The following is a 57430-nucleotide window of genomic DNA, read 5'->3' on the forward strand; positions in this document are numbered from 1 at the left end:
CGGAACCCCGTCCGCGACCAGCCGCCTGATCAACGCCCAATCTTCCAAGGAGATCACCCACCCAATCTGGTCTGGGTGGCCTAGTTTTCAAGCGTCGTTTTGGCCGGGTTCTCGAACGTCGCCGACACCGGGTACTCCGGAGCCTGCAACAGCGCAAATCCACTGACCGCACTTATTGCCTGACGTCATGGAAAGATCGCGTCCACGGACGCCCAGTCGTCACATAGAGATCCGAAACTGGACGAATCGTACCGTTGAGGACTAGCATCGTCCTGAGCGCGAAGAAGCATCCATCTCGATGAGGAGGTCCCAATGCTGAAGCCCCTCATTAAGGCGCACACCTCCATTAGGGCGCACACCTCGTCGAGAACTTGGCGATCCTTCAGGTGAACCACCGGGATCATCTGGGCGGCATCGGACAGGTGTGGATGAACGCATTCCCCGATCCGCGAGCCACCTATCGACCGGAGATGAGGCGGATGACTTTGGTGCGTCGACGTGTCTCGCGGAGGGCACGTTCGACTTCAGCGCGCTCGTCCGACCGCACGGCTCCTTGGCCGGCCTCTCTACGAGCGACCCCAGCACGGAAGCGATCTACGCCGACTAGCAGCGCGCATTCGACGACCTCGTCACGCGCCAACGGAAATCAGCCTCGACACACCGCGAATGGACCGATTACAGCGTGCTGTCGCCGATGGGGAAACGACAGGTGTCCTGCGCGGGCTCGAACCACCGGCCGCACTCTGCCGAGCTTTACACCCACAACGACTGCGAGTCCCAGAAGGCTCGACTGCCCGGCGAGAGCGATGAGGAACTCTTCGGACGCGATCTTGCAGGCGTCGAGCAGAAGCGGAATGGGATTGCACTTCACCTGGTTGTCCGGCCACGGTGGGCTCGTCGGTCCCTGCGACGACATCGAGTTGCTCGCCGTAGGCGTCCAGCACGACGGCGAGGCCGAGCTCACGATAGTCATAGCGCGTGGGGCGACCGCGGTACATGGCACCCGACGAAGCCGGCTAGTGTATCGCCGGGTACACCGTAGGCCAGGACATTCACACCGGCGATCTAGTCAGCCGAAGCGACATCAGGTGGAACGCGGACTGGATCGCGGAGCAGTAGCCCACATTCCACCAGGCGGGACCGTTCGTCGTGCGCCGCCAGTCCTTCCCCGACGGAATGCTCTGCAGAGGACCGTCGTCGTGGATGGAACGCATGCGGGACTGGCCCACGGACGACATATCTTCACCCCCGAGCAGTACCTGGTTTACGCCTCCGAAGGGCTCCGCGTACTGCCGGGAGACCTGCTCATGATGGACGGTGATCGTCTCCCGGCAACGGGCCCGTTCACGGCGGCCGCCGGCTCATCGAGGGCGACACCGCCACGCTCGCCATCACCGGCTTCGGCCAACAGAGTCACTCCGTTGTCGCCGAAGACTCTAGCGGTCGCACCCTTGGGCACACCGCTTTCCGATCCCTCCACCTCACGATAAGGAGCTGGTACATGCCTCGCATCGACCACCCGGTAGCCGACACCGCCGAAACCGTCCAGTGGAAGGGCCCCCTCGCGGGGACCGACCACACCACCATCCGCGTTCCCGATCTCAGCACGGCGGTCGCCTGGTACCGCTCGCTCCTCGGGCTCGTCGTAAAGGAACGCGCAGCGGGACGCGCGTTCCTCGCCAGCCCCGTCACCGGACGCGTGGTCCTCGCCCTCACCGAGACCGGTCACGGCCTCGAATACGTGAGCTTCCGCGCCCGCACGCCCGAGGTGTTTCAGGCACTAGGCGCGCGTCTTGACGCTGACGGAGTCGCTGTCCAGCAGAGGAAGTTCGTCGCCCGGCCGGGAGCCGACGACGCACTGCGCATCACCACTCCGGCCGGGCACGATATCGAGATCGTCCTGGCAACCGATGATGCGCCCGCTGCTCCCGTCGACGGCGAATACCGTCTGGGATCGGCCGACGTTCGCACAAGCCACCTTCAACTGCGTACGCCCGACGTGAAAGGCCTGACCGATTTCCTGAGTATCATCGGCTTCCGGTCTAGCATGTTCGTCCCCTCGCCCGATGGTCAGGGCTACTTCATGCAGTTCATGCGTGCGAACGACCTGCACCACCAAGTCGCGATCCTCACCGGCAAGGAGGGTACCCACCACGTCGCGCTTGAAGTCGACGAGATCGACTTCTGGGCGCTGCTCGATCACCTCACCGTGCTGAAGCGCCCCGCCGAGTACGGGCCCGTGCGCCATCACGAGGGCAATCTGCTCTCTTTCTACATCCGTGACCCTTTCGGAAACCGGCTCGAACTGGCCAGCACGATGGAAAAGGTCGGATACGACTACCAGCCCGTTGCCGACGGCCACCAGCCCTGGTACCACATGAACATGTGGGGCCCGCAGCCCCCGGAGAGCTGGGAGAACGAATGGATGTAATCGAGGCTCCAACCCTCTCTTGTTAAAAGTTCCGTGGGGATGACGGCCACGTCCTCCGCAGCCCTGACCGCAGTCGGCCGTCGCGGACGACTTCTCGCTCGCGATGACCGACAAAGATCTGCCTAGCCTTCCCAAGGCATAAGATGTGATTGCGCCTGGAATGCGCCTGAGCGTCACATCCTTCGGCAGCGAGGACCTCGAGATCCGCTTCATCCCAGTCCGCCAAATCGCGGCCCGCCGACTGTCTTCCCAGATGCAGCTCGACGGCTTCTCGACAGCCTGCAGAATGTCAGCGTCACTGAGCACGCCTGCACCACGGGTGGTGCTCGTGACCAGATTTCGTTCGTCACCAACCCGACCCGGTCCCGAGCTGGACGGCGCGACGATGCGGATGGTCGCGCCGGACCCCGCTGGCATGACGCGCATGCTGAACTTCGCCCGCCGCTTCGACGGCGGCGCAAATGCCATGATTCGTACAGAAGTACGGGTTTTCACCCACCAGCCTGCGCGGCACCGCAGGTCCCAACAAGTTCGCCACGGACCTCGATGACGTAGCTGCCGCGGACCAGTTGTCCGGCCACGTCAAGCCGCACATGTACGCGTTCGGCAGGTTGCTCGCGACGGCCGAGGCACCAGGCTACCAACGGAAGAGCTCCGGATGATTGCCCACAGCCCGGCACGACTCGATCGGGTGCCTGTTCTCAGCCGGTCGCCGCGATCTCCGCCCCGGTCACGCACGGGCAACAGCGTCTCGCTCGACCAGTACTCCTCTGACCCGGCCGGCGATGCTCGAGCCATTCAGTATGGGGTGGACGCGCCTCTGACGTTCTGGCGGACGACGTCAGCGGACGGCGATACCCTCCAAGGCGAGTTCGAAGGCTGCCGACACTGCTTTCTCGTCGAGGGACCCCTCCTGGAAGAGAAGCCGGAAATAGATGGTGGCGTAGATCCGTTCGGCGATGACGTCAACCGGCTGATCGTCTCGGATCGTTCCCTCTTCGATCGACCTCGCGATGAGACCACTTACCGCCTCCCGTCGTGGAAGCCAAAAATGCTTCTTGAATTCCTCCAGAGCGGACGCATCATACTGACACTCCGCAATCAGCTGCGCCATGAGCCGCCCCTCAAGCCCCTGATAGACGGCTGCAAGCGAGAGTAAATGTTGGCGAAGGGCGTCCAGCGCCGGCAGATCCTGGCGCACTGGCGTGGCGAGAATGTGGTTCTCTAAGAAGGTGTCAATGATGACCGCGGTCTTGTTCGGCCACCACCGGTAGATCGTCGTCTTGCTGACCCCCGCTTCGCGGGCGATGCGTTCGATAGACAGTTGCTGAATCGAGACCGAATCCGGTTCGCGATCATTTAGCAGCTTCATCGTCGTCCGGAGGATCGCCTGCCTGCTCTGCTCGCTACGGATTGCCACAGTCGCCTCCTCTTGTTAGCTGCGTTGTCCGATACGATACGTCCACGCACGACGTATTGACGTCACGCCACGACGGATGCTTCCCATTGGCGCGCGCAGGTTGAATGGGAATCGGAGTAACTGGCTCGTCGCGTGCGACGGTGTGGTCGCCCCGAAATCCAGCGGCATCGAAGGAGTTGGCCATCAATCAGGCGATGCTCGCCATTCCCGCCGGTTGGCTTGCTCGGCCTCGTAATCCTCACCTCACCACGAGCGGCGGCGCCTGCCTTTCTCAGATCTTGATGCTCCTATGGTGTCAACTAACCGACTTGACACCATAGGAGCATCAGAAACCGACAAGTCACGAAAGTTCACGTTCCGACGATCGGGACGGTCTGATCTAGCAACGTCCCGTCGTGCAGGCATCAACGTTGGTATGCGCCAGTCGTCGGGCCGAAGAGAGAGGGCCGACTTAGCGTTTTCCGAGCGACGACGGCGTCCGCCGCGCAGCGCGACCGGACGTGCACGTCCAGCAGGTACTCAAACTCAATACCTTCTGATTCGTGGGCGGCGACTTCTCGGCGGATGTCCGCACGGTTCCGCGGACGTAGGGGCTCGGTTCACATTGGTGGGCACGTCCTCACGCCACCCTTCATCGAGCAGCGCTGACCCGCGTGCATCGGGACTTAATTGAGGGAGGTCAATTGTCGTGAGTTTGACTCGACGGATTTCCGAGCGACGGTCCGAGCGAAATGAACGCGCCTCTCAACGGACGTGGATGTCGCTAAACCGGTGACAGGACCGACTCTCGCTTCGCAAGTCTCAACCACGTCTCCACGACGGTGTCTGGGTTCAGTGACATGGATTCGATGCCTTGTTCGACGAGCCAGTCGGCCAGGTCAGGGTGGTCGCTGGGACCCTGGCCGCAGATGCCGACGTACTTGCCGGCGCGTGCGCACGACTCGATGGCCATCGACAGCATCTTCAGTACGGCGGGGTCGCGTTCGTCGAAGGTTGCGGCGACGAGCGCCGAGTCGCGGTCAAGGCCGAGGGTGAGCTGGGTCATGTCGTTGGAGCCGATGGAGAAGCCGTCGAAGTACTCGAGGAACTCATCGGCGAGCACGGCGTTGGAGGGCAGTTCGCACATCATGATCACGCGTAGGCCGTTCTCACCGCGTCGCAGTCCGTTCTCGGCGAGCAGGTCGATGACGGCGGCAGCCTCGCCGAGGGTGCGTACGAACGGCACCATGATAGCGATGTTGGTCAGCCCCATCTCGTCCCGGACGAACTTCAGGGCCTCGCACTCCATATCGAAGCAGGCACGGAACTCGTCGGAGATGTATCGGGAGGCGCCGCGGTATCCGATCATGGGGTTCTCCTCGTGCGGCTCGTACAGATCGCCGCCGAGCAGGTTCGCGTACTCGTTGGACTTGAAGTCCGACAGTCGCACAATCACCGGTTCCGGGGAGAACGCAGCCCCGAGCATGGACACGCCTTCGGCGACGCGTTTGACGAAGTACTCCCGCGGAGAAGCGTACGCGCTAATCCGTTCGGCGATCTCTGCGCGCAGTGGCGGCGCGAGCGTGTCGAACTCGAGCAGGGCGCGGGGGTGGATTCCAATCTGACGGTTGATCACGAACTCCAGTCGCGCCAGCCCGACTCCCCGGTTGGGGAGCTTGGAGAACGAGAACGCCTGGTCGGGGGTGCCGATGTTGAGCATGATCTTCACCGGACTCTTGGGCATCGCATCGAGTTGGGTGACGAGCTCCTCGAATTTGAGGATGCCCTGGTACACGAACCCGGTGTCGCCCTCGGCACACGACACCGTGACCTCTTGCCCGTCGCTGAGCACCCGTGTGCCATCGCCGGTGCCGACCACGGCGGGGATGCCGAGCTCGCGGGCGATGATCGCGGCGTGGCAGGTCCGGCCGCCGCGGTTGGTGACGATTGCGGAGGCGAGCTTCATGATCGGCTCCCAATCCGGATCGGTCATGTCGGCCACGAGCACATCGCCCGCCTGGAACTGGTCCATCTGCGCGATGGAGGGCATCACGCGGACCGCGCCGGCCCCGATCTTCTGACCGATGGCACGACCTTCGGCGGCGATGGCGCTAGTACCTTCGAGCACGAACCGGCGCATCACGTTGCCGTCGACGCGGGACACCACTGTTTCGGGGCGGGCCTGCAGGATGTAGATCTCGCCGTCGACCCCGTCCTTGCCCCACTCGATGTCCATCGGCCGGCCGTAGTGCTCCTCAATGATCAGCGCTTGCCGCGCCAGCTCCTCCACCTCGGCATCCGTGATGCTGAACCGGGCCCGATCCGGTGCGGCGACATCCGTGAAGAGGGTGCTGCCACCGACGTGGCGGCCGTGTGCGTAGACCATCTTGATGGCCTTCTCCCCCACCGATCGCTTCAGGATCGCCGGCCGGCCCGCCTGAAGGGCCGGTTTGTAGACGTAGAATTCGTCTGGGTTTACTGCGCCCTGCACGACCGCCTCCCCGAGCCCGTAAGAACTGGTGATGAACACCGCTTGGTCGAACCCAGACTCGGTGTCGACGGTGAACAGCACCCCAGAGGCCCCGACATCCGCCCGCACCATCCGCTGCACACCCGCCGACAGCGCCACATCATGATGGTCGAAGCCGTGGTGCACCCGGTAGGCGATCGCGCGGTCGTTGTAAAGGGACGCGAATACGTTGCGGATGGCGAGCAGGATGTTCTCGATGCCGCTGATGTTGAGGAAAGTCTCCTGCTGGCCGGCGAACGACGCATCCGGGAGGTCCTCGGCAGTCGCGCTCGACCGCACAGCCCACGATACGAACTCCGGCTGTGGGTCGCCGGCGACCAGGCGGGTGTATGCCCCGCGGATCGACTTCTCGAACGCAGGCGAAAAAGGCTGCGCCAGGATCCAGTCCCGCACGTTCGCACCGACCCGCGCCAGCTCGCCCACGTCCGCGACGTCCAGCGCTTCGACAGTCTTGCGGATCCGGTCATACAAGCCGTTGGCAGCGAGAAACTCCCGGTACGCGTCCGCAGTCGTTGCAAAGCCGCCCGGCACGCGCACCCCCGCCCCTGACAGATTCGAAACCATCTCACCCAGCGATGCGTTCTTGCCGCCGACCTGCGCGATATCCGCCATACCGACCTGGCTGTACCAAAGGATGTTCGTCATGAAGACTCCTGATCTGTGATCTCGGGGTACTGAACGGAAGAGGGAGACGTCAACTGCGCAGCCGCATCGATTGCATGATCACGGCGGACATCTCCTCGACCGACTTAGTGGAGGAGTTGAGGAACGGCACACGGTTGCGCCGGTAGAGGTCCTCAGCGCGACGCAGTTCGAGGGTGCACTGCGCGAGGCTGGAGTACACCGAGTTCGGGCGTCGCTCGTGTCGCACCCGACTCAGCCGCAGCGGCGTCGTGGTGAGGCCAAAGCACTTCGACGCATATCTATTGACCGTCCGGGGCAGGTCGTCGGTGGGAAAGTCGTCATCGGTCAGCGGGTAGTTGGCGACCAGCAGCCCGTACTGCAATGCGAGGTACATCGTCGTCGGCGTCTTGCCGCAGCGAGACGGCGCGATGATGATCACGTCGGCGATGTCAAGCGCGCGGCCGCTCTGGCCATCGTCGTGCTCGATCGCGTACTCGACCGCGCGCATCCGTGCGAAATACCGCTCGATGTCGCCCACGCCGTGGAACTGGCCGAGTTGTTCGGACCGTGTGATTCCTAGCGCGACCTCGAGCTCGGTCAGGTGTCCTCCCAGGAGGTCGACCACGACAGCGCCCGGAACGTGCAGCTCAGCAAGGATGTCCGCCGACTTCACGGTCGTGAAGATGACTGGCTGCACCCCCGTCTCGCTGACACGTAGGACGTCCCGGGCGACGGCTTGCGCGCCTTCCCGCGTGTCGACGAACGGGATCGTATGGCGGTGGAACGGCATTCCGGGAAAGTTCGCAAGAAGCGCGCTGCCGAGCGTCTCTGCAGTGATTCCCGTGCTGTCAGAGACGAAGAACACCGCCCGGGCCGGGGACTGCGAGCCGGTGTCGGACAAGGAGATGGCCAGTTGGTCCGCATCCATGAGTGCTCCTCTCCGGAATGTCGCGGTCTACAGCCAGCGTACGGAGGACTTTGGATGCTATTGAACGCGCTCAGGGGATCAAGAACCGCAGAAATTACCACTCGCGCATGCCGACGGACTTTACCTCACGTGGTGCGGGTCCGACGGCGCCATAACGATGTCGAAGCGCACCTCGCTCCACCCACGCTGTCCCACGTCCCGCCCGTCTGGCGTTACGTCGCCGCTGTCGTGGCGAAGAAAGTCCTTGATCAAGGACTCCTTCACCCCGAAGACGCTGTCTTTCCAGCCGATCTCGTCTCCACGGACGAAGATGTGGGTCACCAGGCGGCGGTACCCGGGGGCGGTCACCATGAAGTGCAAGTGAGACGCACGCATCGGGGACCTTCCGACGGCACGGAGCATGCGGCCCACCGGGCCGTCATCGGGAATCGGATACGGGGTCGGCGTGAGACCCCAGAACCGGTACTGGCCGGCCTCGTCAGCGAAGAGGTGTGCTCTTGCCGCCGTTCGCCCATCGTCGTACTGGACGTCGTAGAGACCTTCGTCGTCGGCTTCCCAGACCTCGATCCGAGCACCCGGAAGCGGCCGCCCGCTGATATCGGTCACCGATCCGGAGACCCAGCACGGTTCACCGGCCGCTCCGAAGGCCATGTCGCCGCCATGATCGATCACGGGCGCGTCATCGACGAAGAACGGTCCGAACACCGTCGCCTCGGTGGCGTCGCCGTAGGCGGCGTTATTGACACCAATGACCTGCATCGACGCGCCCAACACGTCCGAGAGGAGAACGAATTCCTGTCTCCAGTCGGTCGTCGTGTGTCCGACATCCGTTAGAAATGCGATCCCCGCGTTCCACTCCTCCTCGGTCAGTCGAGTGTCGCGGATGAATGCATGCAGATGGGCGGTCAAGGACTGCAGGATCTCTCGCAGACGCGGATCCGCTGCCTGGTCGAACGAACGGAGGACGGTTTGGGTAAGTTGCTGCTCCCGCTCCACCTGCTCGGGGGTGATGTCGTCTGTCATGATTTCTCTCCGCTCACCGGACCGGTTCGCCTGCCCACGCGGCATGCAGCAGCGATTCCAGGCTCTCCTGCGTCACCGGTCGAGGATTCGTCGCAGGGATGCTGGGCAGGATGATTCCGGCTGCCTCCGGGATCGCCAGCCGCTCGAAGCCGATTTCCCGCAGCGATCGCGGGGCACCGAGTTCCCGCGCCAGGGAAGCGACAGCAGCGGCCGGCGACGCGGCAGAGCCGAGGACGTCCTGGAGCCGTCGTGCAGCATGAGGTGCGAAGGGAACGTTGTACTCCGTCACGTAGCCGATGACGACCGCGTGCGTCTCCGCGTGCGGAAGCCCGAAGGTTCCGCCGAGTGCATGGCAGATCTTGTGGTGCATCCCCGAGCCGGCGGAGGCGAAGGCGACGGCGGCGAGATAGGCGCCGTATAAACATTGCTCACGTGCGGGGAGGTCATGAGCATCAGCGTGCACGGACCGAAGGCCTGGCACCAGGATACGCAGTCCTTCTGACGCGAGCGCGGCATTGATCGGGTCCGCACGAGGTGCCCAGAACCCGTCGATCGCGTGCGCGACCGCGTTGAGGCCGCTCGTGACCGCCAGACGTGCGGGCAGGTCGGCCATCAGTGAGGCGTCGTACACGATGATTTTGGGCAGGACTCCGTCGTCAATCCCGGTGGTCTTGCGATCCGCTTCTGTGAGCCCCCACACGTTGGTTGCCTCAGACCCGGCGAACGTCGTCGGAACAGCGACGATGGGAAGCCCTGTATCTCGGGCTACGATCTTGGCCAGACCGGTGGCTGAACCGCCGCCGATCGCGACGACAGCATCGGCACGCGAAGCTTTCGCGCGTGCGACGGCCGCACGGGCGTTAGCGACCGGCACGTGCTGAACCACCTCGTCGATCCGGTCGACGACGTTCACGAGAGCACTGATCGCATCGGCGATCTCAACGGCGAATGCGTCGGAAATGAGCAGGATCCGCTGAGCGCCGAGCGTGGACACCGCTAGCGCGGTGTTGTCGGCAGCGGCGCCCGCACCGAACAGGACCCGCTGCCCGAGAGTGACATGGTCGAAAGAGATCATCGCGCATCCCCCCTGCCACTGATGCCCAGCAGCCAGCTCAGGAGTGCGGAGGCGACCATCGCAGGCGCTTCGACCGGCGACAGGTGTCCGATGCCATCGAGAACGCGCAGCCGGGCCTCAGGAATGAGCGCTGCCATCTCTTCGCTGAGCCGAGGCGGCGTGATGGCGTCGGCGCTTCCAGCTACGACGAGCACGGGGATGCCAAGATTTGCCAATTCGGCGCGGCGATCGCCGCGATCCGCGACCGCGCGCTGCTGGATGACGAAGACATCCGGGCCGAGGTCGATGGCCATCCTCGCGGCGAGAGCTGCGATTTCCGGACGATCGGGTGCGACAGCCGCGCTGATACGAGCAGCTACCGCCTCGAACTGGCCCGATGCGACTGCGTCGATCGCGGCGAGGGAGTTGGCGCGGCGATCCGGCGGCGCCGCGATCGCGGAGGTGTTCAGCAGCGCCAGTCCGAGAACGCGCTCGGGGTGATTCAGGGCGATCTCCAGAGAGACGTATCCGCCCATCGAGTTTCCCGCGAGGTAGAACCGGTCGGGGGCCCGCTCGAGCACGGATGCCGCCATCGCAGCGATCGTTTCTCCCTCGCCGCGCAGAACGCGGCACTCGACGAGGCCGTCAACGCGCTCGACGAGCGGCTGCCACAGTCGCTCGTCCGATCCGAGCGCAGGGAGCAGTATCAGCGGATGCTCAATCATGCCGGTCTCCACCGACGTGTCGCCGTGTCGGCTGCCCGCGCTCATCACGCGGCCGCGCCGTCGACGCTAAGGATGGCACCGGATGTGAATCCGGCTTGCGGCGAGACGAGATAGGCGACTGCGGCGGCGACCTCCTCACCGGTGCCCGGTCGACCCATCGGTATGGAGTCGCGAATCGCCGCCTGCGATTCGGAGCTGAGCGACGAGAACATCGTCCGGATGCGACCCTCTTGCGGAACGATCAGGCCCGGCGAGAGAGCGTTTACCGTGATGCCGCTCAGAGCCAGGTCCTTCGCGAGCTGCTTGGTGAAGCTGTTGACGGCGCCCTTGGACGTCGCGTAGGCGAGCCTCGCGCCCACCGTCCCCGTCGGTCCTGCGATTCCCTGCGAGATGCCGGATGAGAAGTTCACGATCCGGCCGAAATTCCGGCGACGCATGATCGGCACGGCGTGCCGAGCGCAGAGGAATGCGCTCGTGATGTTGTTGCGCAGGACGGTGGTCCACGCGTCGAGCGATAGTTCCTCGATATCACGCACCGGAACAGTGCCACTGCCGCCGGCGGTGTTCACGAGCGCGTCCACCCGACGCCATCTTGCCTCGATCTCAGTGAACACCTCCGCGACTCTCGCTTCGTCGGACAGATCAAGCGCGTGCGTCCGGGCTTCCGCTTCGGGATGCAGGTGCGACAGCCGCTCGGCGACGGCCGCGAGGCCCTCTTCCTGCACGTCCAGGAGCGCGACTGAGAACCCATCGGCCGAGAGGCGCTCGGCGATCTGAGCCCCCAGTCCGTGTGCAGCGCCCGTGATTACGGCGACAGGACGGTCGGAAATGGCATCGGTCATGCGTAACGCTCCTTTGCGCGGGCGGCATCGCGGCCCTCTCAGGTATCAGTTTCGCCGTGAAGGTTGCAATACATCAAATACGTACTACGCGCACCATTCATACGCTCAGTGAATATGACTGAGATCCTCGCGTCTGCCAGACGCCTTATACCTACGGCGCATGATGTGGACGCAATTTCGCTCTTGTACAACTGACCGCAAGGTCGCGAATACTGGCGATGGCTCACGCCGCCGACGATCAAGGGAGATTCGGTCAGTGCTCGAAATGGAAGATGTGTCCGTGACCTACGGCGGCGTCCTGACGGCGCTGCACGGGGTCTCGCTGACGGTACCCGAGGGCTCGTGCGTCGCCCTGCTCGGCGCAAACGGCGCAGGCAAGACGACAGTGCTGCGTGCGATCTCCCGCAACCTGAGCCGACACGGGGCACGGCTGACTGACGGACGCGTGCGCTTCGACGGCATCGACCTCGCGCGCACGTCGATGTCGGAAGTCGTCGCCCGAGGACTCGTGCAGGTCCCGGAGGGCCGTCGCATTCTCGGGCGCCTGAGTGTCGAAGAGAACCTGCGCGTCGGCGGGATGCGTCGCGGTCGCAAGGCTGCCGCCGCGGCCCGCGAGCGCGTGTACGGCATCTTTCCCCGGCTGGCGGAGCGACGGCATCAGCAGGGTCTTCTGCTGTCGGGCGGGGAGCAGCAGATGCTCGCGATCGGACGTGCGATGATGGCCGGTCCGAAGCTGCTGATGCTCGACGAGCCTTCGCTGGGACTCGCGCCCATCATCGTGGGCCAGGTCGCCGATGTGATCAGGCAGATCAACGCCGAAGGCACCTCGGTGCTTCTGATCGAGCAGAACGCGGCCATGGCGCTGTCGGTGGCCTCTTCTGCGTATGTGTTGGAGTTAGGACGAGTGTCGCTGTCGGGAGCATCCGGCGAACTGACCGAGACCGACACGATTCGCCATCTCTACCTCGGCCATTCGGGTGGCGAGGTCTCTGCCGGGTCGGTCGCGTTCGCCACCACTCTTCAGCCGTGGTCGGGGAACGGACCATCATGACGGATCCGCTGCTCGAGGTCAGTGGGTTGGTCGTACGCTTCGGTGCCGTCCAAGCGCTCTCGGAGGTCTCTTTCGCCGTGTCCGCAGGATCGATCCACTCCATCATCGGACCCAACGGCGCCGGCAAGTCATCGCTTCTGAACGTGCTGTCAGGCCTGTATCGCGCGGCATCCGGCACGGTGTCGTGGAACGGCGAAAGCCTCATCGGGATGCGGCCCGATCAGATCGCACGACGCGGGATCGGAAGGTCGTTCCAGAACGTCGGGCTCGCCAGCCAGGAGAGCGTCGCCGAGAACATCATGTTCGGCAGGCACTTGCTGATGACGACGGGGATGCTCGCGAACGGACTGGGGCTGCCCGAAGCGCGCCGTCAGGAGCGCGCTCATCGCAAGCGGGTCGCCGAGATCGCCGAGTTCGTCGGTCTGACGCCCTGGCTCGACTCACCTGTGGCCGAGCTGTCGTACGGGCACCAGAAGCGAGTCGACCTGGCCCGGGCTTTGGCAACTGAGCCGCGCATGCTCCTGCTGGACGAGCCCGCGGCCGGCATGAATGCGAGCGAGAAGGGTGAGATCGCCCGGCTCATCCGCTCGGTGGTCGACTCGCTCGGAATGACGGTTCTGCTGGTGGAGCACGACATGGAGATGGTGATGGGACTGTCGCATCGGATCACAGTCCTCAACTTCGGTCGCGTGATCGCCGAGGGCACTCCCTCCCAGATTCAGGCAGACCCAGAAGTCATCGGCGCCTACCTCGGCGGCACCGCGGAGGTACCTCAGTGAACGTGGTCCCCACCCTCATCATGGGCCTTTCGCTCGGATGCACCTACGCACTCGTCGCGCTGGGCATCGTGATTCTGCACAAGGGGTCGCAGGTACTCAACCTCGCGCACGGCAGCATCGCCGTTCTCGGTGCATACGTTGCGGCGCGACTGTCAGGGTACATCGGGTTCTACACCGCCGCCCTCGTGGGCATCGCCGCCGCCGCCTTATTCACTCTTCTCGTCGATCGCGTTCTGATCAACCGGATTCGCAATGCGCCGGTGCTCTCTCTCGCCGTCATGACGGTCGGTGTGGAAGTCATTCTGCAGACCTGGCTGACCGGCAGCATCGGAATCGACATCCTGCAGCTCGGGCAACCGTGGGGAACGGATTCGGTCGTCATCCTCGGTGCCGTCGTGCCGTGGAATCGCATCATCACCATCGGCGTCACAGTCGTGGTCGTCTCGGGGTTCATCCTGGCGTTCCGGTTCTCGAACTGGGGGGTGGCGATGCGCGCGGCGGCCGAAGATCGCGAAACCGCGGAACTCGTCGGGCTCAAGCTCAGCAAGATCACCATGGTCACCTGGGCCACCGCCGGCGGCCTGGCTGCGTTGGCCGGCATCCTCCTGACCGGTGCGCCGGCCCCGGGCCTCACGCCCGCGCTCCCGGTCATCGTGCTGAGCGCCTTCGCAGCTGCTCTCATCGGCGGCATCGACTCCGTCGCGGGAGCACTCGTCGGAGGGCTGATCGTCGGGATGATCCAGGCCGTCACGATCACCTACCAGGATGCTCTTTCCTTCCTCGGCCTCGGCCTGAGCGATGCGGCGGCCTTCATGGTGATGTTCGTCGTCCTGGTGGCGCGGCCCCAGGGTCTGTTCGGAAGAAGGGAAGCGGTCCGTGTCTGACCTTCTGGAAGTGAGCCCGGCCTCAACGAGCACAAGCGCTCCGAATCGACGGGCCAAGCGCCGCAAGGTGGCGCTCGGCGCGGCCATCGCCGTCGGCGCGCTCGTCGTCGTTGCGCTCCCTCTGTATCTGCCTGCATTCTGGCTCCAGCTCGGCTTCACCGTCTGCGCTCTGGCGGTCGGCACGATCGGGCTGTCGATGCTGGCCGGTACCGGGCAGCTTTCACTCGGCATGCCGTTCTTCATGGCGATCGGCGCGCTGACGTACGTCACCCTGGCCAGCGCATCCGATCCGGAGTCCGGATACGCAGGAATGGGGTGGCCGCCCGCACTGGCAATCATCGCCGCAGTGCTCGCCTCGGGTGCCGCTGGTCTCCTCTTCTCACCGATCGCCGCGCGCCTGAAGGGCATCTACCTCGCGATGGCGAGTTTCGGCCTGGTGATCCTCGCCGAGCACATCTTCAACAACGCCGTCCCGCTCAGCGGCGGCTACCAGGGGCGCCGCACGCCGGACTTCGAACTCTTCGGCATCGTCTTCGGTCGTTCTGCCGACCCTGTGATGGTGTTGGGGGTCCCCTTCGGACGTCAGGAATGGCTGTGGTACCTGGGGGTCGCCTGCGTCGCCGCCGTGGTCGCCTTCTCGCTCAACGTCATGCGGTCTCGTCCTGGCCGAGCACTGAAGCTCATCGCCGCTGGTGAACTGTCGGCGTCTGCTGGAGGAGTCCACGTGACGGCATACCGTGCGCGACTGTTCTGCCTCTCCTCGATGTACGCAGGTCTGAGCGGAGTGCTCTTCGCTCTCTCGATCGGCAGCATCGCCCCGTCGTCCTTCAACGTCGAGCTCGCACTGCGCACCCTGGCCATCATCGTGATCGGCGGCATGGGATCGATCGGCGGCGCGGTGGCGGGCACGGCGTTCGTGGTGTGTCTGCCTGTGCTGCTGCAGCCGGCGTTGGCGGGAATGACCTTCCTCGAATCGGCGGACGTCAGCACAGCGCAGCTCTCGAGGTACGTCTACGGCGCGGCGATCATCGCCGTCCTCCTCTTCTGGCCGCGAGGTTTCGCGGGCGTGTGGGGATCACTCACGGCGGTGCTCCGACGTCGGCGCACCGACCACCTGGCCCGACAAGAAAGTGAATGACATGCACACATCACAGCCCCTCATCCGCACCCTGGCGATCACAGGCATCGCCCTTCTCGCCCTGACCGCATGCAGCGCCAAAGGCGCGACGGCCACCACGAGCAGCGAGCCTGACGCCGTGAAGACCGGCGCTGGCATCGTCGGCGACACGATCAGCCTCGGTGTCGTCTCGGACTACAGCGGGCCGTTCTCACCATTGGCGACGGCTGCGCTCGACGGCATCCAGACCTTCTGGGATCAGCAGAACGGTGACGGCGGAGTCTGCGGCACTTACCAGGTCGAGCTGGTCGTTCGCGATCACGCGTCCAACGCCCAGCAGTCCGCTGCGATGTATCAGGAGATCGGGCAGGATGTGCTCGCGTACCAGGACTATTCCGGAGCGGCGCAGATCGGTGCGATCCTCCCCGACCTCGAAGCCGACGGGCGCCTCATGCTCGCCAACTCTGCGACCAAACAGCTCATCGACAGTCCGCTCATCCTGATCCCGGCGGCCTTCATCGGGACGGACGCCCAGATCAGCCTGTCGTGGCTGCTGGACAGCGGCACCCTCCAGAAGGGCGACACGTTCGCCACGATCCATCAGGAGACCGACTTCGGCGAGCAGGCGAACGAGGGAGCCGACGAATTCGCGGACGAGCACGGATTGACTGCGTTGTCGTACCAGATCAAGCCGACCGACACCGACATGACGGCGGCCGTCACGGATGCGATTGCGAACGGTGCGCAAGTCATCGTGGCCGGCGTCGCACCGGGCCAAACCGCATCGATCGCGACCGTGCTGCAGAGCGCGGGTTCGGACATTCCCATCGCCGGGGTCTATTCGAGCTTCGTGCCGGCGCTGCTGGACACGCCCGCGGCCGGCTACCTGACCGAGCACATGACTCTCAGCTCGTACATCGCGACGTTCGAGGCCGGCCCGGGCGCCGAGCTTTATGCGACACTGAGCGCCGAAGAGGAGGCGCCGGTGACGGCGAACGCGGTTCAGGGTTACCTCAGCGCAACGCTCATGAGCAGCATCCTCGAAGCAGCCTGCGCCGCCGGAGACCTGACGCCTGAAGGGGTGGCAGCTCAGCGTTTCGAGCTCGGTCCCACTGACTTCGATGGCCACAAGGTCACCTTCGACTACAGCAACGTGGGCGAGTCTCCGACCAACGAGGCCTTCATCGTCCACCCGGACGCCGCTGTGGACGGCGGCCTGTCCACGATCTCGGACGGACCGTTCACGCTCTCGAAGTGAACACCGAGGGGGCGGCGGCAGCGTCGTCGCCTCCTCGGCTTCGCCGACGGACCAGTTGGGCGACCACGGAGGAGGCACATGGAACTTCGTGAACTCGACTGGTTCATCGCCCTCGCCGAGACGGAACACGTGACCGTCGCGGCCGCACGGCTGCACATCAGTCAGCCCACTCTCTCCCGCGCGCTGGCTCGAATCGAGCGGACGATGGGCGTCCGACTCTTCGACCGCCACCAGAATCGCCTCCGGCTGAACAAGTACGGCGAGATCTTCCTGGCCCACGTCGTCCGCGCGATGAACGAGATCGCCCAGGCTGAGGAGCGCATCGGCACGCTCGTCGATCCCGACCGGGGCGTCATCTCGCTGGGGTTCCTTCACTCGTTCGGCAGCTGGCTCGTTCCGGACCTTCTCACCCGATACCGCAGCCTCGCCCCCTCGACGTCCTTTGAGCTGCACGGTGCCGCCGCAGATTCGGTCGTCGACGATGTGCGCAGCGGTCGGCTCGACATCGGCTTCGTCGCGCCTCGACCGGCGGCAGACGATCTGGTCTGGATTCCGCTTGGACGCGAAGACCTGTGTGTAGCGCTGCCGCCCGGGCACCGGTTCACCGGTCGCGAGAGCATCTCCGTCCTCGAGTTGGGTGCGGAGCCACTCGTTGCCCTTCGCCCCGGCTATGGTGTGCGGCAGGTCGCCGACCGTATCTTCCGGGATGCCGGAATCCTCCCGAGAGTTGAGGTTGAGGTCACCGAGCTGTCGACCCTCCGCGCACTGGTGAGCGCGGGGATGGGGCTCGGCCTACTCCCCGCGTCACGCGGAGGCGAACAGACGCTCGCCACCGTGCGCATAGCCGACGCCGCCGCCTTCCGCGACTATGGGGCGATCGCCCGGCCGTTCGGTCCCAGCGGTCAAGCCGGCCTGCGCTTCCTTCACTTCTTGACGGATCTCGCGACGGGTCCTGTAGAGCGGCCCTGAGGAGGCATGGCGGCTCCGCGGGAGCCGCACGCCGGTTCGGCTCGATGCGTCACGACCTCATCGGCGACATCGGGCAGTGACAGGCAGAAGGCCCTCAATGCACGCGCATTGAGGGCCCATTTCTGTGCACGTCTGTGGCAGACGCCGAATTCACACCCTGTCTTTCAGCTGCCGTCGGGCACGCAGGACGGGGACGGATGCCGCGGCGGCGGCGCCGAGGATGGCTCCAGGCCCAGCGAACACGAACACTGAGGAGCCGGTGGGCGCGTACCACGCCGCGTCCAGGATGGCATCCAGCGACCAGGCGCCCGGACCAGTCAGCGCGACGACGGCACCCGTGCCTGCCAGCACGAGCGGATACTCGCCTCCGCCGACCGAATTCCACAGCCGTCCCTTGAACTGCGTCAGGGACAGTCCCGCCACGAGCATAACGACGATTGTCACTGCCGCGGCCAGCGGGGAGAGCAGACCCGAGATCAGCAGGAAGGCGGCGGTGAGCTCCGCACTACCGGCGAGCAACACCATCAGCGCCGCCGGGCGGTGGCCCAGGTCGGCGAACATCTCTGAGGACTTGGCGCGTCCGGGACCCCCGAACCAGCCGCAGAGCTTCTGCGTCGCGTGTACAAACAGGACCGCCGCCAGCAGCGCCCTCAGCACCAGGAGTCCGGCATCCATGTGACCTCCGAAGTTGCCGAGCGAGCGTCGTTGGCGACGGTCGTCGAAGCGAAATCAACCGAGCGGACCCCAGAAGGTCTCTCCACCGTACGTGTCGGACTGAGACTCGATATTCTCCGGCCAGACGCCGGGCTCGACCCGCCGCCGCTGGTCTACCGGTCGGGTGCGGCCGTCCCAGCCCACCTGCTCCATGTAGTAGTAGAGCTGGATGACGTTGCCGTCAGGGGAGACGACATGCAGCGCGTAATCGATCCCCGTGTACAGCTCCTGAGGCAGATCGATGAAGGAGAACCCCTTCTCCTCGAGGAAGGCCTTGGCCGCCCGCAGCTGCGCGTATGAGCCGACCTGAACCCCGAACGAGAGGAGGGTGCTGTCTTCACGGACGCCCAGCTTGCTGCGAAGCTCGAGCGGGAGCAGGGTCAGACTGTGGTGCTCGGTGTTCGCGCGCAGGAAGATCACCCGGTGACCGAGGACCTCGACCTCCTCGCTGATCGTCAGGCCGAGTCGACGCGTGTAAAACTCTTCAGCAGCCGGGAAGTCCTCGACGAACAGGCTCGCCGGTCCGATCCGCACGGGCTTGAAGGGTCTCGCGAGCAGTACTCCGCCGACGTCGTAGCTCTTGGGCAGGTCGTCCTCCCAGCGGTAGCCGGACGTGATGTCGACGCCGTCCGCCACCGCATCGGCGATCTCCGTGACCTCGGCCTTGTAGGGGAGGTCGGGGTGGCCCTGCGCCCACGGCCACATTGCCTCCGGCTTGCTGAGCCCGTCCCAGCCGACCTGCTCGATCCCGTACTCGAGCTCGTTGCAGTGGCCGGTCGGATCCGGGAAGTAGGTGTGCCAGTTCGACCCGGGGTCACGCCCGTATCGATCGATCTTCTGACCGAGGCTATCGAGCCACTTGCGTGCCTCGACGACTTCGCGCAGGCTGCCCGCCTGCCACGTGATCTGGTTGATCGTGATGTCTTCCCGTGGGGGCTTCTCCGCATGATCGGCCCACGGGCGCGGCATGATGACGAAGGTGTGGTGATCGCTGTTGTGACGGGTGAAGTAGATGTTGGTGTCCGGCACCCCGTCCAGCCACGGGCCCGGGTCGTGCTTCGCCGTGTCGAGCGTGTCCGACACCACGAACCCGAGGACATCGCGGTAGAACTTCACAGCTTCGCCGGTGTCGTCCACGCTGATCCCGAAGTGATTCATCCGGCGGATCTTGAATGGGCGATCGTAGACCACGCCCCCCACGTCGTACTTTGCGTCTGCGATTGTCATGCTCGTTGTCCTCACTCCTTCGTTGGTGCGATTTCGTTGCGCAGGTGGCCGATGGGCGCAGAAGAGATCTCCACGACATCGCCCGGGCCCACGAACAGCTCTGCGGGAAAGCTGCCGTCTGCGTTTTGGCGACTCGAATCCACCGCGGTCCCACGAGGGGTGCCGCTGGCGATCAGGTCGCCGGGCCAAATGGTCTGATCGGTCGAGAGATACGAGATGAGCGAAGAGAAGTCGTGCACCATCGAGCTGGTGTTGCCGCTCTGGCGGACCTCGCCGTTGACGCGGCTTTCGAGTGGAATGTTCTGAGGGTCATCGATCTCATCCACGACGATCCATGGACCTAGCGTTGCGGCGCCGTCGAAGTTCTTCCAGTAGAGGAAATTGGGTCCCAGCTGGACGTTGTCGCGGATCGACCAGTCGTTCAGCAGCGTGTAGCCGTAAATGTACGATGTCGCCTCTTCGACCGGGATGTTCTTGCCGCGCCGCCCGATCACGACGGCCACCTCGGCCTCGTAGTCCAGACGCTCGGTGCGGCTCGGGTAGTACAGCAGATCTCCGTCGGCGGATGCGGAGCGATGGTCCTTGGCGAAGTACTTCGGCCCTCCTGCCAGGAGTCTCGCCAAGGTCGCCTGCGAATCCTCCGCGCTCGCGTTCGCTGCCGCGGCCTGCATGTGGTCGGCGAAGTTGGCCAGTGCCGCGAAGATGCGGGAAGCACCCTCTATCGGGGCATGCAACGTGATGTCGGAGAGGGCGAATCGGAGCGGTCCGCCGTCGATGGCCTCGGCGTTCGGTCCCAGATCGGCGAGGTGGACGACCGCCGTCTGCGCACCGTCCAGTGCTGCGCGGCCCTCCGCGATGAATGCGTTGAGGTCTGCGGGTACGGCGGCATCCGCTTGTGCCTGCGGGCGGGTGTGGCTGGTCGTGTCGGCGAGCAGCCTGGCGTACGCGGCGTTGATGTCCACGACCGAGTCGTCCACCACGAGGCCGACTCTGCGTGCCGGGCCGAACACTGCGATCTTCATGAATCTCCTGGGTTGTGGTCCTGAGGGTCGACGCCGACCTTTTCGAGCAGGCGTCCGCCGCTGGGTGTGAGGCTGTAGATGGAGAGCCGCTGGATCCTGCCGGAGCGGATGGTGAAGAAGTCTCCGAGCCTCACCGCCGCACCGTCGACTTCCAGGTCGATCTCGACGGCCACGGTGTCACCATCGATGACAAGCGGACCGGGCGACGGTGTCATCCTCGCCCCGGCGAGGCCCTGTTCGTACATGCGGCGGATGGCGTCGTTACCGCTCAGTGTGCCCGCGGCGTTGTGGAGTGTCGCGTCGTCGGTGAACAGGTCGGCGACCGCGGTGGCGTCACCGGCCATCACGCCGGCGAAGTAGGCCGCGACGACCTGGGCGGAAGTGGTCATGTGGGATCCTCGTCAGTTCTCGAGCTGGGCAGCGGAGGCGTAGATGGACTTGTACTGGAGGTACCCGTCGAGTCCGATCGGTCCGCCGAGCTCTCGGCCCAGTCCGGACTGCTTGTAACCGCCGTAGGGCGCGCCGATGTCGAGGAGGTAGTAGTTCAGGCCCACCGTGCCCGAACGGATGCGACGCGCGAGGCGCAGCGCACGTTCCTCGTCCACGCTCCACACCACGGCGGCTAGGCCGTAGTCGGTGTCATTGGCGACCCGCACCGCCTCGTCCTCGTCGTCGAACGGCATGACGGCGATGACCGGACCGAAGACCTCCTCTCGGGCCAGCCGGTCGTTGTTGTCGACGTCGGCGAAGACCGTCGGCTCGACGAAGTAGCCCTTCTGCAGACCGTGCGGCCGACCTCCTCCGGCAATCAAGCGTGCACGGGAGTTCTTCGCCCCTTCGATGTAGCCCAGGACGCGTTCCAGCTGCGCAGCGGAGGCCATCGGCCCCAGAGTCACCGATGGGTCGAGCGGGTCTCCGATCGTGAAGTGAGTCTTGGCGTAGTCGGCGAGCGCATCCAGCACCTCGTCGTACCGCGAGCGCGCCACGAGTAGGCGGGACTGCGTCGTGCAGGTCTGGCTGTTGTTCAGGAAGGACGCACCGTCGAGTCCCTCCAGCAGCGTGCCCAGATCGCCATCCTCGAGGAAGATTCCGGGCGACTTGCCGCCGAGCTCAAGAGTCACCGGGCGGATGAGGCGACCCGCTTCCGCGCCGATCTGGCGACCCGCGGCCGTGGAGCCGGTGAAGGCGATCTTGTCGACCAAGGGGTGCGCCACGAGGGCAGCTCCGGCGTCGCGATCACCGACGACGACGTTGATGATTCCATCCGGGATCCCGGCCTCCAGAGCCGCCTCAGCGAAGACGTACGCATCGAGCGAGGTCTCGGGCGAGGGCTTGAGGACGACCGTGTTGCCTGCCGCCAGAGCAGGCGCGATCTTGAATGCCGCCAGCGCCTGGGGGAAATTCCAGGGCACGATGGCAGCGACGACGCCGAGCGGCTCACGGCGCACGATCGTGGAGCCCACCATGCTCGCCTGAGCGCTCTCCAGGGTGACGCCCTCGATGACGTCCGCGTAAATGCGCATCATCACGGCCGGCAATCCACCGTTGACCTGCTGGGAGAACTGGATCGGCATCCCGTTCTCGCGCGTGACGAGCGTCGATGTGTCGCCGGCACGCGCCTCGAGCGCGTCGGCGAATCTGCGAAGAGCCCCAGCCCGGTCGCCGGCAGAGGACCGGCCCCAAGGACCGTCGTCGAAGGCCCGGCGCGCAGCGCGAACCGCCGCGTCGATGTCGCTCTCCGACCCGAGAGCGGCCACGCCGATCACGTCGCCGGTGGCGGCCTCGGTCTGCTCGCGCAGCACGCCGCCCCGCGGCTGTACCCACTTGCCGTCGATGAAGAAGCGCGTGCGCTCGATGCCACTGAGCCGCTCAACAGTGAGGGACATGACTACTCCTTTGTGTGTCCGCGAAGACGTCCGACTGGCGCCGAAGTCGACGGCCATGCACTGATCGAATCGCGTGATTCTTCAGTCATTGCCAGCATGCGCAGTAACGGCGAGCGTGACAAGCACACGATCTTCCCTGTTCTCATGCATGGGGCGCATGATCAGCGCGACGTTCTCGCCCGGCCCGCGGCGGGGTCCCGGGTTAGCGTTGGGGCATGACATCGCGCACCATCAGTCTCCAGTGCCCCTGCGGCGAGCTTCTCGACGGCGTCGACGAGGATGCCCTCGTCGAGGCCGTTCAGCAGCATCTGCGTTCAGCGCACCCGCACTTGGAGTACACCCGCGAGCAGATCCTGGTGCTGGCCTATTGAGGTCTCGAGAACTCAGGCCTCCAGGCCATCGTGACTGATGACATACAGGTCGGGAGTGTGCGTTGAGTCGTCTGCGATGAAGGAGAGGAATCGACGTGCCGCCCGACCGCTGGGGCCGTACTTGCGTGCCACCGCGCCGTACTCGCGGAACGCCGCGGGGTGATCGAGCGCGGTTGTCGGCGGCACGGGCTCGAGCTCCGGCGGCGGCTCGGGCACGATCGCAATGCCCATTCCAGCTAAGACGAGTGCACGCAGCGTCGACAGCTCGGTGGTCTCGAGCACGATGCGGGGGTTGAGTCCCGCTTCACGGAACAGACTGTCGGTCACCTGCCGAAGTCCGTATCCGAGCCGGAGGCAGATCATCGGCTCGCCGACGAGGTCGGAGAGGGTGACCGACTGCTGTTCGCGGAATCGGTGGCCAGGCGGAGATCCGACGCGCAGGGTCTGGGAGCCGAGCGGCACCCACGCCAGATCATCGGCCGCGGGGCGTGGGGCGACGACCCCAACGTCGAGGCGGCCTTTGCGCACGTCCTCCACGATCGCGTCCGCGGCGCCGCCGAACAGCTCGAAGGACGTTCCGGGGACGCTGTCGTGGTAGCGGGTGACCATCCGGGGAACGAGCCAGTCCCCGAAGGACTGAACGAAACCGAGGGTCACCACCCCCCGTTCGGGATCGACCAGAGTCGTGATCCGTTCCTCCGCCTGGGTGATCTCATCCATCGCGCGCAGCGCATGCGTGCGGAATATCTCGCCGTACTTGTTCAGGCTCAGTCGATTCTGCCTTCGGTCGAACAGACGGACACCGAGCGTCCGCTCCAGGCGGGCCAGGGCGCGCGACAGAGTCGGCTGACTGACATGCAGCTGGGCGGCTGCGATGGTGACGTGCTCGGTCTCCGCCAGAACAACGAACCATTGCAGCTCACGCAGTTCCATTCCCCGGATGATACTCGTCGGGACGACCGGCGGCGCGCGTGGCTTACGGCGGGGTGCCCCCGGCACGTTCGAGGATCGACAGCGCCCTCGCGAGCACCGGAGCGTCGATCATGTGCCCATCCAACCGTGTCGCCGATCCCGCGCCAGACGCGTGAGCGACTCGCTCGGCCCACTCGACCTGCTCTCGGGTGGGGGCGAACGCGGCGTGCGTGTGGTCGACCTGCTTCGGATGAATCAGAAGCTTGGCGGTCATCCCCAGCGCGCGCCCGTCAGCGAGATCGGTCCGCAGGTCGTCCCCGTCGTCCAGAGCCGTGGTGACGCCATCGACGGGACCAGCCAGACCATGGGCACGAGATGCCACGACGAGCGCCGAGCGTGCGTGTGCCATGGCGGGTGACGTCGGCTCGATATCCAGATCGACCGCGTAATCCAGATGCCCGAACGCCAGTCGGATCACACCCGCCGATCGCGCCAGATCCGCGGCCGCCAGGACACCGGCCGCCGACTCCACGAGAGCGACGGTCGGCGCCCCCGTCTGCTCCCACACCGACGTGACCTGCCCCGACGACTCGGCCTTGGGCACGACGACGGCGAGCAGGCCCGGCAAGCCGCGAAGTGCGGCAATATCCGCGGAGAACCATTTGGTGTCCACGGCGTTGATGCGCACCGCCGCTCGCCCCCCGCCCTTCAGCCAGGCGCCGACTGCCTCGCGAGCCGGCGTCTTCCGTTCCGTGGCGACGGCGTCTTCCAGGTCGAGGACGACCAGGTCCGCTCCGCATGCCGCCGCCTTGTCGAAGCGATCGGCGCGGTCGCCGGGCACGAACAGAAAAGACCGGGCTGAACGCACCAGTTCGCGGGCAGAGCCCGCCGGAGCAGCCGGGTTCTGTTCAGCGAACACGTGCGACATCGGCGCGGACGCCGAACTCCGCCAGGACGGCCTCAGTATGTTCCCCGACTTCCGGAATCGGGCCGGCTACCGGCGAACTGCCGACGAAGGTCGCAGGAGGAACCAGAGCACGCAGCGTCCCGACGGGCGAGTCGTAATCGATCCACCTTCTCCGTGCTGCCAATTGCGGGTGCGCGGCCAGCCCGTCGATGTCGCGCAAGAGTGCGTTGGCGATGCCCGCCGCCTCGAGCAGGTCGGCGACCCTCTCGGCCGTGCTCGTGGCGAAGGACCGCTCGATCTCGACCTGCAGCTGCGCGCTATGCTCCACCCGCAACGAGTTGCGGACGAAGCGCGGGTCCTCGGCGACCTGCGGATCTCCGAGGATCCTGTCGCAGAAGGTCGCCCATTCGCGCTCGTTCTGGATGCCGAGGAACACCTGCTTGCCGTCGCCACACAGGAACGGGCCGTACGGCGCGATCGCGGCGTGCCGCGCACCGGTGCGAGCCGGCGGGGTTCCGCCGTACATGGCGAAGTTGAGCGGAAATCCCATCCACTCCGCGAGCGCTTCAAGCATGGAGATCTCGATCGTCACTCCTTCGGCGGTCCGCTCGCGCTGAATGAGTGCGGTGAGGATGCCGCTGTACGCATACATGCCTGACGCGATATCGGCGATCGAGATGCCGACCTTTGACGGCTCCTCTTCCGTGCCGGTGATGGAGACGAGCCCTGCCTCGCACTGGACGAGAAGGTCATACGCCTTCTTGGCCGAGTACGGCCCCCCGGGACCGTATCCCGAGATCGAGACATGGATGAGCCGCGGATTCTCCGCCCGGAGGCTGTCGGCATCCAACCCGAGCCGAGCAGCGGCCCCGGGGGCGAGATTCTGCACGAACACGTCCGCCTGTCGGGCCAGCTGAAGGACGGCATCCCGTCCGTACTCGCTCTTCAAATCGAGCGCAACCGACTGCTTGGACCGGTTGAGCCAGACGAAGTGGCTGGCGAGCCCGCGAACTGTCTCGTCATAGCCTCGCGCGAAGTCGCCGACCTCGGGGCGCTCGATCTTGATGACCCGGGCACCCAGGTCGGCGAGCTGACGCGTCGCGAAGGGAGCCGCGACCGCCTGCTCGAGGGAAAGGACGACGAGGCCGTCCAGAGGGTTGGTCATGCGGGACCCTTTCGTCGGTCTTCGTTGGCGGAGTCGGCGGATCGCCTGCTCAGCCGGCGGCGAGCAGAGAGGGCGTCTCGAGCGTCTTGGTGAAGTAGAGGCGCTCGGCCGCGAACTCAGGGTCATGCGACATCCGCCGGAATGGCTCGAGCTGCTGATCGAGCAGCTCCTGATCGGACGAGTGAAAAAGAAGCTGCTTGTTCGCAGCGGCCCGGGGACTGGCCTTCTCGACGAACGCCTGCCGACGCGCGTCTGCGTACACATCCAGAATGGCGTCGTCGGCGCGTCCGCGCAGGACCAGTCCCAGGCTCTCGTTGAGCAGGTAGGCGTCGAACAGCCCCATCGTCAGGCCGAGGCCTCCGGTCGGGTTGGTCGCGTGAGCGGCGTCGCCGGCCAGCAGAACACGTCCGGCTCGATATGCCGTCGCACTACGCTGGTGCATGCTGTACGGCGACAGCGCGACCAGCTCAGTGCGCTCCGCGACGTCCTCCCCGAAGACGGCGCGTAGGAAATGCGGGTACCGCTCGGCCGCGGTCTCGGCGGGCAGGGCGCTGTCCTCCATGTAGGTGTAGCGCCACAGCCCGTGGTCTCCGGAGTCGTCGATCTTGGCGATGATGGCCCCATAGGTGTCGTCCACGTAGAAGGTCGACTGCGCCCAGCCTTCGCGCTCGTCGGGAAAGCGCACATTCGTGGCCACGAAACGCTCAGGCCAGGTCATCCCCTCGAATGCCAGCCCTAGCTCGGTTCGCACGCGCGATCGGGCACCATCGGCGCCGACCAACCACTCCGCCCGGAGCACGGCCTCTTCGTCCGCCGTGCGGACGCGCACCTCGACGCCGGCTTCGTGCTGAGCGACCGCGTTGACCTCGGTGCTCCACAGCACGCGCACGTTCGCGTAGGTCAGCAACCGCGTGAGGACCACCTGTGCAAGGGCTCCCTGCCCGAGATGAAGGTTGTACGGGCGCTCGACCTTGCCCTCGAGAGCTTGTAGGCCGTAGCCGATGACCTCCCCCGTACGCCTGACCCGGTACGCGTAGTCCTGCTTGAGGAATCCGACCGAGGTGGCATCGTCGAGCACGTCGAGCCGGGCCAGGCCGTCCAGCGTCGCCCAGTGATAGACGATCGCGCGGGGGGAGTCTTGGAGTCCGGGCTGTTTCTCGATCACGGTGACGCTGATGCCCTGCTGGGCGAGCCCGAGCGCGCACAGCAGTCCGGTCGGGCCGGCTCCGACGACGATCACCTGCTGGTCTTCGGACACGCTCGCTCCATCTTCGGATTCGGGGAAGGCGCCCGGTCGGCAGCCTTCTCCCACCTTCGTCCTGATTGAGCCATATCTCCAATGCTCGTGATTGGCACCTCCCATACACTGAGCGCATGGACTTGCGCACAATCAGATACTTTCTCGCGGTCGCCGATGCGGGATCCATCACCGACGCCGCGAAGTCGCTGCACCTCTCCCAGCCACCGTTGAGCACGGCCATCATGAAGCTCGAGTCCGAGCTGGGTGTATCGCTCTTCGAGCGACTGCCGCGCGGAGTCTCCCTCACGCCGGCAGGTGAATACCTCCAGATCACTGGACGCCGGCTGATCGCCGAAGAGCAGCGCCTCTCGGCAGCGCTGCGCGCGATGGGCCAGGGACTCGAGGGCGATCTTCGCGTGGGGGCCGAGCCGATGGGCCTGTGGCGCATCGTGAGCTCCCAGATCGCAACGTTCCTTCACGCGTTTCCCAAGGTGTCCATCGAGATCGTCGACGCCTCGCCACGCATGCAGCTCGAGAGCCTGGCGAACGGATACCTCGACCTCGCAATCATCCCCGTGCTTCCCCAGGAGCCGCTCCCGCCGATCGCCGACGTCCACTTCACCGTTGAGATCATCGCCACGCTGCCGCTCACGGTCATCGCCCCGCGGACGTCCGAGATGATCGCCGGCGAGCCCGTCTCGCTCGCCCACCTCCGGAAGTACACGTGGGTGCTTCCGGGTCGGCTTCCGGGCGCGCGCAGCCTCTCCCGCATCATCGACGATCGCTTCGCCGACCTGGGCGGGATCCCCGGGAAGATCATCCCTGTGCCGACGGTTCAGACCGCGGCCAACCTCGTCGCGGCCGGACTGGGCGTATCGGTCCTGAGCGACGAGATGGTCGATTCCTTTCCCGGTGTCGTCCGCGTCGCCGTGGACGGTGGCTGGCCGGACTTGCCGCTCGCGATCGTCCGGCGCCGCGACGGGATCGTCACTCCAATCGCCGACCGGTTCGCGCGGCTGTTCCGCCCGGGCGACAGTGCCGAGGATAGACCTCAGCCGACCGGTGAGCCCGCCCCGGCGAACACGATCTGAGCGGCATCCGCCCACGAAAGGTCACGACGCAGTTTCGCGCGGAGTGCGACGAACTGCGAGCGGCGATCGAAGGCGAAGACTCCGGTGACCGTGTCACAGGAGCGATACAGATAAATCGTGCCGTCCGGGGTGACCTGCTCGACGATCTCCTCATCCCCGCGGATGAAGCCGGCGAACTGCATGCGCACCCCGTGCTGGTCGGACCAGAAGTACGGCACATTGACAAAGGGCTCGCGACTCTCGCCCCGCAGCAGCCGTGCGGCGTTCAATCCTGCCGCCCGCCCCTGCTCGGCGGCGTTCGTCCAATGCTCCACCCGCATCGCGGCCCCGAAGCGTGCATTGGGCCAGCGGACGATGTCTCCGGCGACGAACACGTCCTCACCGGCGCGCAGGGTCGCGTCCGCGACGATGCCATTGTCGTAGGTGAGCTCGGCGCTACTCAGCCAGGCGAGGGACGGCCGGACGCCGACTCCCACCATGATCACGTCGGCCGCGACGCGGCGTCCGTCGTCGAGCACCAGGACTCGCCCCCCTTCGTCCTCTGCGATCTCGACCACATTCACGCCAAGAAGGAGGTTCACGCCTGCGTCGCGGTGCAGTCGAGTGTAGGCGTCTGCGATCGGAGCGCCCATCCTGATCAGCGGCTGGGGCGCACGGTCGATCAGCGACACCGTCCGTCCTGCCTTCGCCAGCGTCGAGGCGAGTTCTCCGCCGATGAAGCCCGCACCGACGATGGCCACCGATCTGCTCGGATCGGCCGCGGCACGGCGCAATGCCACGGCGTCTTCAAACCGTCGCAGTGTGTGGGTGTTCGTCGCCCCGGCGAACAGCGGCGGAACGACCGCCTCGCACCCTGTCGCGATCACCAGCGCCTTGTACGAAAGTCGTTGTCCGTCGGCGAGGACGACGGCCCGCGCCGAGGTGTCCAGCGACGTCACCTCGGCGCCCAGCCGGAAATCCACGCCGAGCTGTTTCAGATCGTCGGCGAGGGGATAGACGAGGTTTCCGACATCCATGACCTCGTCGAGGGCGATCTTGGACAGCGGTGGAAGCTCGTACGGAAGGTGCACCTCTTTGCCGACGACGACGACCCGCAGTTCCGGAGCGTGACGCGTCACCGCCTCCGCCGCCCGCAGACCGGCCGTTGAGGCACCGACGATCAGCACGTCAGCGGCGGGCGATGACGACATCACGAGTCCGTCACCGTGCAGACCGCCGCCACGGTGCCGTCCGCGCCTCGAGCCTCGACACCACGTTCGAGACCGTCCGGCCCTGGCACGATCGTGAAGGTCTGGGAGGTGGTGAGCGGAGAGACGAGGCGATAGCCGAAAGTGCGGCCAGTCAGATCGAACCCCTGCCGCCGATAGTGCTCGCCGGCCATGAGCGCCAGGAGCGGTCCGTGGATCACGAGCCCGTCGTATCCCTCCCTGTTGCACCACGCGGCGTCGTAGTGGATGCGATGCGCGTTGTAGGTGAGGGCTGAGAAGCGGAACAGCAGTCGTTCGTCCACATCCAGGCTCAGCGTCGGTCCTGCGGGAGCGCGCGCGGCAGGCGGCGGAGTGGGCAGGGTCGCCGTTCCCGCGGCGCGATAGACGATGTCCTGCTCCTCCCTGATGACCAGCTCGCCGCCCTGAAAGATCTCGTGGAGGACGGTCGTCAGGGTGAGCGGCCCGGTGCGCCCGTTCTTGTCCACGGACCGGAGTACCGAGATGATCTTCGAGGCCGGCTCTCCGATGCGCAGTCGCCCGAGCGTCGTGACCCGTCCTCCGCCAAACATGCGTCTGCGACCCGCGCCCGGCGGAGCGGGGATGCCGACCACCGGGTGCCCGTCCTCGCCGAGGTCCCGTTCCGCTGCCCGTTCGAGGAGCAGCGTCCAGTGCCACAGCGGGGGGACGGTGTCGCCGGCGGCGTGCGGCACATCGATGTCCAGCATTCCGGCGACCGCCTCGACGGTCTCAGCGGCGATCACCTCCGTGCGCTCGATCGTGGCGTTGTCGTAGAGGCGGGTCATGATGGTTCTCCGTTCTCTGCGCGCAGAGCGCGCAGCAGGCGCGTCAGGTCGGGGGCGTTCTCAAGGTCCTCGACGGCGTCGATGAGGTCGTCCGCCACAGCCGTGGCCTGCGGACCCAGAACGGACCGCACCTTCGCCTCCAGTTCTTCGCGACTGAGCGGCCTGCCCGCAGAGCCGCGGGCGGTGGTCGGGTTGCCGGCGAGCAGCTCGACGGCGCTCCCGTCAGTGAGCTGCACCGTCAACCGCGGTCCGTCCTCGAGTTGGATGGAAGTGTCGAGTCGCATCGAGATCCTGTCGAACGTCTCCCGGATGCCGGGCTCGGCGATCCTCGGGGGATCGAACTGGTCGAGCCCGACCCCGCGGCTGTGGAGGGCCACGCAGATCGCATAGGGAAGACTGAACTGTGCATCGAAGACTGTCTCGATAGGATCTATGGAAAGCATGTTGATCGCCGTCTCGCCCGCAGTGATGATGATGTGATCGACATCCTCGGGCCGGAGGTCGCGACCGCGGATGAAGTCGAGCATCGCGTCGATACTCGAATGGGATCCGCGGCAGCATGCGTACGGCTTGAGATAAGCGCTCGCTACATTGAAGTCGTCCCCGAGCCCCTCGAGGGCTCGCTGGGCCGATCCCGCTCCGCCGGCGTAGGTCGCCAACAATCCGCCCCATTCCGCTTCGAAGATCCGCCGCGGGCCGGTGATCCCCCCACGAGCGAGGAACGCCGCATCCACACCGGTTTCACCCGCCTTCCCAGGATGGATCCGCTTCGTCCAGGCGCCATCCTCGATGAACGCCCAGACCCCGCCCGTGAAAGAACCCGCGATTCCCAGCGCATCGGCGAACCTGTCGGCATCCAGGCCGAGCATCTTGGCCGATGCCGCGGCGGCGCCGATGCTTCCCATCGTGCCGCTGGAGTGCCAACCCCGGTCGGTGTGCGCGGCGAAGCCGCCGAGCGCCTGGAGCGAACGGTAGCCGATGTCGTATCCGGCGATGGTCGCGCAGATCAGCGCCTTCCCGCTAGCTCCCGCCGCCTCCCCCACGGCGATCGCCGCGGGGAGCACCGTCGCCCCGGCATGGCCCGCTCCGCCACCGTCGTCGAAATCACGCGCGTGCGCCGACGTGCCATTGGCCAGCGCCGCGTGGGAGGGAGTCAGGAGTCGGGAGGTGCCCCACACGAGACTGCCCGCGCTCGACGGCTGCATGTCGGTGAGTGCTGTCCGGACGGACTCGGACTCCTGCGTGCCCACCCCGGCGAGTGCGACCGCCAGGGTGTCCAGAATGTTGTGCTTGATCCGCTGGACTTCGACGTCGGGGATCTGATCGAACGTGACGTCGGCCCAGTATGCGGAAAGCCGCTCAGAAAGGGAATCAGGAGCGTGCATCGTCTTACCTCAGCTCTATCATCAGGTTCTTCACGAGCCATCTGCCGGCGACCTGTCCGATCTCGGTGTCTTCCTCGACGATGCGGGATTCGGGGTAGTTCTCGACCAGATGGCGGACGACTTCCTCCATCTCGACCTTCGCGAGTCCCTGCCCGAGGCAGTTATGCGAACCCGTGCTGAAGGTCAGCGGCTGATTGCGCTCGCGGTCCAGGTCGAAGATCGTGGGCTCGTTGAAGCGTTCCGGGTCGCGGTTGGCCGACCAGACCGCGACGTGCACGTCGGATCCTGCGGGGATGGTCGTGCCCTGGACGTCGATGTCCTCCGTCGCGATCTTGCTGAGAACTCCCGTGCGGGGGTAGAGCCGGGTCGCCTCCACGACGGCGGCGGGGATGACGGATGGGTCCTCCCGCAGCCGCTGCCAGACGGCACGGTCGCTCAGCAGCGTCCAGACGACAAGCCCGGTTTGGTGGGCGGTGTTTACCGAACTGGCTTCTAGCATCGAGGTCGCCTCGTCGAACAGTTCCTGCTCGGTCAGCTTTCCCGCATCGGTGAGCCCGATGAGGTAGGACAGCATGTCCTCGCCCAGTCCGTCCGCCCGTTTGCGCGCGATGAGATCGGCGAGGTAGTCGAACAGTTCGTTATACGCATCGAGGATCGAAGGGATCAGCGTCCGGTCTCGGGCCAGCAGCGACAGCGTCCGTTCCGACAGGCTCTGCACTCTTGGGGCGTCCGTGGAGGGGGCGCCGGCCAGGTGACAGTACACCAATGAGGGGATCCGCCGGTCGACCGCCGCGTGGAAGTCCATCGCATGGGAAGCATCGACGTCCTGCATGATCTCAGCCACGATCTGGCGGAGGACGAATCGGGTGTCCTGCACGATGGCGGGGCCCATGAAGCGTGCGAGCGGCGTGCGCAGGCGCAGCTGGGCCGCTCCTTCCCGCATGATGATGCTCCGTGCGCGGAAGTCATGGACCGGGCCATCCGCTATGCCGAAGTCCTCCATCAGCTGCAGGGCCGAGTTCCGAAAGCGGGTGTCGCGAAGAACCGCCGTTGCTGCCTCGAAGCTCAGCACCGCGTAGCCTTCGGGGCCGATCGCAACAGCTGCACCGTCGATCTCCCCGCCGGGATGATCGAAGGCGTCGGGTGCGAAAAGATCGAACACGGGCATGCGGGTGCTCATGATCGAGAAATGGCGCCGAGCGGGCAGCACAGGATGACCTCTTCGAGGTCGTCGCCGCGATCCTCGCTCACCTGCGTGCTCAGCTGCTGCAGCAATCCGTCTTCGCCGATATGGAACACGTCGGGCATGAGCGCAGCGCACGTCCCGTTGGCGTCGCAACGCCCGAAGTCCACTTTCACCTGAATCATCCGAGACTCCTTCGTCCTCGCCGGCGTATCGCCGCGGTGGCGATGGCGCTCGGCCCTTCTTCCACGATGATGGACGACGATGTATTCCGCTAATATGAATTTCAGCGGCTTGCCATACATGCGAGCTATGGCTCAAGGCCGCCGAAGGCCCTTGAACGCCCTAGTTGCTTCAGTCGAACACGACGGTGAGATTGTCGTGCCGCAGCACCCGGTCGTCACAGTGCCACTCAACCGCGCGCGCCAGAACCCGTCTCTCGACGTCAGCACCTCTTCGCTGCAGTTCTTGAGCGGAGTGCCCGTGATCGACTCGCACGACGTCCTGTTCGATGATCGGGCCTTCGTCCAGATCGGCAGTCACGTAGTGCGCTGTCGCACCGATCATCTTCACTCCCCGATCGCGAGCCTTCTGGTAGGGACCGGCGCCGACGAACGCCGGCAGAAATGAGTGGTGGATATTGATGACCGGCGCCCCGACCCGCTCGAGGAAGTTCTCCGAGATGATCTGCATATAGCGCGCGAGCACGACGAGATCGACGTTGCCGCGGAGCAGTTCCAACTGCGCGCGCTCGGCGGCTGTCTTGTCGGAGCTGTCGACGGCGATGTGCACGAACGGTATGCCGAAAGCGCGCACGTCGTCGGCGAGCGTCGAATGATTCGAGATGACCATGACGATGTCGATGGGCAACTCGCCCCGTCGCTGTCGCCAAAGGAGTTCCAGGAGGCAGTGATCCGTCTTCGACACCATGATCGCGACTCGCTTGCGACGCGCGGGGCTCGCCAGCGACCACTCCGCCTCATACGGCTCACCGACCCGGGCCTCGAGGACCGACTCCAACTCCGCACGTCTGGCCGAGAGGTGAGCCAGGTGGAACTCGGTGCGTTGGAAGAATCGGCCCCCGCTCGGGTCGGTGGAGTGCTGATCCAGGGAAACGATGTTCGCGCCGAATTGGGCGAGGACCCCGCTGACGGTGCTGACGATCCCCGGCTGGTCGCTGCATTGCACGATCAGGCGGCCGATCTCACTCGGGTCTGCATCCCCACGAGCGCCGGCGTTCGGATTCTGTTCCACGGCGTCGGTCTTCGCAGCGGCCATGATGTTCGTCTCCTGTACGTTTCGTTGGCGAGGGTCGGTGGAAGGCCGCGCGAAGCAGCCTGAACCTCAGGCGACGGCGGCCACGCCCGACGGCACGGAGTTCAGGTCGTAGTCCTTATTGGTCGGGAGGTCGAGGTACGGGAATCGTTCGACGGTCGCTCGCACCTCTTTGATGCGTGCACCGTGATCCCCCCAATGGACGATGACCTCATCGCCGATCTGGCGATCGGCGTCGACGACGGCATGAGAGATCATCTCCCGGTAGTAGTAGGAGTAGACGGCGAGGGAGGAGGTGCCCACCTCGACGCCGTCCTGCGTCACAAGGTCGGCGTGTCCGCCGGCAGGCGACGGCGGAGTCGTCGGGAATTCGAAGTGCTTGTACTCCTCGCCCGGTTCGAATTGCGACGCGATGACATCGAGGACATCCTCCTTGTTCCATCGGAGAGTCACTGTCTTGCGCCGAGGCGCGGCGGCCTCGGCTTCCAGAGCCGCACGCCCGATGAAATCGTGGTCGAACTTGGCGAGCCAGCCCCAGTTCACTTCGAACGGCGTCCGCATCCGAGCTCGAATGTCCGCCGGTCCGGCGCTTCCCGGTAGCCCGACGCTCGGGTTGTTCGCTGCGGGCGCGTTGGCCGCCGGCGCACTCAGGCCGAAGGCGGGGTGGGTGGCGAACTGAGGATCGCCATACGCCGACGGCAGGAAGGTGCAGCCCTGCTGGGCAAAGCCACCCTCGGTGTGATTCACGACATACGTGCGCCAGCCCAGACGCACGATGCCGAAATCAGCGCCGGCTCGATAGACGGCATCGAACACCTCCGGACCATGCTCGATGGGCCCCCGCAGCTCGTACGCGAGCGTGCCAGCCATACCGATGCGTGACACCTCTATCTCCACGTCCGCGGGGATGCCGGGAATGCGGAGTGGCCGGAAGCCGAGGAACGTCACATCTCGCAGTTCCTCGCCGATCAGCCGCTCGAGCACCTGAAGAGAGGCGGGACCCGCGACCTGGTACAAGAAGATCTGACGGAAGGTCACCGTGACGTCGGCGCCGAGGGTCTCGGCGAGGTAGGGCAGCCAGGGGATGGAGCCGAACTGCCGGAAGGAGTCTTCACTGTCCCGCACCGTAAGCCCGTGGTTGGCGATCAGTCCGTGCTCGTCCAGCGAGACCAGGTGCTTGGACGTGCCGATCGGCCAGTTGTACACGTTGTTGATGCTCACCTTCGACAGGAAGTCCTGAGCATGGGGCCCACTGAAGGTAATCTCAGGCAGTCCGCTCAGGTTGGACGCAATGTACGCGCCGGTCTTCCACGACATGGATTCGCGCTTCCACCCGTCGCCCTCCCAGATGTGAAGGCTGCCGAGAATGTTCCCGTAGGTGGCGACGTCCGGGTAGACGGGCACGTCATAAACGCTCAGGCCCGCCGGTGTCGATTCGTTATCAGTCATCGGACTTCTCGCTTTCTCTTGTGGATCGCAGCCGGCATCATTGCGCGGTCGCGCCGATCAGGTCGTAGGGAACAGCTCGCACGCGCTCCATCACGGAGCGCAGAGACTCCGGTGCCCGTCCGGTCAATTGATTGACGTGGTGCGTGAGGATCGCTTGATAGTCCTCGGCCTGGGAGACGTCGGCGCTGACAAGCTCGTCGCTCGCCCACATGTGTCCGTCCGCGCTGGGAGGCATCGTCGGGTCATAGGTGCGGGGCATCCCAGTCGAATCGAAGAAGGCGAGTCGCTCTTCCTGCGAGACGGGGGCGTAGGTGATCGGCACACCGTAGACCTCGGAGCCGATCTGGGCGATCTGGGCGACGGTCAAGAGCTCGGGCCCGGTGATGTCATACACCGCGCCTTCATGGCGATTCACATCGCTCAGCACTGCCGCGGCGCTGCGTGCGATGTCTGCCTTGCCCACCGGCGAGAGTGAACCGTCTCCTGTTGCCAGCTCGAGCCGTCCGGTGAGAGCGGCCGGGGCGATCCAGATGTTGCTTACGATCTCGGCGTAGAGATGATTCCGCAGGAAAGTGAACGCAAGTCCTGATTCCCGCAGATCCAGCTCCGTCTGAAGATGATCCTTGGCGGACAGCGCCGGATTGTTCGGCTGCACTCCACCGACCGACGTGTAGACGATGTGTCGGATGCCAGCCGTTTTGGCGGCGGCGATCGCATGCCGATGCTCGGGAATGCGGCGCCCCAGGTTGAGCCCGCTAATCAAGAACAACACGTCCCCACCGGCGAAGGCCGCGTCCAGGGAGTCGGGCTCGGAGTAGTCGCCACGGCGCACAGCGAGACCTTCTGCCTGTCGCTCGGCGAGACGCTGGGGAGTCCGAGTGACCAGGGTGAGGTCGATACCCGCGTGCCCCTGCAGCTGCTTCGTGACCCGACGACCCAGATCCCCTGACGCGCCGCTGATGACGATCTTCGTGCTCGTGCCTGTGCGTGCGGAGCCACTGGGGTGCGACTGCTCGAAGGCGCTACCCTCCTGCGAGCCCGAAGCCGTCTGTGTTCGTTGGCCGTTCATCAGCTCTCTCCTCGCTGGATTGCGAGGGAGCGAGTGTGACGGGCGCTCCCTTGCGCTGGCGGCACATCGCCGCGGTTCCAGTGTCGGGGCCGCTCTCCGATACTGCAAATGCGCGGTTGCAGGGGAACTTATACGCAGGATGTATCGGTCTTTTGGCCCCGGAGGTCGCGTAGTACTCCCGTACCCTGAATTTCGTCGACGAACGAGGGAGAGGGAATGCGGCTACTCGAGGGAACCCGCGTTCTCAGCCTGGAGCAGTACATCGCCGGCCCGTATTGCACGTCGCTGCTCGCTGACGCCGGCGCCGAGGTCATCAAGGTGGAACAGCCCGGGATCGGGGACCCCCGGCGGCACTATGAGCCTCGGACGCCCGATCACGAGCCCGACATCAATGCGGGATACGTCCCCTACAACCGCGGCAAGAAGTCAATCGAGCTCGACGTCCGCTCTCCTGGCGGCCTCGCGGCGTTCGAGGAGCTGCTCGGCACCGCCGACGTGCTCGTGTGCAACCTGCGACCGAACTTCCTGCAGAGCGCTGGTCTGGATCCCGTCCGACTCCGGAACCGATATCCCCGGCTGATCGTGTGCGAGATCACCGGTTTCGGTGCGACGCCGGGCCCGCAACGCGAATGGCCGGCGTTCGATTCCGTCATCCAGGCTTCGGCCGGACTCAGTGGGCTTCTCGGCGACGATCCGAACGGCGCGCCGCTGCTGGCGCCGATGTCGACCATGGACATGCTGGCGGGGCTCTACGCGGCTCTCGGCATACTGATGGCCCTCCAGGGCCGGGAGAGGTCCGGTGAAGGCGTGCACGTGGACACCTCGATGCATGACGTCGGCGCGGCATTCCTGATGCGCCCGCTGACGCTGTTCGAGTTCACAGGCGTTGCCCCGACGCGGGGAAGCGATGCGCACAGCCCGGTGGGCGCATTCCTGGCAGGCGACGGTCGCTGGGTGTCGATCGTGATACCAACTCAGCAGATGTGGGAACGAACCTGCACAGTGATCGGCCGAGACGACCTCTTGTCCGATCCTGAGTTGTTGACCAACGAGGCGCGTGCCGCCGCAATGCGCACGCGCATCATCCCGGCACTAGAAGAGTGGGCCGACTCCATGGATGCGGATGCCGCCGCCCGCGCCCTGCGTGACGCGGGTCAGCCTGCGGGGGTGGTGTCCACGATCGAGCAGGTCCGTCATGATCCGCGACTGGCCTCGCGAGGGCTCTTCGTGGACGTCGGCGAAGGGAAGGAAGAAATTCGCGTCCCTCGGCTGCCGATCCTTTTCGATGGGCAGGGGGCCGACGTCGTCTCAATCGCTGGACTTGGCCATCACACAGAGGAGATCCTCCGAGGCTCGACGCCGCGCAGGTAGGCCGCCGCCGTTCAGTTCGCTGGAAGCAACCCGCCTCTGTCTCGTCCCGCGAAACCATGCGCTGCCAGGGAACACACCGACTAGACGCGCAGGCCGCCACTGCATACCCAACGACGGCCGAGGCGTCACAACCAACGCATCTGGCGGCGCTTAGAACTCTCCGATCGCCATGCCCAGTCGCAGGTATAAGTCGGTGACGGCTTCGTTGTTGGCACGGTATTTGACCCAGACGCCTTTGCGGGACTCGCCCGCGGTCATGGGCGGGTCGGCAATGACCAGCCCTGCAGTCTCGAGTTCGTTGAGGCGGGGCTGGATGGTGGTGGGTCCGAGTTTGAGGGCGTCGCAGATTGGGCCGACGGTGACGTCGGGGTGGGCGCGGAGGTAGCGGAGGATCGCGGCCTTGACGAGGTTGCCGAGAAGCGCGATCGGGTCTTGAGCGTCCTCGGAGCCCGCTGGTTGCGCGAGTCGGGGCATGGATGCAAGTCTGGCGCACGGTTGCCCAGGAGTCCAGAAGACCCTCCGGCTTAGGTGTTTACAAATGAACCACACTGTTATACCGTGTGGACATGAGTCCGGTCGGCAAGGTGAACGGAGCGCGCGACAGAATCGCGTTGCCAACCTTGTCCCCCAAAATGCCTACAGACAACATCCTGATCCCACGGCTAAAATCTCGACTCCGTGGCCCAGAATCGGCCGGATTCCTCCACAGACCCCGTCCGCAGGGAACTTGTCCACAACCTGGTCGCAGATCCTTTTCCATGTGCCGGGGGCGTGCGTAGGATGCGGTCACGGCGACCGTGGCGCAAGCTTTTGCGTCCGTGCACGGTGGCCGTCCTGAAGGATCGGGAGGGCTGAACGGTGATGAGCCAGAGTTCCGGGCGGCGCGGACTGCTGTGGGCGATCATCGGTGGTCTCGTGCTGATCGCGGGGATCGTGGCGATCATTGTCGCTTCGTCCCTGGTGCAGCGGGAGCCGGTCCCGACTCCGACCTCCGATGGCGGCTCGACATTGTCGGCGCCGACCGCCAGCGAGGAGCCGCCCGGCGAGTTTGTCGATCCCACGGCGTCAGAGATGGGCTGGGTTTCAGAACCGATCACGACAGATGCCGACACCTATATTCGCGCGGCGCTCGAAGTCGCGTCGACGTTCGACACGACGAAGAGCACCCGCGAGGAGTGGCTCGACTACCTCGACACCTGGTTCACACCCGACACCCGCTACACCTCGGAAGCGGACCAGCAATCGTCGGTGCGTGACGCGCAGGTCGAACTGCGAACGGGAGTGGTGCTGCCGCAGGAGGAATGGGATTCCCTGGCCGGTGAGGATGGCCGCGTCGTAGCGGCGGCGACGGGCGATCTGGCCTACCTGCCGGTGTCCGACGACGACTCCGGTGACATGTCGATCGGGACGTCGGATGTGACGCTGACGTTCACCCGCAGGGACGGGGACGGGGACGGTGGCGAGACGTCGTATGAGGAGCAGGTGCGGGTGAGCGTGCAGGTGCTCTGCGGGCCCGGCTCGGTGCCGACGCCGGATTCGGCGCAGCGGGCCGGTGATTGCAAGGTGGTCCGCTTCTTTACGGAGCCGTTGGAGCCCTGACATGGGAGCCCCGGTGGTCGCCGCCGCAGCCCTCAACTCGAGGACTGGCCGGAAGGTCCTGGCAGGGGCGTTGATCGGCTTCACCGTGGTCGTCGCCTTCTTGGTGACGCCGTTGATCGCTGTTCCGTTCGCGATCGCCGGCAGCGCGGCGGGCGGCACGGTCAAGCAGGTGGATGCTGCACCCGGGGTGTCGGGTGAGTGGGGGTTTCCGCTGGCCGGCGGCTACTCCAAGGGCCGCGGGTTCGGGTACAACCCGGTGCAGGGTTGCGGGTACTGCTCGACGGACCATCAGGGTTACGACATGGCCCAAGGCTGCGGCGCGACGATCTTCGCCGCGGGGCATGGCGAGGTGATCACCGCCGGGTCGTATCAGGGCTACGGGAACACGGTGCGCATCGATCACGGCGGCGAGATCGTCACTCTCTACGGCCACATGCAGTGGGACTCGCTGCGCGTCTCCGTCGGTGAACTGGTGACTGCCGGTGCGCCATTGGGTGCCGAGGGCAATACGGGCAAGTCGTTCGGCTGTCACCTGCATTTCGAAGTCCGAAAGTCCGGAACTGCGGTAGCTCCGGAGCCGTTCATGGCCGGTCTCGGCCTTCCTCTGAAGTAGTCCAATGAGCAAGGAGCATGACCATGTCGCCACGCACCGTCCCTGTCGATGTCGACGTCCCCGACATCCAGCCGGACTTCTCCGCCCCGTTCTTCCAGGGCTTCCAAGTCATCGCGTCCTACGTCCTCGCCGGCGCGATGCTGATGGTGCTGATCATGCTCATCATCGCGGGCGCCGCCCTCGCGTTCCGCGGCCTGGCCTCTGACCGCGTCCGCACGTGGGCCGGCGAGAACATCCTGTGGATCTTCATCGCCGCCGCCGTCCTGGGCGGCGCGTCCGGTCTGTTCGCCTGGTTCGTCAACTTCGACTTCGGCTTCTGATGAAGCTCCAGCGCGCCCTTCGCCTCGGCATCGCCGTGGGCATTGCGCTGGTGCTCGGCTCCGGCAGCGCGGCACAGGCGACGACCACGGATACCGGCATCCATGCGCCGACGGCAGCGGTCAGCGGCGAGCCATGGTCAGCGCCGGCCTACCCCGTCGACTGCCAGAGCGCGGCCGGACAGGTCACGTGCACCCCAACTGACACGCACAAAGTCACCGCGCAGCAATGCTTCATCGGCGTATCTCTCGCAGGAGCGAAAGCGACGGTCTGCACGACCTACGAAGGCCACGCACAGGCTATCCAGGCAGATGGCGGCAAAGCGCTCGAGGTCAAGTACGGCTGCAGCCTCGGCGACGCGGTGTGTCTGACGTTCGAGAACGCGGGCCGTGGCATGGCGTTGTCGGCGACGGGGATGATGTTCCTGGTCGCGGACAACATGCGCTTCGATACCAGCACGTTGCTGTGGTCAGCGGCGGTGGAGCAGTGGTCGTTCTGGCAGTGGGCGATCCTGATCATCACGTTCGGGGCGATGGTGTGGGCGATCGCAGCCGCCATAGTGTCCGGCGACCGGGCGGAGCTTGTCGGGGCGCTGGTCCGGTCCTTCATTGCGGTGCCGGCGGTGGCCATCACGTTGTGGTTGACCGGTCACGTGTTGAACGCGGTCGATGACATGACGTGGTACATCCTGAACGGTGAGGGTGCGTCGAGCATTTACTCCACGTTGCAGTCGGTGATGTGGGCGGGCGGGCAGGCGAACTACTTCTTCGCGTTCCTCATCCACGGCCTCCTCATGCTGGGGATGCTGCTGCTGATGCTGGTGTTCGCGTTCCGCAACATCGTGCTCGCGGCACTGATCATGGTGGGCCCGGTGGCGTGGATGCTATTTCCGGTGCGGAGCATCGGCCCGCAATGGGTGGTTAGGTACGTGTCCGCGGTGATCGTGCTGCTTTTGACCGGGCCGCTCACGATCGGGTTCGTCACGCTGATCGTCAACGGGCTGGCGAGCGTGAAGACGATCTGGAACCCGCAGTCCTGGCCGCTGCTGGTGGGCCTGGTGCTGGTGGCGTTCGCGCCGTTCGCGATCTTCGGGCTGTTCAGCTTTGCCGGCGCGGTCGCCGCCGACGGGGTCGGTTCCCGGCTCGGCGCGCACGGCGGCCGGATGGCGAGCAATGCCGCCCGCGGTACCGCCCGCATCCCCACCCGGCTCGGCGGCCTGCCCTCCGGCATCCGTCCCGCCGGCACCCACCCGTCGACCACCGGACCCACCGCGAAACCGGCGACGACGCGGCCGGCCTCCACCGGTGCACCTGCCGGTGCGCCGAAGCCGGCGCAGGCCCGCTCGACCGGCCCGACCGAGACACGCACCGCGACCTCGACGCAACAGGCACCACCCCGCCCACCGTCACCTGGGGCGGCGCCGCAGCCGCCGACGACCGATAGGAGTTCGTCATGACCGCCACCCCTGAGTACGCGCGCCCCGTGCGGTTGCCGCGCCGGTCCCGGCAGGGCGTTGTGATGGGCATGGACCCGTGGCAGCTCGCGTTCCTCACCACCGCGGCACTGATTCTGCTGGTGTTCGTGAACAGGTTCGGGCCGCTCGGGCTGCTGTACGGGGCGCCGCTGTACCTGCTGTTCGGGATCACCGCGCTGACTAGCATCCACGGCGTCTCAACACCGCGGATGGCGGGACTGTGGTTGATGAAGCACGTCCGCCACACCGCCGGCGCGACGACCCACACCTTCCGTCCGGAGCGTCCCCGACTGATCGGCACCCTGAACCTCCCCGGCACGCGGGCATCGATCCAATTGTGGGAGGAGAACCACGTCGCCGCGGTCTACAACCCGCACGACCGGTCGGTGTCGGTGATCGCCGAGCTCGAGGTGCAGGGGTTTCTGATGCACGACCTGCCGGAACGGTTCGACCTCGCCGAACAGTTCGACCGGGTCCTCGGCCCGTTCACGCAGCGGCCCGGCATCAAACGGGTGACGCTGCAGGAGCGCACCCTGCCGACCACGATCCGCGCCGCCCGCGCACACTACGACACCGTCCGACGCCTCCGCGCCCTCAACCCCGACTCCCCGGTCGCCCACAACTACGAGGACGTGATGGACCGGTCGGAACGGTTCGAGGTCGCCCACCGCAATTACCTGATCCTCACCCTGGACCTCGTCGCGCTGGGCGCGCAGCTGAAAGCGCTCGGCGGCGGCAAGGACGCGATCATCGCGCTCGCGAAGATCGAGGGCGGCAACCTCGCCGACGCGCTCACCGCCGCGAAGATCACGGTGCGCCGCTGGCTGTCACCCCGCGACGTGACCGCGCTGGGCCGGCTCGCGTTCGACCCCGAGTTCGCCGCCACCGTGCAGAACCGGTCCGACGAGGTGGCCGGGGTGGATCCGGCCGGGATCGGACCGATGTTCCTGGACGAGCCGAAGGGTCGCAACGGGATCGTGGTGACCGACTCCGCCGTGCACACCACGATGTGGGTGCACGAATGGCCCCGCTCCGACTCCCCCGTCGGGTTCCTATCGCCCGTCGTGTTCGCCCGCCACCCGCAGACCGGGGACGCGATCACCCACATCTTCTCGATCGTCCTCACCCCCGTCCCGGTGTCGAAGGCGTTGAAGCGGATCCGGGATGAGAAGAAGGTGTGGCGGGGGAACGAGAAGCTGCGCGCGAAGCGGGGTGCGGACGGGTCGGCGGCGGATGCTGCGGACTGGCGGGCGCTGGAGCAGCAGGAGCAGGAGATCGCGAACGGGCACGGCGAGTTCCAGTACGGCGCCTATCTCACGGTCACCGCACCGGATGAGGAACGCCTCGATCAGGCGATCGCCGGGATGCGTAACGCGTTGTCGCGGGCGGGCATGGAGGCGCAGATCCTGTACTGCCAGCAGGCCGAAGCGCTGATGGTCAACGCTCTCCCGGTCGGGTTGGGGATGAAGTGATGACCCGCCACGCGGCTACCTTCACTCCCGCCGGCCTGACCCGCCGACAGAAACGGGACCTGCAGCGGGAGATCACCCGGGCACGGCAGGAAGAGAAGCCGCCCCGCTCGACCCGAGGGGACCGGGGACTGCCGGAGCCGGCCGTGCCGGGACCGTTCGGGCCGGGAATCACGCAGGGCGGGTATTGGAATCTGGCGAAGGCGTGGATCCCCGCCCATCAGGCGACCTCGCAGCACATCGCCGGCATCTACCCGTTCGTCGCCGACAGCGGCCTCGGCCACCGCGGCCCCATCCTCGGCGTCGACCTCAACGCCGACGCGCTCTGGCATTTCTCGCCATGGGAGGCGTACGTCGACACCACCGAACGCGGCACCTTCTCCACCAACATCCTGGTGCTCGGCGCCTACCGGGGCGGGAAGTCCGCGACAGTGAAGACCCTCGTCACCCGGTCCATCGCATTCGGACACCAGGTCGTGGTGCCGTCGGATCCGAAGGGGGAATGGGTGGCGGTCGCCGAAGCGATCCCCGGCGGCCGGGTGATCCGGCTCGGTGACGGCACCGGCACCCGCCTCAATCCGCTCGACCGGGGCCCCAGGCGTACCGACACCACCGATGAGCAGCACGAACAGATGGTCCACCAGCGCCGCATCGGCACCCTCATCGCCCTCATCGAAATGACCCTCGGGGGCCGGCTCACCGCCGTCGAACATGCCGCCATCCTCGACGCCCTCGACCGCTGCATCACCCAAACCGGCGACCACCCCACCCTCCGCGGCGTGTATGAGGAGCTCGGGCACTTGGCCGGGGACACCGAGGCGGCGTTCCGGGCGGCGGAGGGGGCGATCCAGCCACGGTTCGTGCTGCGCCGGTTCGTGGAAGGCGACCTGTCCGGCTTGTTCGAAGACGCCTCCACCGTCGAGTTCGACCAGGGCGCCCCCATCGTCGTCACCGACACCTCCGAACTGTTCGCCCGAGGTGATCTCGCCGCGCAGCTGACGCAGGTGTGCTCCACCGCTTGGATCCAAGCCGTCATCAGCGACCGGGCCGCCCGCCGCACCCGGTACGTGGTCCGCGAGGAGGGCTGGCGGGACATGACGAGCCTGGCGTCGCTGCAGATGTTCCAGCAGTGGCTGAAACTGTCCCGGCACTACGGGATCAGCAACATCGTCATCCTGCACAAGATGGGCGACCTCGATGCGGTCGGCGACGCCGACTCCCTCGAACGGTCGCTGGCCTACTCGATCGTCGGCGACATCGAGAACAAGTTCATCTTCCGCGTCAACCACCAGGAACAAGCCGCGCTCCGGGCGCGGCTGAACCTGCCCGCCCCGCATGTGGAGATGGCGCGGCAGCTGCGGAAGGGCGAGTTCCTCGCGTACGTCGGCCAGTACTCATACCTGGTCGACTGCTTCGCCACCTCCACCCCGTGGGAGTACGCCCTGTTCGCCACCGACGACGCCGTCTCCCCCGCCGACCGCGACGACCGCGACGACACCACCGTCCGCATCCTCGACACCGGAGCCCTCGACGAGTACTGGCCGGAACCGGCCGACCAGTCCGTCAACGGGTGGCTGACAGCCGAGACACGCGACCTGACTGAGGAGCTGTGATCATGACCACCGTCATCCCGCCCCGCACCTACGCGACCGTCACCGGCCCGCACGCCACCTTCGTCACTCTCGACGGGCACTCCGAACCGGTCACCGCCACCGGCGGTGAAGACATCCGGCAGGCTATCGTCCGCCGAGCCGCCGACGAAGCCCGCCGCACCGGCACCCCGATCGAGCTGGTCACCTCCGGCGACCGCGGCGCCCACCGTCTCCTCGTCGACCCCGCCGGCGACCTCACCCGCCTCCCCACCACCAACAACGCCGACCCCAACTCCGACGACGACGGCGGGCTTGACCTCGGCCCCTACCTGGACGTGCACGACGCGACCGTCCCCAGCCGTGGAGAGGAGGTGAGGCAACGGGCTCCGCAGTCGGCAGAGCAGCGTGCCGACGGTGCGTCGGCTGCGGAGGCCCCCGCCCGCCCCACCTTCCTTACCCCGACCGCCGACACCACGCCGGGGGCCACCGGGTGGCGGGGCGTCGTCGCCGCTCTCGGTATCACCGTCCGTCCCTCCGCCGCCGAGGTGCGGCGCGCGGCGCAGCAGGCGCTGGTCGCCCGGCAGTGGGCAGGATGCCGCACCCTTGCGGTCGTCAACGGCAAGGGCGGCGTCGGCAAGACCATGACGACGGCGATGCTCGCCGCCGTGTACGCCCGGGAGGGCGGCGGGAACGTGCTGGCCTGGGACAACAACGACACCCGCGGCACCCTCGGCTGGCGCACCGAGCAGGGCTTGTACGACACCACTCTCCGCGACCTGCTCCCGGCCGCCGCAGCTTTGTTGGCGCCGGGGGCGGGGGTGTCGGAGATCAGCCGGTTCGTGCACCATCAGAACGCGGACCGGTACGACGTGCTCCGCTCCAACCCGGAACTGCTCGCCACCGACCAGCGCATCAACGCGGCCGAGTTCGATGTGCTGATGCAGGTCGCGGCCCGGTTCTACCGACTAGTGATCTTCGACTCCGGCAACGACGAATCCGCGCAACGCTGGCTGCGGATGATCGACAGCTCCTACCAACTGGTCATCCCCACCCTCACCACCGCGGAATCCGCCGAATCCGCCGCGCTGCTGCTGGACGCGCTCCGCGGCCGCGACGAACGCTCCGCCGCCCTCGCCGACCGCGCCGTGGTCCTCGTCAGCCAATCCGAACCTGCTGGCACCACCGCGGCCCGGCGGATCGCGGACGGGTTCACTGGGCACGTCCGCGCCGTGCACATTATCCCGTTCGACCCCGCCCTGAAAGCCGGCCCGCTCCGCTTCGACACGCTCCGCCCCCCCACCCGCGACGCCTGGCTCGCCGTCGCCGCATCCGCCGCCGAAGGCCTCTAAGACGGGCGCGCTATGAACCAGGGCATGCTCGGCAAGGCGGCCGCGATCCTCGTCGCCGCAGCGATGGTCCTCGCCCTCGCGTTCGCGTTCATCGCCGAAGCAGTCACTCGGCTCGCGTGCGGGGACCGCCCCGACCCGGAGAACTTGTTCGCGGGGCTGGTCCTCGCCATCACCGGCAGCCCGGCCGGCTACGTGGCGCCGGTGGGGTGTGTGCTGCCGGTCACCGTCATCCGTGTCGTCGACGTCGCCGCGATGCTCCTGATCGCCGGCGCGCCCTTGGGGGTGCTGGTGGCGGTGCGCCGGTATCGGGAGTCGGATCGGGCGTTCATCACCGATCTACGCACCCGTCCCGGGTTCGCGACCAGTTCCGAGATCCGCGATCACCTGTCCGCGAAGGCCGTACTCCGCCGCGCCGGCCAGCTGCGCCCCGACATCGCCAGGCCCACCGCGACGGACGTGGGGTGGCGGGTCGGGCTGTCCCGCGGGCAGGACGTGTATGTCTCCATCGAGGACTCCGTCGCCCTCGAGGGACCACCCCGCTCCGGCAAGGGATACCGGGTGCTGATCTCCGCAATCGTGGACTGGTCCGGCCCGCTGATCACCACCTCGACCACGAACGACAACCTCACCGCCACCATGCGGATGCGGCAGACCCGCGGCACCGTCGACGTGTTCGACCCGCAAGGACTCTCCGGAATCCGCCACCCCCTCCGCGTCTCCCCCATCGCCGGCTGCGAAGACCCCCTTGTCGCGATGCAGCGGGGCACCGCGATCATCACCGGCACCGCCCTGGGAACCTCGAACACGAACCAGGAATGGGCGCAAGCGTCCGGAGTCGTCCTCGGCCGCCTCCTTCACGCCGCCGCCGTCGGCGGGAAGACGATCGCCGAGCTCTACGACTGGGGCACGAGCCCCGGACAGACCCGCGACGCGGTCGACATCCTGAAGCGCGACGGCACCCCCGGCTGGGGGGACAGCCTCGACGCCACCATCTCCGGCGACGAGAAGCTCGTCTCCTCCATCTGGTTCGGCGTCCAGGGCGCGGTCGCGCCGCTCGCGGTCCCGCAGATCCGCGACGCGCTCATGCCCCACCCCCGCGACCGGGTGTTCGACCCGCGCCAGTTCTTGGATGCCGCGAACACGCTGTATCTGATTGGGTCGTCCTCGGGGGCGTCGGCGATGGGCGGCTGGCTCGGCGCTCTGCTGGACGACATCGTCGAAGTCGCCCGCACCACCGCCCTTGCCTCCCCCGGCTCCCGACTCCAGCATCCGCTCGGGCTCATCCTCGACGAGATCGCGAATATGTTCCGGTGGGGAAACCTGCCCCGGATCATGGCCGACGGCGGCGGCCGCGGCATCTGCACCTTCATCGTCCTGCAAGCCCTCTCCCAAGCCGAAACCTCCTGGTCCCGTGCCGAGGCCGACACCATCTGGGCCGCCGCCACCGCCAAAGTGCTGCTCGGCGGCGCCAGCCACGTCGACCACCTCCGCGACATCGAGTCCCTACTCGGCACCCGCGAGACCAGCAGAGCGCAACGGTCCTGGTCCACCCGGGAAGCCGGGCACTCCACCAGCGAGCACCACGAACGCCGCCCGCTGATGTCGGTCGACGAGATCCGCCGCCTCCCGCCCACCGCGGGGCTGCTCGCCTACCGGAACCGGCGCAGCGTGCTGCTCGACCTCGCCGGCTGGGACGAACGCCGCGACGCGTCGTCAATCCAGTCCGGCAAACGGGAGACCGAACGCGAGCAACGCGGCGTGTTCGACACCGCACAGCGCACCCCCACCCCCGCGGCACCGCCGGAGCCCGAGCCGGAGGCGGTGACTGAGGAATGAGCAACCGTCGCCGGCCCGCGCTGGTCAACATCTACCGATCCGAGTTCCTTCGCTCCCGCGCGTGGTTCGCCCGCCGTGACCGCTGGTTCCGCGACCAGACGGCCCGCGGCATCCCGCTGGAATGCGCGGCATGCGGGCAACCCGCCGACAAGCACCACCTCGAACTGCACCACCTCGACTACACCGGCATGAGCTCGACGAACGGGAGATGGCTCGCCTTGGAGGCGCACGAGGACCTGATGCCGCTGCACCCGTACTGCCACGACCTGCTGCACCGGCTCATCGACCGCGACCCGGTGCTCTCCGGAAATCGCACCCGCCGCGACGCCACCCACGTCGCCCTGCAACGGCTCCGTCCCAAGCTGCAGCCCGCCGACGGGAGCACCCCATGACCGACTACCGCGACCCGCCACCCGACTACGACGACGCCATCGCCGACGACATGACCCGCCCCGGCCCACCCCCACCACCATCGAGGTCTGCCCCGAACCGGGACGACCGTGCCGGCAGCTCCCGACCGCTCGGCGCGAGCACGATCAACTGGTACACCCTGACCAATACCGACGCGGGTCCGGCGTGGGCGGCACTGCGGGCGTGGGTGGAATGGTTCACGGTCCGCTACCGGATCTCCGAATCCATGGTGCCGGTGTGCTGGTTCAAGCACGGGCAGCTCGTCGAAGAACTCTCCGCCCTCCACACCGCGCACGCCGCGTCGTTCGACTCCACCGATACCGGCTACGGCCCCATCGGCTGGCACGAACGGCTCAGCCTCGCCCTCCCCCGCCTCTCCCGTGCCTACTCGGGCGGCTGCGCTCGCGGACACAACCCCCTCACGCCTCGCTCGTGGACGAATGTCGTCGACGAGCAGGAATGGGACGCGTGGACCACCCAGGCCCACGCCCACTGAGATACCCCAGGTGTCTCACCAACTGGAAGGAAGAAGGATGACTACCAGAATCCCGGTCACCATCGAGGGCAACCTCACGGGTGACCCCGAACACGGCGCCGGCGAGTCGGGCAACGAGTACGCCCGGTTCACCATCGCCGTCAACGACCGCCGGCTCAACGAGACCACCAACCGGTGGGAGGACGTCGGCACGGTGTTTCACCGGGTCGTCGTGTTCAACCAGCAGTCCCGGCACGTGGCCGACTCGCTCCGCAAAGGCGACAGCGTGATCGTCGCCGGCGACCTCCGGTTCGGCACCTACACCGACAAGGAGACCGGTCAGACCCGCGAGACCCGCGACATAGTCGCGGACAATGTGGGCGCGTCGCTAAAGTTCACCGGCGTCGTGGTGGACCGCGCCCCAAAAGCTGAAAGGCCCGCAGCAGACGCTACGGGCCCGACAGCGGTACCGGCCTCGTACGCCGGCACCGGGATCGTCCGCTGACCTGAACCAACAAGCAAGCGGGGCGAGAGTCACTGTACTCTCGCCCCGCTCCGCTGCCCACCGTGCAACACTGGGTTACCCGCCGTTCGATGGCCGCGGGGCTTGCGTCGTCTTCTGGCCTCGGGGGTGGCCGTTCCGAATGAGCACGTTGAAGTTGAGCCTCGAGCATGGGTGGAGTTTCGATAACCAGCCCGACCTCTACGAGTACGACGTGATGGGCAACTCTCAGTTCGGGTTCGCGCGGTTGTGGAGTGGCGGGATGCGGACAGCGCTCTCGAGCCGAGAGGGAATCGTTCACGTAGTAGCCCTTGTCGAAGGAGCTGCCGAGATGGCAGTGGAGGGCAAGCCCGCGGCGATTGAAGCTGGCCAAATCTTGCTGGTTCGCGGGGATGCGGCGCTGGAGGGAGTCTCATCGCATCCTTTCGCCAGGTATGGCTGGTTCTTCAGCGAGAGCTTCTTGGAAGGGCGCGAATACCGGCATCTGATGGGCGAGCCACGGTCGATCCCGCGGGAATCTCTATTGGCGATGACATCCGTGGCGAACGCCTCGCTCGGCGCAGGCGCGGCCGCTCACATGAAGCCCTCGATCCACACCCGAATAGCAATGGAGCATTTGGTCGCCGCGGCCGCCGTTGAAGCTTCCGTTTCGGCCCGCGTCGATGCCGTCCACCGAGATCGCCTCTTCCTGACAGCGCAGGCCGTTATCGCAGAGCGGTTCCGAGACCCCGGATTCACGATTGATCTCCTCTGCAAGGCTCTCTCCGTGAGCCACAGTTCGCTCTACCGCGCGCACGAATCCATGGGCAGCACACCACGCCGAGCGATCGAACGACTTCGGGTCTCAGAGGCAACGAGTCGGCTCGCGTCGATTGAGCAGATGAACACGAAGTCGCTCACAGAGGTCGCATCTGAGGCTGGGTTCACCTCGGTCGTGCAGATGCGACGAGCCTTTGCGCGCGCAGGAATTCACCAACCGCAGGTTCGTCGTCGACCCCCGGGTTAGACCTGCCAAACAGGAGGACTGTCGCGCGCTAAGACGCCAAGAGTGTAGCTGCACTGGAGCTTCTGGAAGGGCGTCGGCGACGGTCGGCCGGGCGCAGTCGAGGCGTGCGACAAATACCTGATGCGCGGGGCAGATGGTGCTCGTCTGGGCGACGCGCTGAGACAGTTCCTGTCTGCAGTGACCACTTTCTCCCAGATCTCCAGGAGTCTGTCCGGCAGCGGGTGGCGTTTTAGCAAACTCTCATCGTGCTCCTCATCTTGACGGCCAGTGGCCCGGTGCGGGGCGGTTCGATGTGTGTAAAGACAGCGAAGCACGGGGTCCGGGAGACGAATTGATGACAACGCCTGCGAATCGACGTGTGCAACTACACAGCGCACCCAACCTCCGCGACCTCGGTGGTCTGGCCGCGGGTGGGGAGCGCATCGTGCGCCCCGGTGCCATCTACCGATCGGCGACCCTCGCGCGTCTTGCCGGCACCGACCTCGACGCTTTCGCTGGGCTCGGCATCACCACCGTCTACGACCTCCGCACCGCGGGCGAACGCGCCACCGAACCCGACAGCCTCCCCGCGGGCGTCCGCACCGTCGGTCTCGATGTTCTCGCAGACAGTACAGAGGATGTCGCGGCGAGTGTCGGTCAGCTCGTCACCGACCCGGCAGCGCTCGCGGCCACGCTCGGTGACGGTCGAGCGACAGCGCTCATGGAGGAGTCATATCGCAACATCGTCAGCCTGCCGTCCGCTCTCTCCGCCTACCGGGCGTTCTACCTCGACCTGATCGACCCGACTCGCACTGGTGCGGCACTGTTCCACTGCACGACCGGTAAGGATCGCACAGGGTGGGCTGCGGCATCTCTCCTCCTTCTCCTCGGGGTCGACGAGGACGACGTCCGGGCTGACTACCTTCAGACGAACTCGGATCTTCTTCCTGCGCTGCGCCCGATCATCGACGCCGCGGCGGCCAAGGGCGTCGACACCTCGCTGCTCATGCCCGTGCTGGGGGTGAGCGGCGAGTACCTCGCCGCGGCCATCGATGAAGCAACCAGCCGCTTCGGCGACGTAGACGGATACGCACAGAAGGGGCTGGGGCTCACGGACTCCGATCTCAACGCGCTCCGCCAGCGGTTCGTCGGCCTCCCCAGCTGATATGACGAACATCGCTATGCCCGCCGATTCGTCCGTTGACGGCGACCTTGCGGCTCGAATTGTTGAATTGGAGGCCGAGAACTCACGCCTCCGCGCGCGCGAACCCCGTAGACATAAGTTCTCTTGGCGCACATTCGGCGCGATCCTGTGCATCGTCGTCGCTGCCGTGCTTGTTCCGGTGTCGGTGGGCAGCGCGTGGACGCGGGCGGAGCTCATCGATGAGAGTCGTTTCGTGGAGACGTTCGCGCCGTTGGCCGGCGACCCTGCGGTGCAAGCGGCAGTTACGGATGCCGTGGTCACGCTCATCGACGAACAGGTCGGCATCGATGCGACCACCGACGCCTTGTTCGACGGTGTCGAGGACCTGGGGCTCGGCGATCGGGCGATCGCGGCGCTGGACATGCTTCGGGCCCCTGCCGCCGCAGGCGTTCACACCCTGATTCAGTCCGGCGTCACGGCGTTCGTCTCATCCGATCTGTTTGCTGATGTGTGGACCGCGGCGCTCCGCGAGAGCCACCGTGCGCTCACCGCCGCTGTCACGCCCGGTGCCCCCGATACAGCGCTGGTCATCGACGGCAGCGGTCACCTCAGCATCCAGCTCGCACCGATCATCGAGCAGGTGAAGGACCACCTGCTCGCAAATGGCTTGACCATCGCGTCGCAGATTCCCGCAGTCGATGCCACGTTCGTCGTCGCACAGTCCGACGCGCTCGCACTCATCTCGCCCCTCTATGCGCTCGCGACGACCGCCGGATATGTCTTTCCGCTGCTGTCGGTCGCCCTGTTCGTCGTTGGGATCGCACTCGCCCGAAAGCGGCGACGCGCAGTGATAGGGGTGGGCGTCGGTCTCGCTGTTCCCGCCGCGATCCTGCTCGCCGCGCTTGGCGTCGGGTCGTCGGTCCTCATCGCGAGCGCGGCCAGCATGGATATTCCCGCGGACGCTGTGGCGGCGGTGTACGAGCAGACGATCAGCCGGGTGCGGCAGAGCACGGCCACCGTACTCCTCGTGGGCGTCTTCACAGCGCTGCTTGCGGGGCTGGTCTCGAGCGCTCGGATCCGTCGCGCGATGATCGCATTGAACGTCCGTGTCCGGTCGGTCGCGCGCGTAGACCAATGGGCTCATCAACGGTGGCGTGGGGTTCTGCGGCAGCAGAGGGTCGTGTTGAGAGGCGCCATCATTGCTCTCGCTGTGGCCGCGATCGTTCTCGGCTCGCTCCACCCTGGCGGCATCACGCTGACCGTGGTGCTCCCCCTGGTCGCCTGGTGGGTGCTGGCCATCCTTGAAGCGCAACCGGGCGACATTGAGCGGGCGCCGGCGGAACCGACAACAACGTGACCCAGGCTGCCGCGCGGCAGCAGCACCTTCCCGTAAGCGATCCCCCACCACCCCTCAAAACCATCACGATCAGGAAACTCATGTCCGCAACGACAGTCAACGTTCTCAACTTCGCACGTGCAGAAACCGACCTCATGTTCTCGCGGTTGGCTGCGAGCGTCGGACTCGGCCGATGGAACCACACCCGTGGGTTGAAGGCTCTCGGTGATCAGCCGATCATTCGACAGAACCGCGACACGCTCTACAGCAGCGCTGTCGTCGATGTGCGTGAAGGCGTGACCCTCACGTTGCCGGACACCGGCACGCGATATACCTCCGTCCATGTCATCAACCAGGACCACTACACCGCCGGCATTCTTCGCGAACCCGGGGACCACGCACTCACCCATGACATGGTCGGGTCCGACTACGCCGCCGTTCTGGTCCGCATTCTCGCCGACCCGAACGACCCCGACGACCTCGCCGAGGTGAACCGATTGCAGGATGCGCTCGGTCTTACGGGTGGAGGGACGGGAGACTTCCCGCTCCCCAACTACGAGGCGCCCTCCCAGGCGGCGACCCGCGACGCGATCCTCGCGCTGGGACGCGGAGTCTCCACGTTCGACCACGCATTCGGCACACACGCAGAGGTCGACCCCATCATGCACCTGCTCGGCACGGCCGGGGGCTGGGGCGGCTTGCCCGAGTACGAGGCAACCTACATCAGTGTCGACGAGGGACTGCCGGTCGCGGATTACCGGCTCCGGCTCAAGGACATCCCTGTCGACGCGTTCTGGTCGGTATCGGTGTACAACGCCGCCGGCTACTTCGAACCGAACGCGCTCGGCGTGAACAGCATCAACAGCCTCACCGCCGTCCCCGACGCTGACGGCGGCGTCACCGTGCATTTCGGCGAGGACCCGACCGGCATCCCGAACGCGCTGCCCATCATGCCGGGATGGAACTACACGCTCCGGCTCTACCGGCCCCACTCGTCCGTGCTCGACGGCACCTGGGTGCCCCCACGCCCAGAGGTGATCTAGCGGTGCTCGCAAGCGCTGCACAAATTGGCTCCCGGCTGCCCGGGACCGTCGATCCGCGGTCTCTGACCTATTCGCGCCCGCCCGCCGCGCGACCCGCGTACGGTCCTCCGACCGTGTCGCGGGCACCGAATTCTTCTCAACATCTATCGAAGGTGACTCCGTCGTGAACCCGCAAGATGTTCTTCCCTTCCCTCCCACCCCCTCCGCGAGCATCGCGGGCCGCACCATGCAGGAGTCGGTGTACGGTCAGCGCGTCACACCGTCGAGGCTGCCGGAGGATGCCCCCAATATCGTCATCGTCCTGATTGACGATGCGGGGCCCGGGCTTCCCGACACGTTCGGTGGTGAAGTGAGAACGGACACTCTGTCGCGGGTCATCGGCGAAGGTATCGGGTTCAACCGGTTCCACACGACCGCGATGTGTTCGCCCACCCGAGCGTCACTGCTCTCGGGCCGCAACCACCACCGCATCGGCAACGGTCAGATCGCCGAACTCGCGAACGACTGGGACGGGTACGCCGGTGAGATCCCTCGGTCGAGTACGCTCGCGGCCGAAGTGCTGAAGGACTACGGGTACTCGACATCCGCGTTCGGCAAATGGCACAACACGCCCGCGATCGAGACCGGCGTGACAGGTCCGTTCCACAACTGGCCGACCAGCATCGGATTCGAGTACTTCTACGGCTTCCTCGCCGGCGAAGCATCGCAATACGAGCCCAACCTGGTGCGCAACACCACCAGCGTGCTGCCGCCCAAGAGAGCTGAAGCGGGCTACCACCTCAGCGAGGACCTCGCCGACGACGCGATCGGCTGGCTGCGCGATCACAAGGCGCTCGAACCCGAGAAGCCGTTCTTCATGTACTGGGCGCCCGGAGCAGTCCACGGACCGCACCACATCATGAAGGAATGGGCCGACAAATACGCCGGGCGATTCGACGGAGGCTGGGACGAGTACCGGAAGCGCGTCTTCGAACGCGCGAAGGCCTCGGGCTGGATTCCCGCCGACGCCGAACTGACCGCCCGGGATGCGCGGATGGCCGCCTGGGACGACATCCCCGAAGACGAGCGCGCCTTCCAGGCCCGACTGATGGAGGTCGCCGCGGGATTCGCCGAGCATGCCGACGTGCAGGCCGGTCGAGTGATCGACGAGATCGAGCGTCTCGGCTACGGGGACAACACCCTCATCATGTACATCTGGGGCGACAACGGCTCCTCAGGTGAGGGCCAGAACGGCACGATCAGCGAGCTGCTCGCCCAGAACGGCATCCCCTCGACCGTCCAGATGCACATCGAGGCCATGAACGAGATGGGCGGCCTCGATGTGCTGGGCACCTCCAAGGTCGACAACATTTACCACGCCGGCTGGGCATGGGCGGGAAGCACCCCGTACAAGGGCATGAAGCTGCTCGCCTCCCACCTCGGCGGCACCCGCAACCCCATGGCGGTGCGCTGGCCGGCGAAGATCCACCCCGACCCCACACCGCGCTCTCAGTTCTTGCACTGCACCGACATCGTGCCCACCATCTACGACCTCATCGGCATCACCCCGCCACGTGAAGTCAACGGCGTCCACCAGGACCCGATCGATGGGTCGAGCTTCGCCGCGGCGCTGACGGATGCGGAAGCGAAAGAGACGCACCTCACGCAGTACTTCGAGATCCTCGGGAGCCGCGCCATCTACCACGACGGCTGGATGGCATCGGCCTTCGGTCCGCGTGCACCGTGGGTTCCCGGCCTGCCGCAGGGGATTGCCGAGTGGACCCCCGACCACGACACGTGGGAGCTGTACCACCTCGCCGCGGATTGGACGCAGGCTCACGACCTCGCCGATGCTCACCCCGAGAAGCTCGCCCAGCTGAAGGAGCTGTTCGCGATCGAGGCCGCGAAGAACAGCGTCTACCCGGTCGGCGGCGGCCTCTGGGTGCCGATCTACCACCCGGAGTTCCGCATCTCGACCCCGTACCGGAGCTGGAGCTTCACCGGCAGCCTGCGCCGCATGCCCGAAGTCATCGCACCCGCACTCGGCAACCGCGCCAACCGGGTGACCATCGACGCCGTCCTGCCCGAGAACGCGAACGGCGTGCTCTACGCACTCGGTGGCGCAGGGGGCGGGCTCACCTGCTACCTGGACGACGGGTACCTCTGCTACGAGTACAACATGTTCATCATCCAGCGCACCAAGATACGTTCCAACGAACGCCTGGCAGCGGGAAGGGTCAAGATCGTCGTCGAGACCAACTACATCGAGCCCCGGCCAGCCGGCCCGTTGAGCATTGTCATCTCCGTCGACGGCTACGAAGCTGCAACCGGTACCGTGCCGATCAGTGTGCCTCTGTTGTTCACCGCCAACGATTGCCTCGACATCGGCGTCTGCCTCGGCGGAGCGGTCTCGCTCGACTACTTCGACCGGGCTCCATTCCCCTTCACCGGCGAGATCAACAGCGTCGACGTCATCTACACCAATTGATCACCCTGCTGGTGTGGGGCCAACGCGGTGATGCCCCTGACCTGACCTGTTATCTCGTCGGGCCGGGTCGCGTCGGCAGGGGGCTCCCCAACTCGGGCCCCGCAGCGCCGCGGCGCGCGGCCTTCTCGGCCTGTCGGGCGTCCTGGTTGAGTTCCAGGCGGACCCGTCGTTCCGCTTCGGCCGCCTCGGCCAGCCGCGTGTGCTGACGGTGGGTGCCAATCAGGTCGGCGTAGTCCGCTGAGCGCGCCTCGTACTGACCAATGAGCTGGCGGCGGGACGCAGCGAGAGTGTCGGCGCGGCGTTCGACGCGGGCGTGGTCGCTGGCGTCGCTGCCCGCGATGCGAGCGTCGAGATCGAGCAGGGTGTTTCGGGTGCGGTGGAGCCACTCGCGGGTGACCTCGAGCTGCTGGTGAAGCTCGCGTTCGCGTTCTCGCCGCACCTGGGCGACGCGGTCGATGTCGAGTTCGTGTCCGAGCGGCCGGCGGGTTCTATCGGTCCAAGGTGCGGGTGGCGCGCTCCCTCGTTCCGGGGCGCGGGCGGCACGGCCGAGTTCGATGCGGGCGGCGCGGACAGCGTCGTCGATGCTCACCTCTGGGATGCCACGGAGCATGCTGTCCGCGATCCGGTCCCTCGCGGCGGCGTCAGTCCGGGCGATGGCGATGGCCTCGTTGTGCGTCCGGCCGCGGGTCATTCCGACATACAGCCCGGATGCATCCACGCCGGGGCCGACGATCGAGGCGTCGGTAGTCTCACCCTGGATGCCGTGGACCGTGGACGCATAGGCGAGGTGCACGTGCTGGACGGCGTACTCGCGGTTCACGGCGCGACGGTCGCCACTGTCGCTGAGGCTGGCCAGCTCCAGACCTGTCGGGGTGATGCGGCGGATCGTCCAAAGGGCACGGTTCTCAACATCCGCGTGCTTGTC

General features: G+C 66.2%; 52 protein-coding genes (1 of these 52 cut by a window edge). 26 read left to right on the forward strand and 26 right to left on the reverse strand.

Annotated elements, in window-relative coordinates:
* Positions 1-1501 precede the first annotated feature (1501 nt).
* A complete protein-coding gene (locus MRBLMI12_RS21685) occupies positions 1502-2431 on the forward strand; it encodes a VOC family protein (protein WP_363358256.1) in 930 nt (309 codons plus the stop codon).
* Between the two features lie 841 nt (positions 2432-3272).
* Here MRBLMI12_RS21685 and MRBLMI12_RS21690 read toward each other — a convergent pair.
* The 7 genes from MRBLMI12_RS21690 to MRBLMI12_RS21720 form a co-directional block, all read right to left on the reverse strand.
* Entirely contained in the window at positions 3273-3851 is a 579-nt protein-coding gene (locus tag MRBLMI12_RS21690; RefSeq protein ID WP_363358257.1) for a TetR/AcrR family transcriptional regulator, read from the reverse strand.
* 763 nt (positions 3852-4614) lie between these two features.
* Complete coding sequence (gene ppsA, locus MRBLMI12_RS21695; protein ID WP_363358258.1) at positions 4615-7005, reverse strand: phosphoenolpyruvate synthase; 2391 nt, start codon at positions 7003-7005, stop codon at positions 4615-4617.
* Positions 7006-7054: 49 nt separating this feature from the next.
* Complete coding sequence (locus MRBLMI12_RS21700; RefSeq protein ID WP_363358259.1) at positions 7055-7912, reverse strand: pyruvate, water dikinase regulatory protein; 858 nt, start codon at positions 7910-7912, stop codon at positions 7055-7057.
* 120 nt (positions 7913-8032) lie between these two features.
* On the reverse strand, positions 8033-8935 hold the full coding sequence (locus MRBLMI12_RS21705; RefSeq protein WP_363358260.1) for a dioxygenase: 903 nt from the start codon (positions 8933-8935) through the stop codon (positions 8033-8035).
* A 13-nt stretch (positions 8936-8948) separates the two neighbouring features.
* Positions 8949-10010, reverse strand: coding sequence for a maleylacetate reductase (locus MRBLMI12_RS21710; protein WP_363358261.1), 1062 nt, complete (start codon positions 10008-10010; stop codon positions 8949-8951).
* The gene (locus MRBLMI12_RS21715) at positions 10007-10759 is read right to left on the reverse strand and encodes an alpha/beta fold hydrolase (protein ID WP_363358262.1); all 753 of its coding nucleotides are present in this window, start codon (positions 10757-10759) and stop codon (positions 10007-10009) included. The genes MRBLMI12_RS21710 and MRBLMI12_RS21715 overlap by 4 nt, the downstream gene beginning before the upstream one ends.
* Positions 10759-11556 (reverse strand): SDR family NAD(P)-dependent oxidoreductase, encoded by a 798-nt coding sequence (locus MRBLMI12_RS21720; protein ID WP_363358263.1) that lies wholly within the window; start codon positions 11554-11556, stop codon positions 10759-10761. The genes MRBLMI12_RS21715 and MRBLMI12_RS21720 overlap by 1 nt, the downstream gene beginning before the upstream one ends.
* 256 nt (positions 11557-11812) lie before the next feature.
* Between MRBLMI12_RS21720 and MRBLMI12_RS21725 the strand changes: the two genes are divergently transcribed.
* From MRBLMI12_RS21725 to MRBLMI12_RS21750, 6 genes are all read left to right on the forward strand, one after another.
* Complete coding sequence (locus MRBLMI12_RS21725; RefSeq protein WP_363358333.1) at positions 11813-12607, forward strand: ABC transporter ATP-binding protein; 795 nt, start codon at positions 11813-11815, stop codon at positions 12605-12607.
* Positions 12604-13386: an ABC transporter ATP-binding protein gene (locus tag MRBLMI12_RS21730; protein ID WP_363358264.1), complete on the forward strand. Its 783-nt coding sequence runs from the start codon at positions 12604-12606 to the stop codon at positions 13384-13386. The genes MRBLMI12_RS21725 and MRBLMI12_RS21730 overlap by 4 nt, the downstream gene beginning before the upstream one ends.
* Entirely contained in the window at positions 13383-14270 is an 888-nt protein-coding gene (locus MRBLMI12_RS21735; protein WP_363358265.1) for a branched-chain amino acid ABC transporter permease, read from the forward strand. Before MRBLMI12_RS21730 ends, MRBLMI12_RS21735 begins: the two co-directional genes overlap by 4 nt.
* Positions 14263-15408, forward strand: a complete 1146-nt coding sequence (locus MRBLMI12_RS21740) for a branched-chain amino acid ABC transporter permease (RefSeq protein ID WP_363358266.1) — start codon at positions 14263-14265, stop codon at positions 15406-15408. The genes MRBLMI12_RS21735 and MRBLMI12_RS21740 overlap by 8 nt, the downstream gene beginning before the upstream one ends.
* A 1-nt stretch (position 15409) precedes the next feature.
* Entirely contained in the window at positions 15410-16645 is a 1236-nt protein-coding gene (locus MRBLMI12_RS21745) for an ABC transporter substrate-binding protein (protein WP_363358267.1), read from the forward strand.
* A gap of 78 nt (positions 16646-16723) precedes the next feature.
* Positions 16724-17614: a LysR family transcriptional regulator gene (locus MRBLMI12_RS21750; protein WP_363358268.1), complete on the forward strand. Its 891-nt coding sequence runs from the start codon at positions 16724-16726 to the stop codon at positions 17612-17614.
* A 150-nt stretch (positions 17615-17764) separates the two neighbouring features.
* On the opposite strand, the gene MRBLMI12_RS21755 is transcribed toward MRBLMI12_RS21750, so the two are convergent.
* From MRBLMI12_RS21755 to MRBLMI12_RS21775, 5 genes are read right to left on the reverse strand one after another with little or no spacing between them, the layout of a single operon-like run.
* Positions 17765-18289, reverse strand: a complete 525-nt coding sequence (locus MRBLMI12_RS21755) for a DoxX family protein (protein WP_363358269.1) — start codon at positions 18287-18289, stop codon at positions 17765-17767.
* 54 nt (positions 18290-18343) lie between these two features.
* A complete protein-coding gene (locus MRBLMI12_RS21760; protein WP_363358270.1) occupies positions 18344-19555 on the reverse strand; it encodes a VOC family protein in 1212 nt (403 codons plus the stop codon).
* Positions 19556-19566: 11 nt separating this feature from the next.
* Positions 19567-20577, reverse strand: coding sequence for a fumarylacetoacetate hydrolase family protein (locus tag MRBLMI12_RS21765; protein WP_363358271.1), 1011 nt, complete (start codon positions 20575-20577; stop codon positions 19567-19569).
* On the reverse strand, positions 20574-20966 hold the full coding sequence (locus MRBLMI12_RS21770; protein WP_363358272.1) for a nuclear transport factor 2 family protein: 393 nt from the start codon (positions 20964-20966) through the stop codon (positions 20574-20576). Before MRBLMI12_RS21770 ends, MRBLMI12_RS21765 begins: the two co-directional genes overlap by 4 nt.
* A 12-nt stretch (positions 20967-20978) precedes the next feature.
* Complete coding sequence (locus MRBLMI12_RS21775) at positions 20979-22463, reverse strand: aldehyde dehydrogenase (protein WP_363358273.1); 1485 nt, start codon at positions 22461-22463, stop codon at positions 20979-20981.
* A gap of 215 nt (positions 22464-22678) precedes the next feature.
* Here MRBLMI12_RS21775 and MRBLMI12_RS21780 point away from each other — a divergent pair, with 215 nt between their 5' ends.
* A complete protein-coding gene (locus MRBLMI12_RS21780; protein ID WP_363358274.1) occupies positions 22679-22834 on the forward strand; it encodes a hypothetical protein in 156 nt (51 codons plus the stop codon).
* Between the two features lie 12 nt (positions 22835-22846).
* On the opposite strand, the gene MRBLMI12_RS21785 is transcribed toward MRBLMI12_RS21780, so the two are convergent.
* Genes MRBLMI12_RS21785 through MRBLMI12_RS21800 form a run of 4 tightly spaced genes read right to left on the reverse strand, consistent with a single transcriptional unit; the run spans position 22847 to position 27076 of the window.
* Positions 22847-23833 (reverse strand): LysR family transcriptional regulator, encoded by a 987-nt coding sequence (locus MRBLMI12_RS21785; RefSeq protein ID WP_363358275.1) that lies wholly within the window; start codon positions 23831-23833, stop codon positions 22847-22849.
* The gene (locus MRBLMI12_RS21790) at positions 23811-24674 is read right to left on the reverse strand and encodes an HpcH/HpaI aldolase/citrate lyase family protein (RefSeq protein ID WP_363358276.1); all 864 of its coding nucleotides are present in this window, start codon (positions 24672-24674) and stop codon (positions 23811-23813) included. Before MRBLMI12_RS21790 ends, MRBLMI12_RS21785 begins: the two co-directional genes overlap by 23 nt.
* The gene (locus tag MRBLMI12_RS21795) at positions 24655-25818 is read right to left on the reverse strand and encodes a CaiB/BaiF CoA transferase family protein (protein WP_363358277.1); all 1164 of its coding nucleotides are present in this window, start codon (positions 25816-25818) and stop codon (positions 24655-24657) included. The genes MRBLMI12_RS21790 and MRBLMI12_RS21795 overlap by 20 nt, the downstream gene beginning before the upstream one ends.
* A 49-nt stretch (positions 25819-25867) precedes the next feature.
* Positions 25868-27076 (reverse strand): FAD-dependent oxidoreductase, encoded by a 1209-nt coding sequence (locus tag MRBLMI12_RS21800; protein WP_363358278.1) that lies wholly within the window; start codon positions 27074-27076, stop codon positions 25868-25870.
* A gap of 116 nt (positions 27077-27192) precedes the next feature.
* Here MRBLMI12_RS21800 and MRBLMI12_RS21805 point away from each other — a divergent pair, with 116 nt between their 5' ends.
* The gene (locus MRBLMI12_RS21805) at positions 27193-28149 is read left to right on the forward strand and encodes a LysR family transcriptional regulator (RefSeq protein WP_363358279.1); all 957 of its coding nucleotides are present in this window, start codon (positions 27193-27195) and stop codon (positions 28147-28149) included.
* Here the strand turns inward: MRBLMI12_RS21805 and MRBLMI12_RS21810 are convergent.
* From MRBLMI12_RS21810 to MRBLMI12_RS21845, 8 genes are all read right to left on the reverse strand, one after another.
* Positions 28110-29339 (reverse strand): NAD(P)/FAD-dependent oxidoreductase, encoded by a 1230-nt coding sequence (locus MRBLMI12_RS21810; RefSeq protein ID WP_363358280.1) that lies wholly within the window; start codon positions 29337-29339, stop codon positions 28110-28112. The genes MRBLMI12_RS21805 and MRBLMI12_RS21810 overlap by 40 nt on opposite strands.
* Positions 29339-30160: a mesaconyl-C4 CoA hydratase gene (locus MRBLMI12_RS21815; RefSeq protein WP_363358281.1), complete on the reverse strand. Its 822-nt coding sequence runs from the start codon at positions 30158-30160 to the stop codon at positions 29339-29341. The genes MRBLMI12_RS21810 and MRBLMI12_RS21815 overlap by 1 nt, the downstream gene beginning before the upstream one ends.
* The gene (locus tag MRBLMI12_RS21820; protein ID WP_363358282.1) at positions 30157-31545 is read right to left on the reverse strand and encodes an MmgE/PrpD family protein; all 1389 of its coding nucleotides are present in this window, start codon (positions 31543-31545) and stop codon (positions 30157-30159) included. Before MRBLMI12_RS21820 ends, MRBLMI12_RS21815 begins: the two co-directional genes overlap by 4 nt.
* Positions 31546-31549: 4 nt before the next feature.
* Complete coding sequence (locus tag MRBLMI12_RS21825) at positions 31550-32725, reverse strand: cytochrome P450 (RefSeq protein ID WP_363358283.1); 1176 nt, start codon at positions 32723-32725, stop codon at positions 31550-31552.
* Entirely contained in the window at positions 32722-33033 is a 312-nt protein-coding gene (locus tag MRBLMI12_RS21830; protein ID WP_363358284.1) for a ferredoxin, read from the reverse strand. Before MRBLMI12_RS21830 ends, MRBLMI12_RS21825 begins: the two co-directional genes overlap by 4 nt.
* Positions 33034-33082: 49 nt before the next feature.
* Positions 33083-34006, reverse strand: coding sequence for a formyltetrahydrofolate deformylase (gene purU, locus MRBLMI12_RS21835; protein WP_363358285.1), 924 nt, complete (start codon positions 34004-34006; stop codon positions 33083-33085).
* 66 nt (positions 34007-34072) lie between these two features.
* Complete coding sequence (locus tag MRBLMI12_RS21840) at positions 34073-35452, reverse strand: hypothetical protein (RefSeq protein WP_363358286.1); 1380 nt, start codon at positions 35450-35452, stop codon at positions 34073-34075.
* 37 nt (positions 35453-35489) lie between these two features.
* Positions 35490-36521 (reverse strand): SDR family oxidoreductase, encoded by a 1032-nt coding sequence (locus MRBLMI12_RS21845; protein ID WP_363358287.1) that lies wholly within the window; start codon positions 36519-36521, stop codon positions 35490-35492.
* Positions 36522-36737: 216 nt separating this feature from the next.
* On the opposite strand from MRBLMI12_RS21845, the gene MRBLMI12_RS21850 reads away from it, so the two are divergent.
* Positions 36738-37892 carry a CaiB/BaiF CoA transferase family protein gene (locus MRBLMI12_RS21850; protein ID WP_363358288.1) on the forward strand — a complete coding sequence of 385 codons (1155 nt, stop codon included), beginning with the start codon at positions 36738-36740 and terminating at the stop codon, positions 37890-37892.
* Between the two features lie 150 nt (positions 37893-38042).
* Here MRBLMI12_RS21850 and MRBLMI12_RS21855 read toward each other — a convergent pair whose 3' ends face one another.
* The gene (locus tag MRBLMI12_RS21855) at positions 38043-38366 is read right to left on the reverse strand and encodes a helix-turn-helix domain-containing protein (RefSeq protein WP_363358289.1); all 324 of its coding nucleotides are present in this window, start codon (positions 38364-38366) and stop codon (positions 38043-38045) included.
* Positions 38367-38753: 387 nt separating this feature from the next.
* Between MRBLMI12_RS21855 and MRBLMI12_RS21860 the strand changes: the two genes are divergently transcribed.
* The 16 genes from MRBLMI12_RS21860 (at position 38754) to MRBLMI12_RS21935 (ending at position 56505) form a co-directional block, all read left to right on the forward strand.
* Positions 38754-39491, forward strand: a complete 738-nt coding sequence (locus MRBLMI12_RS21860) for a hypothetical protein (protein ID WP_363358290.1) — start codon at positions 38754-38756, stop codon at positions 39489-39491.
* Positions 39492-39504: 13 nt separating this feature from the next.
* Positions 39505-40104 carry a M23 family metallopeptidase gene (locus tag MRBLMI12_RS21865; RefSeq protein WP_363358291.1) on the forward strand — a complete coding sequence of 200 codons (600 nt, stop codon included), beginning with the start codon at positions 39505-39507 and terminating at the stop codon, positions 40102-40104.
* Between the two features lie 23 nt (positions 40105-40127).
* The gene (locus MRBLMI12_RS21870; protein ID WP_363358292.1) at positions 40128-40424 is read left to right on the forward strand and encodes a hypothetical protein; all 297 of its coding nucleotides are present in this window, start codon (positions 40128-40130) and stop codon (positions 40422-40424) included.
* Positions 40424-41878 (forward strand): hypothetical protein, encoded by a 1455-nt coding sequence (locus tag MRBLMI12_RS21875; RefSeq protein ID WP_363358293.1) that lies wholly within the window; start codon positions 40424-40426, stop codon positions 41876-41878. Before MRBLMI12_RS21870 ends, MRBLMI12_RS21875 begins: the two co-directional genes overlap by 1 nt.
* Positions 41875-43368, forward strand: coding sequence for an SCO6880 family protein (locus MRBLMI12_RS21880; protein WP_363358294.1), 1494 nt, complete (start codon positions 41875-41877; stop codon positions 43366-43368). The genes MRBLMI12_RS21875 and MRBLMI12_RS21880 overlap by 4 nt, the downstream gene beginning before the upstream one ends.
* On the forward strand, positions 43368-44978 hold the full coding sequence (locus MRBLMI12_RS21885) for a hypothetical protein (protein ID WP_363358295.1): 1611 nt from the start codon (positions 43368-43370) through the stop codon (positions 44976-44978). The genes MRBLMI12_RS21880 and MRBLMI12_RS21885 overlap by 1 nt, the downstream gene beginning before the upstream one ends.
* A 2-nt stretch (positions 44979-44980) precedes the next feature.
* On the forward strand, positions 44981-46306 hold the full coding sequence (locus tag MRBLMI12_RS21890; RefSeq protein ID WP_363358296.1) for an AAA family ATPase: 1326 nt from the start codon (positions 44981-44983) through the stop codon (positions 46304-46306).
* Positions 46307-46318: 12 nt separating this feature from the next.
* Positions 46319-48142, forward strand: coding sequence for a type IV secretory system conjugative DNA transfer family protein (locus MRBLMI12_RS21895; RefSeq protein ID WP_363358297.1), 1824 nt, complete (start codon positions 46319-46321; stop codon positions 48140-48142).
* Entirely contained in the window at positions 48139-48534 is a 396-nt protein-coding gene (locus MRBLMI12_RS21900) for a hypothetical protein (RefSeq protein WP_363358298.1), read from the forward strand. Before MRBLMI12_RS21895 ends, MRBLMI12_RS21900 begins: the two co-directional genes overlap by 4 nt.
* Positions 48531-49049, forward strand: a complete 519-nt coding sequence (locus MRBLMI12_RS21905; protein WP_363358299.1) for a hypothetical protein — start codon at positions 48531-48533, stop codon at positions 49047-49049. The genes MRBLMI12_RS21900 and MRBLMI12_RS21905 overlap by 4 nt, the downstream gene beginning before the upstream one ends.
* A gap of 37 nt (positions 49050-49086) precedes the next feature.
* Positions 49087-49533, forward strand: a complete 447-nt coding sequence (locus tag MRBLMI12_RS21910; RefSeq protein ID WP_363358300.1) for a single-stranded DNA-binding protein — start codon at positions 49087-49089, stop codon at positions 49531-49533.
* 139 nt (positions 49534-49672) lie between these two features.
* The gene (locus MRBLMI12_RS21915) at positions 49673-50536 is read left to right on the forward strand and encodes an AraC family transcriptional regulator (protein WP_363358301.1); all 864 of its coding nucleotides are present in this window, start codon (positions 49673-49675) and stop codon (positions 50534-50536) included.
* A gap of 358 nt (positions 50537-50894) precedes the next feature.
* Positions 50895-51680, forward strand: a complete 786-nt coding sequence (locus MRBLMI12_RS21920) for a tyrosine-protein phosphatase (protein WP_363358302.1) — start codon at positions 50895-50897, stop codon at positions 51678-51680.
* A gap of 1 nt (position 51681) precedes the next feature.
* Positions 51682-53016, forward strand: a complete 1335-nt coding sequence (locus MRBLMI12_RS21925) for a hypothetical protein (RefSeq protein ID WP_363358303.1) — start codon at positions 51682-51684, stop codon at positions 53014-53016.
* A gap of 80 nt (positions 53017-53096) precedes the next feature.
* Complete coding sequence (locus MRBLMI12_RS21930) at positions 53097-54038, forward strand: DUF1214 domain-containing protein (RefSeq protein ID WP_363358304.1); 942 nt, start codon at positions 53097-53099, stop codon at positions 54036-54038.
* Positions 54039-54201: 163 nt separating this feature from the next.
* Positions 54202-56505 (forward strand): arylsulfatase, encoded by a 2304-nt coding sequence (locus MRBLMI12_RS21935; RefSeq protein WP_363358306.1) that lies wholly within the window; start codon positions 54202-54204, stop codon positions 56503-56505.
* A gap of 49 nt (positions 56506-56554) precedes the next feature.
* On the opposite strand, the gene MRBLMI12_RS21940 is transcribed toward MRBLMI12_RS21935, so the two are convergent.
* Positions 56555-57430: the 3' portion of an AAA family ATPase gene (locus tag MRBLMI12_RS21940; RefSeq protein WP_363358307.1), read on the reverse strand. Its footprint extends 2286 nt past the window's final position; the window shows 876 of its 3162 coding nt (coding positions 2287-3162); its start codon lies off the right edge, out of view; its stop codon occupies positions 56555-56557.

It is taken from the genome of Microbacterium sp. LMI12-1-1.1 (assembly GCF_040676455.1).
Lineage (GTDB): Bacteria > Actinomycetota > Actinomycetes > Actinomycetales > Microbacteriaceae > Microbacterium.

Bases quoted from the DNA above. Each gene is read 5' to 3' on its own strand.
- MRBLMI12_RS21685 (WP_363358256.1), top strand. From the start codon at position 1,502: ATGCCTCGCATCGACCACCCGGTAGCCGACACCGCCGAAACCGTCCAG.
- ppsA (WP_363358258.1), bottom strand. From the start codon at position 7,005: ATGACGAACATCCTTTGGTACAGCCAGGTCGGTATGGCGGATATCGCG.
- MRBLMI12_RS21700 (WP_363358259.1), bottom strand. From the start codon at position 7,912: ATGGATGCGGACCAACTGGCCATCTCCTTGTCCGACACCGGCTCGCAG.
- MRBLMI12_RS21705 (WP_363358260.1), bottom strand. From the start codon at position 8,935: ATGACAGACGACATCACCCCCGAGCAGGTGGAGCGGGAGCAGCAACTT.
- MRBLMI12_RS21710 (WP_363358261.1), bottom strand. From the start codon at position 10,010: ATGATCTCTTTCGACCATGTCACTCTCGGGCAGCGGGTCCTGTTCGGT.
- MRBLMI12_RS21715 (WP_363358262.1), bottom strand. From the start codon at position 10,759: ATGAGCGCGGGCAGCCGACACGGCGACACGTCGGTGGAGACCGGCATG.
- MRBLMI12_RS21720 (WP_363358263.1), bottom strand. From the start codon at position 11,556: ATGACCGATGCCATTTCCGACCGTCCTGTCGCCGTAATCACGGGCGCT.
- MRBLMI12_RS21730 (WP_363358264.1), top strand. From the start codon at position 12,604: ATGACGGATCCGCTGCTCGAGGTCAGTGGGTTGGTCGTACGCTTCGGT.
- MRBLMI12_RS21745 (WP_363358267.1), top strand. From the start codon at position 15,410: ATGCACACATCACAGCCCCTCATCCGCACCCTGGCGATCACAGGCATC.
- MRBLMI12_RS21750 (WP_363358268.1), top strand. From the start codon at position 16,724: ATGGAACTTCGTGAACTCGACTGGTTCATCGCCCTCGCCGAGACGGAA.
- MRBLMI12_RS21755 (WP_363358269.1), bottom strand. From the start codon at position 18,289: ATGGATGCCGGACTCCTGGTGCTGAGGGCGCTGCTGGCGGCGGTCCTG.
- MRBLMI12_RS21760 (WP_363358270.1), bottom strand. From the start codon at position 19,555: ATGACAATCGCAGACGCAAAGTACGACGTGGGGGGCGTGGTCTACGAT.
- MRBLMI12_RS21765 (WP_363358271.1), bottom strand. From the start codon at position 20,577: ATGAAGATCGCAGTGTTCGGCCCGGCACGCAGAGTCGGCCTCGTGGTG.
- MRBLMI12_RS21770 (WP_363358272.1), bottom strand. From the start codon at position 20,966: ATGACCACTTCCGCCCAGGTCGTCGCGGCCTACTTCGCCGGCGTGATG.
- MRBLMI12_RS21775 (WP_363358273.1), bottom strand. From the start codon at position 22,463: ATGTCCCTCACTGTTGAGCGGCTCAGTGGCATCGAGCGCACGCGCTTC.
- MRBLMI12_RS21780 (WP_363358274.1), top strand. From the start codon at position 22,679: ATGACATCGCGCACCATCAGTCTCCAGTGCCCCTGCGGCGAGCTTCTC.
- MRBLMI12_RS21790 (WP_363358276.1), bottom strand. From the start codon at position 24,674: ATGTCGCACGTGTTCGCTGAACAGAACCCGGCTGCTCCGGCGGGCTCT.
- MRBLMI12_RS21795 (WP_363358277.1), bottom strand. From the start codon at position 25,818: ATGACCAACCCTCTGGACGGCCTCGTCGTCCTTTCCCTCGAGCAGGCG.
- MRBLMI12_RS21805 (WP_363358279.1), top strand. From the start codon at position 27,193: ATGGACTTGCGCACAATCAGATACTTTCTCGCGGTCGCCGATGCGGGA.
- MRBLMI12_RS21810 (WP_363358280.1), bottom strand. From the start codon at position 29,339: ATGTCGTCATCGCCCGCCGCTGACGTGCTGATCGTCGGTGCCTCAACG.
- MRBLMI12_RS21815 (WP_363358281.1), bottom strand. From the start codon at position 30,160: ATGACCCGCCTCTACGACAACGCCACGATCGAGCGCACGGAGGTGATC.
- MRBLMI12_RS21820 (WP_363358282.1), bottom strand. From the start codon at position 31,545: ATGCACGCTCCTGATTCCCTTTCTGAGCGGCTTTCCGCATACTGGGCC.
- MRBLMI12_RS21825 (WP_363358283.1), bottom strand. From the start codon at position 32,725: ATGAGCACCCGCATGCCCGTGTTCGATCTTTTCGCACCCGACGCCTTC.
- MRBLMI12_RS21830 (WP_363358284.1), bottom strand. From the start codon at position 33,033: ATGTATGGCAAGCCGCTGAAATTCATATTAGCGGAATACATCGTCGTC.
- purU (WP_363358285.1), bottom strand. From the start codon at position 34,006: ATGGCCGCTGCGAAGACCGACGCCGTGGAACAGAATCCGAACGCCGGC.
- MRBLMI12_RS21840 (WP_363358286.1), bottom strand. From the start codon at position 35,452: ATGACTGATAACGAATCGACACCGGCGGGCCTGAGCGTTTATGACGTG.
- MRBLMI12_RS21845 (WP_363358287.1), bottom strand. From the start codon at position 36,521: ATGAACGGCCAACGAACACAGACGGCTTCGGGCTCGCAGGAGGGTAGC.
- MRBLMI12_RS21850 (WP_363358288.1), top strand. From the start codon at position 36,738: ATGCGGCTACTCGAGGGAACCCGCGTTCTCAGCCTGGAGCAGTACATC.
- MRBLMI12_RS21855 (WP_363358289.1), bottom strand. From the start codon at position 38,366: ATGCCCCGACTCGCGCAACCAGCGGGCTCCGAGGACGCTCAAGACCCG.
- MRBLMI12_RS21860 (WP_363358290.1), top strand. From the start codon at position 38,754: ATGAGCCAGAGTTCCGGGCGGCGCGGACTGCTGTGGGCGATCATCGGT.
- MRBLMI12_RS21870 (WP_363358292.1), top strand. From the start codon at position 40,128: ATGTCGCCACGCACCGTCCCTGTCGATGTCGACGTCCCCGACATCCAG.
- MRBLMI12_RS21875 (WP_363358293.1), top strand. From the start codon at position 40,424: ATGAAGCTCCAGCGCGCCCTTCGCCTCGGCATCGCCGTGGGCATTGCG.
- MRBLMI12_RS21880 (WP_363358294.1), top strand. From the start codon at position 41,875: ATGACCGCCACCCCTGAGTACGCGCGCCCCGTGCGGTTGCCGCGCCGG.
- MRBLMI12_RS21885 (WP_363358295.1), top strand. From the start codon at position 43,368: ATGACCCGCCACGCGGCTACCTTCACTCCCGCCGGCCTGACCCGCCGA.
- MRBLMI12_RS21890 (WP_363358296.1), top strand. From the start codon at position 44,981: ATGACCACCGTCATCCCGCCCCGCACCTACGCGACCGTCACCGGCCCG.
- MRBLMI12_RS21895 (WP_363358297.1), top strand. From the start codon at position 46,319: ATGAACCAGGGCATGCTCGGCAAGGCGGCCGCGATCCTCGTCGCCGCA.
- MRBLMI12_RS21900 (WP_363358298.1), top strand. From the start codon at position 48,139: ATGAGCAACCGTCGCCGGCCCGCGCTGGTCAACATCTACCGATCCGAG.
- MRBLMI12_RS21905 (WP_363358299.1), top strand. From the start codon at position 48,531: ATGACCGACTACCGCGACCCGCCACCCGACTACGACGACGCCATCGCC.
- MRBLMI12_RS21910 (WP_363358300.1), top strand. From the start codon at position 49,087: ATGACTACCAGAATCCCGGTCACCATCGAGGGCAACCTCACGGGTGAC.
- MRBLMI12_RS21915 (WP_363358301.1), top strand. From the start codon at position 49,673: ATGAGCACGTTGAAGTTGAGCCTCGAGCATGGGTGGAGTTTCGATAAC.
- MRBLMI12_RS21925 (WP_363358303.1), top strand. From the start codon at position 51,682: ATGACGAACATCGCTATGCCCGCCGATTCGTCCGTTGACGGCGACCTT.
- MRBLMI12_RS21930 (WP_363358304.1), top strand. From the start codon at position 53,097: ATGTCCGCAACGACAGTCAACGTTCTCAACTTCGCACGTGCAGAAACC.